Source organism: Bacillus luti (assembly GCF_001884105.1).
Classification (GTDB): Bacteria; Bacillota; Bacilli; order Bacillales; family Bacillaceae_G; genus Bacillus_A; species Bacillus_A luti.
Map to the genome: position 1 here is coordinate 1 of NZ_MACI01000087.1, position 44,862 is coordinate 44,862.

At 34.9% G+C, this 44,862-nt stretch carries 46 protein-coding genes, 1 riboswitch and 1 other annotated feature; of the genes, 16 read left to right on the top strand and 30 right to left on the bottom strand.

All coding sequences use genetic code 11. The annotated features are described in order from the left end of the window. Positions 1 to 214 precede the first annotated feature (214 nt). Entirely contained in the window at positions 215 to 412 is a 198-nt protein-coding gene (locus BAQ48_RS21360; protein ID WP_071712744.1) for a hypothetical protein, read from the top strand. A gap of 17 nt (positions 413 to 429) precedes the next feature. On the opposite strand, the gene BAQ48_RS21365 is transcribed toward BAQ48_RS21360, so the two are convergent. Further along, positions 430 to 711 carry a hypothetical protein gene (locus BAQ48_RS21365; protein WP_071712745.1) on the bottom strand — a complete coding sequence of 94 codons (282 nt, stop codon included), beginning with the start codon at positions 709 to 711 and terminating at the stop codon, positions 430 to 432. Positions 712 to 982: 271 nt separating this feature from the next. Continuing rightward, positions 983 to 1,561 carry an LOG family protein gene (locus BAQ48_RS21370; RefSeq protein WP_048528219.1) on the bottom strand — a complete coding sequence of 193 codons (579 nt, stop codon included), beginning with the start codon at positions 1,559 to 1,561 and terminating at the stop codon, positions 983 to 985. 73 nt (positions 1,562 to 1,634) lie between these two features. Here BAQ48_RS21370 and BAQ48_RS21375 point away from each other — a divergent pair, with 73 nt between their 5' ends. After that, on the top strand, positions 1,635 to 1,958 hold the full coding sequence (locus BAQ48_RS21375) for a MazG nucleotide pyrophosphohydrolase domain-containing protein (RefSeq protein WP_071712746.1): 324 nt from the start codon (positions 1,635 to 1,637) through the stop codon (positions 1,956 to 1,958). Between the two features lie 53 nt (positions 1,959 to 2,011). Beyond that, positions 2,012 to 2,518, top strand: a complete 507-nt coding sequence (locus BAQ48_RS21380) for a ferritin (RefSeq protein ID WP_029440617.1) — start codon at positions 2,012 to 2,014, stop codon at positions 2,516 to 2,518. Positions 2,519 to 2,562: 44 nt separating this feature from the next. On the opposite strand, the gene BAQ48_RS21385 is transcribed toward BAQ48_RS21380, so the two are convergent. From BAQ48_RS21385 to BAQ48_RS21400, 4 genes are all read right to left on the bottom strand, one after another. Next, positions 2,563 to 3,744, bottom strand: coding sequence for a NupC/NupG family nucleoside CNT transporter (locus tag BAQ48_RS21385; RefSeq protein WP_000706845.1), 1,182 nt, complete (start codon positions 3,742 to 3,744; stop codon positions 2,563 to 2,565). 350 nt (positions 3,745 to 4,094) lie between these two features. Further along, complete coding sequence (locus tag BAQ48_RS21390; protein WP_071712747.1) at positions 4,095 to 5,276, bottom strand: NupC/NupG family nucleoside CNT transporter; 1,182 nt, start codon at positions 5,274 to 5,276, stop codon at positions 4,095 to 4,097. A gap of 283 nt (positions 5,277 to 5,559) precedes the next feature. Next, a complete protein-coding gene (locus BAQ48_RS21395; protein WP_071712748.1) occupies positions 5,560 to 6,999 on the bottom strand; it encodes an alanine/glycine:cation symporter family protein in 1,440 nt (479 codons plus the stop codon). A 333-nt stretch (positions 7,000 to 7,332) separates the two neighbouring features. Further along, positions 7,333 to 8,763, bottom strand: a complete 1,431-nt coding sequence (locus BAQ48_RS21400; protein ID WP_071712749.1) for an alanine/glycine:cation symporter family protein — start codon at positions 8,761 to 8,763, stop codon at positions 7,333 to 7,335. Positions 8,764 to 9,047: 284 nt separating this feature from the next. Here BAQ48_RS21400 and BAQ48_RS21405 point away from each other — a divergent pair, with 284 nt between their 5' ends. After that, positions 9,048 to 9,686, top strand: a complete 639-nt coding sequence (locus BAQ48_RS21405; protein ID WP_071712750.1) for an NAD(P)-dependent oxidoreductase — start codon at positions 9,048 to 9,050, stop codon at positions 9,684 to 9,686. A 42-nt stretch (positions 9,687 to 9,728) separates the two neighbouring features. On the opposite strand, the gene BAQ48_RS21410 is transcribed toward BAQ48_RS21405, so the two are convergent. The 4 genes from BAQ48_RS21410 to BAQ48_RS21425 all read right to left on the bottom strand — a co-directional run bounded on the left by BAQ48_RS21410 (position 9,729) and on the right by BAQ48_RS21425 (position 16,550). Continuing rightward, positions 9,729 to 12,914: a putative mucin/carbohydrate-binding domain-containing protein gene (locus BAQ48_RS21410; RefSeq protein WP_071712751.1), complete on the bottom strand. Its 3,186-nt coding sequence runs from the start codon at positions 12,912 to 12,914 to the stop codon at positions 9,729 to 9,731. 584 nt (positions 12,915 to 13,498) lie between these two features. Beyond that, positions 13,499 to 14,416 carry a thioester domain-containing protein gene (locus BAQ48_RS21415; RefSeq protein WP_071712752.1) on the bottom strand — a complete coding sequence of 306 codons (918 nt, stop codon included), beginning with the start codon at positions 14,414 to 14,416 and terminating at the stop codon, positions 13,499 to 13,501. Between the two features lie 114 nt (positions 14,417 to 14,530). Next, positions 14,531 to 15,370, bottom strand: a complete 840-nt coding sequence (locus BAQ48_RS21420; protein ID WP_071712753.1) for an aldo/keto reductase — start codon at positions 15,368 to 15,370, stop codon at positions 14,531 to 14,533. A gap of 16 nt (positions 15,371 to 15,386) precedes the next feature. Next, entirely contained in the window at positions 15,387 to 16,550 is a 1,164-nt protein-coding gene (locus tag BAQ48_RS21425; RefSeq protein WP_165613808.1) for an MFS transporter, read from the bottom strand. Between the two features lie 373 nt (positions 16,551 to 16,923). Here BAQ48_RS21425 and BAQ48_RS21430 point away from each other — a divergent pair, with 373 nt between their 5' ends. The 3 genes from BAQ48_RS21430 to BAQ48_RS21440 all read left to right on the top strand — a co-directional run bounded on the left by BAQ48_RS21430 (position 16,924) and on the right by BAQ48_RS21440 (position 19,366). Further along, on the top strand, positions 16,924 to 17,268 hold the full coding sequence (locus BAQ48_RS21430) for a winged helix-turn-helix transcriptional regulator (protein ID WP_071712755.1): 345 nt from the start codon (positions 16,924 to 16,926) through the stop codon (positions 17,266 to 17,268). Positions 17,269 to 17,702: 434 nt separating this feature from the next. After that, a complete protein-coding gene (locus BAQ48_RS21435; protein WP_001115309.1) occupies positions 17,703 to 18,143 on the top strand; it encodes a DUF1641 domain-containing protein in 441 nt (146 codons plus the stop codon). Between the two features lie 44 nt (positions 18,144 to 18,187). Then, positions 18,188 to 19,366 (top strand): NAD(P)/FAD-dependent oxidoreductase, encoded by a 1,179-nt coding sequence (locus BAQ48_RS21440; RefSeq protein ID WP_000043194.1) that lies wholly within the window; start codon positions 18,188 to 18,190, stop codon positions 19,364 to 19,366. 343 nt (positions 19,367 to 19,709) lie between these two features. On the opposite strand, the gene tyrS is transcribed toward BAQ48_RS21440, so the two are convergent. From tyrS to BAQ48_RS21465, 5 genes are all read right to left on the bottom strand, one after another. Further along, positions 19,710 to 20,972: a tyrosine--tRNA ligase gene (gene tyrS, locus BAQ48_RS21445; protein WP_071712756.1), complete on the bottom strand. Its 1,263-nt coding sequence runs from the start codon at positions 20,970 to 20,972 to the stop codon at positions 19,710 to 19,712. Between the two features lie 51 nt (positions 20,973 to 21,023). Next, positions 21,024 to 21,239: a binding site (T-box leader), on the bottom strand. 97 nt (positions 21,240 to 21,336) lie between these two features. Then, positions 21,337 to 22,254 carry a UDP-N-acetylmuramate dehydrogenase gene (gene murB, locus BAQ48_RS21450; protein ID WP_071712757.1) on the bottom strand — a complete coding sequence of 306 codons (918 nt, stop codon included), beginning with the start codon at positions 22,252 to 22,254 and terminating at the stop codon, positions 21,337 to 21,339. Between the two features lie 385 nt (positions 22,255 to 22,639). Next, on the bottom strand, positions 22,640 to 23,035 hold the full coding sequence (locus BAQ48_RS21455) for an SET domain-containing protein (protein WP_000573651.1): 396 nt from the start codon (positions 23,033 to 23,035) through the stop codon (positions 22,640 to 22,642). Between the two features lie 143 nt (positions 23,036 to 23,178). Further along, entirely contained in the window at positions 23,179 to 24,681 is a 1,503-nt protein-coding gene (locus BAQ48_RS21460) for a DUF4077 domain-containing protein (RefSeq protein WP_071712758.1), read from the bottom strand. A 27-nt stretch (positions 24,682 to 24,708) separates the two neighbouring features. Next, positions 24,709 to 25,767 (bottom strand): endonuclease/exonuclease/phosphatase family protein, encoded by a 1,059-nt coding sequence (locus BAQ48_RS21465; RefSeq protein WP_071712759.1) that lies wholly within the window; start codon positions 25,765 to 25,767, stop codon positions 24,709 to 24,711. Positions 25,768 to 25,966: 199 nt separating this feature from the next. Beyond that, a riboswitch (Fluoride riboswitch) is annotated at positions 25,967 to 26,026 on the top strand. 53 nt (positions 26,027 to 26,079) lie between these two features. Between BAQ48_RS21465 and crcB (BAQ48_RS21470) the strand changes: the two genes are divergently transcribed. Beyond that, positions 26,080 to 26,484: a fluoride efflux transporter CrcB gene (crcB, locus tag BAQ48_RS21470; RefSeq protein WP_071712760.1), complete on the top strand. Its 405-nt coding sequence runs from the start codon at positions 26,080 to 26,082 to the stop codon at positions 26,482 to 26,484. Next, positions 26,481 to 26,837, top strand: coding sequence for a fluoride efflux transporter CrcB (crcB, locus tag BAQ48_RS21475; RefSeq protein WP_071712761.1), 357 nt, complete (start codon positions 26,481 to 26,483; stop codon positions 26,835 to 26,837). The genes crcB (BAQ48_RS21470) and crcB (BAQ48_RS21475) overlap by 4 nt, the downstream gene beginning before the upstream one ends. A 265-nt stretch (positions 26,838 to 27,102) precedes the next feature. On the opposite strand, the gene BAQ48_RS21480 is transcribed toward crcB (BAQ48_RS21475), so the two are convergent. The 6 genes from BAQ48_RS21480 to BAQ48_RS21505 all read right to left on the bottom strand — a co-directional run bounded on the left by BAQ48_RS21480 (position 27,103) and on the right by BAQ48_RS21505 (position 29,583). After that, the gene (locus BAQ48_RS21480) at positions 27,103 to 27,315 is read right to left on the bottom strand and encodes a helix-turn-helix domain-containing protein (RefSeq protein WP_071712762.1); all 213 of its coding nucleotides are present in this window, start codon (positions 27,313 to 27,315) and stop codon (positions 27,103 to 27,105) included. An 11-nt stretch (positions 27,316 to 27,326) separates the two neighbouring features. Next, positions 27,327 to 27,653: a DUF2975 domain-containing protein gene (locus BAQ48_RS21485; RefSeq protein ID WP_084064984.1), complete on the bottom strand. Its 327-nt coding sequence runs from the start codon at positions 27,651 to 27,653 to the stop codon at positions 27,327 to 27,329. An 82-nt stretch (positions 27,654 to 27,735) separates the two neighbouring features. Beyond that, a complete protein-coding gene (locus BAQ48_RS21490) occupies positions 27,736 to 27,942 on the bottom strand; it encodes a DUF3955 domain-containing protein (RefSeq protein WP_000761055.1) in 207 nt (68 codons plus the stop codon). A 144-nt stretch (positions 27,943 to 28,086) separates the two neighbouring features. Next, positions 28,087 to 28,608 (bottom strand): spermidine N1-acetyltransferase, encoded by a 522-nt coding sequence (gene speG, locus BAQ48_RS21495; RefSeq protein ID WP_071712763.1) that lies wholly within the window; start codon positions 28,606 to 28,608, stop codon positions 28,087 to 28,089. A gap of 142 nt (positions 28,609 to 28,750) precedes the next feature. Beyond that, positions 28,751 to 29,155, bottom strand: coding sequence for a phosphate-starvation-inducible protein PsiE (psiE, locus tag BAQ48_RS21500; RefSeq protein ID WP_000834704.1), 405 nt, complete (start codon positions 29,153 to 29,155; stop codon positions 28,751 to 28,753). Positions 29,156 to 29,226: 71 nt separating this feature from the next. Further along, a complete protein-coding gene (locus tag BAQ48_RS21505) occupies positions 29,227 to 29,583 on the bottom strand; it encodes a winged helix-turn-helix transcriptional regulator (RefSeq protein ID WP_044738056.1) in 357 nt (118 codons plus the stop codon). Positions 29,584 to 29,747: 164 nt separating this feature from the next. Between BAQ48_RS21505 and BAQ48_RS21510 the strand changes: the two genes are divergently transcribed. The 3 genes from BAQ48_RS21510 (at position 29,748) to BAQ48_RS21520 (ending at position 31,562) form a co-directional block, all read left to right on the top strand. Then, on the top strand, positions 29,748 to 30,395 hold the full coding sequence (locus tag BAQ48_RS21510; RefSeq protein ID WP_071712764.1) for a nitroreductase family protein: 648 nt from the start codon (positions 29,748 to 29,750) through the stop codon (positions 30,393 to 30,395). Between the two features lie 99 nt (positions 30,396 to 30,494). Beyond that, positions 30,495 to 30,734 (top strand): DUF896 domain-containing protein, encoded by a 240-nt coding sequence (locus tag BAQ48_RS21515; protein WP_071712765.1) that lies wholly within the window; start codon positions 30,495 to 30,497, stop codon positions 30,732 to 30,734. A gap of 270 nt (positions 30,735 to 31,004) precedes the next feature. Continuing rightward, positions 31,005 to 31,562: a cysteine hydrolase family protein gene (locus BAQ48_RS21520; protein ID WP_071712766.1), complete on the top strand. Its 558-nt coding sequence runs from the start codon at positions 31,005 to 31,007 to the stop codon at positions 31,560 to 31,562. 40 nt (positions 31,563 to 31,602) lie between these two features. On the opposite strand, the gene BAQ48_RS21525 is transcribed toward BAQ48_RS21520, so the two are convergent. Further along, positions 31,603 to 32,031, bottom strand: a complete 429-nt coding sequence (locus tag BAQ48_RS21525; RefSeq protein WP_225990650.1) for an Lrp/AsnC family transcriptional regulator — start codon at positions 32,029 to 32,031, stop codon at positions 31,603 to 31,605. A 385-nt stretch (positions 32,032 to 32,416) separates the two neighbouring features. Between BAQ48_RS21525 and BAQ48_RS21530 the strand changes: the two genes are divergently transcribed. After that, positions 32,417 to 33,382: a DUF4822 domain-containing protein gene (locus BAQ48_RS21530; RefSeq protein WP_071712768.1), complete on the top strand. Its 966-nt coding sequence runs from the start codon at positions 32,417 to 32,419 to the stop codon at positions 33,380 to 33,382. Between the two features lie 263 nt (positions 33,383 to 33,645). Here the strand turns inward: BAQ48_RS21530 and BAQ48_RS21535 are convergent, their stop codons facing one another. Beyond that, complete coding sequence (locus BAQ48_RS21535; RefSeq protein ID WP_025709812.1) at positions 33,646 to 34,077, bottom strand: Lrp/AsnC family transcriptional regulator; 432 nt, start codon at positions 34,075 to 34,077, stop codon at positions 33,646 to 33,648. 167 nt (positions 34,078 to 34,244) lie between these two features. Between BAQ48_RS21535 and BAQ48_RS21540 the strand changes: the two genes are divergently transcribed. The 3 genes from BAQ48_RS21540 to BAQ48_RS21550 all read left to right on the top strand — a co-directional run bounded on the left by BAQ48_RS21540 (position 34,245) and on the right by BAQ48_RS21550 (position 36,740). Next, the gene (locus BAQ48_RS21540) at positions 34,245 to 34,826 is read left to right on the top strand and encodes a beta-class carbonic anhydrase (protein WP_071712769.1); all 582 of its coding nucleotides are present in this window, start codon (positions 34,245 to 34,247) and stop codon (positions 34,824 to 34,826) included. Between the two features lie 55 nt (positions 34,827 to 34,881). Beyond that, entirely contained in the window at positions 34,882 to 35,331 is a 450-nt protein-coding gene (cynS, locus tag BAQ48_RS21545) for a cyanase (protein ID WP_071712775.1), read from the top strand. Between the two features lie 128 nt (positions 35,332 to 35,459). Next, complete coding sequence (locus BAQ48_RS21550; RefSeq protein WP_071712770.1) at positions 35,460 to 36,740, top strand: purine/pyrimidine permease; 1,281 nt, start codon at positions 35,460 to 35,462, stop codon at positions 36,738 to 36,740. Between the two features lie 32 nt (positions 36,741 to 36,772). Here BAQ48_RS21550 and alo read toward each other — a convergent pair whose 3' ends face one another. The 7 genes from alo to BAQ48_RS21590 all read right to left on the bottom strand — a co-directional run. Continuing rightward, complete coding sequence (alo, locus tag BAQ48_RS21555) at positions 36,773 to 38,311, bottom strand: anthrolysin O/cereolysin O family cholesterol-dependent cytolysin Alo (protein ID WP_071712771.1); 1,539 nt, start codon at positions 38,309 to 38,311, stop codon at positions 36,773 to 36,775. A 447-nt stretch (positions 38,312 to 38,758) separates the two neighbouring features. Next, positions 38,759 to 39,511, bottom strand: a complete 753-nt coding sequence (locus BAQ48_RS21565) for an iron ABC transporter ATP-binding protein (RefSeq protein ID WP_000590056.1) — start codon at positions 39,509 to 39,511, stop codon at positions 38,759 to 38,761. Continuing rightward, complete coding sequence (locus tag BAQ48_RS21570) at positions 39,508 to 40,572, bottom strand: iron chelate uptake ABC transporter family permease subunit (protein WP_000631234.1); 1,065 nt, start codon at positions 40,570 to 40,572, stop codon at positions 39,508 to 39,510. The genes BAQ48_RS21565 and BAQ48_RS21570 overlap by 4 nt, the downstream gene beginning before the upstream one ends. After that, entirely contained in the window at positions 40,569 to 41,585 is a 1,017-nt protein-coding gene (locus BAQ48_RS21575; RefSeq protein WP_071712772.1) for an ABC transporter permease, read from the bottom strand. The genes BAQ48_RS21570 and BAQ48_RS21575 overlap by 4 nt, the downstream gene beginning before the upstream one ends. Positions 41,586 to 41,604: 19 nt before the next feature. Then, the gene (locus tag BAQ48_RS21580) at positions 41,605 to 42,618 is read right to left on the bottom strand and encodes a siderophore ABC transporter substrate-binding protein (protein ID WP_071712773.1); all 1,014 of its coding nucleotides are present in this window, start codon (positions 42,616 to 42,618) and stop codon (positions 41,605 to 41,607) included. A 400-nt stretch (positions 42,619 to 43,018) separates the two neighbouring features. Then, a complete protein-coding gene (locus tag BAQ48_RS21585) occupies positions 43,019 to 43,696 on the bottom strand; it encodes a response regulator transcription factor (protein ID WP_071712774.1) in 678 nt (225 codons plus the stop codon). A gap of 565 nt (positions 43,697 to 44,261) precedes the next feature. Next, positions 44,262 to 44,862, bottom strand: a 601-nt coding sequence (locus tag BAQ48_RS21590) for an LPXTG cell wall anchor domain-containing protein (protein ID WP_131800854.1), incomplete at its 5' end; no start/stop codon positions are given.

The following is a 44,862-nucleotide window of genomic DNA, read 5'->3' on the forward strand; positions in this document are numbered from 1 at the left end:
CCGCCATGCTGATACATGAAATTTATATCAGCGATTTTTCCAATATATCGACTTACCGACAAATCACGACAATAATAGCCCCCCTCTCCTCTACTTTTATCGATATATTACAATGCCGTTTATGTTAAAATATAGGAAACACCCTTTAGTAAAATAGATCCAAAAAGCTTTTCCATATTCATCATTTACTACTTAAATGGCGGGAGTGGTTCAGTTGAAAGACTACTTAATTAGAGCATTTTTTGCGTTAATAACAGTTGGGATTGTCTTACTTATAGCTAATATTTTCAATATACGTGTCCAGGTTAAAGACTATGCTTTCCTCGTGGTTGTAGCGATTGGTGGCGGCTGGGGTGGCTGGTACCTGTATAAAAAACAAAGTAATCCAAATGATAAAGGCATTCCAAAGTAATATGGAATGCCTTCTTTTTATTGTCGTCTATAATAAATAATGAAATTCAAACCGCTAATACAACCAATTGCAATAAACATATTAAAACTCTGTACATCTCCAGCTAGATTATACTCATCAACGATAAAACCAATCATAAAGAGTGTTATCGCCGAAACACCGATACACAATATCGAAATAAACCAAAGCGAAAATTCATTAATTAGCTCTTTCTTCTGTGTTGAAACAATTAGCATAACAAGGATAGATGCCACTAAAATACTTTTAAAAACCGGTCTTAAATACACAAACTCCTCCATCTATTTCTCCTTTTCCAAAAACATTATATCTCAACATTAACATATTTAACCAAATTAAAAACACATGCCTTTTCAAGATAAAGTGAAACTTTAATCAGTGGGGATTTTCTTCATCCCCCACTGATTATTAGCCTTCACCAATCGGACTTTTATGGGCAGTTGATCCCTCACCTAACTTCTTTGCTTTCGCTGAATTTTGAGGTGGGGGTCTTACTGCCCATTAAAGCGGGATAAAATGACATGTGTTTCCAAAAATCTCTATAAAATTGTATTATGATAGCTGTTTCCACTTCGTCCCTAAAACAGGGCGCTCATAATTTTGTATTTCATGAATTAGTTTATCTGCCGTCTCAGCTGAAACGATCAACTCTTTATTTGATGGATTCATAAATCCTTCTTCCGCTGCACGTTCCACCATTTGCAGGATTGGTCCATAGAAGTCTTTAATATTTAATAAACCAACTGGCTTATTATGTATGCCAATTTGTGACCAACATACTACTTCAAATAGCTCTTCAAATGTTCCATATCCACCTGGTAATGCAATGAAAGCATCCGCAAGTTCTGCCATTTTCGCTTTACGCTCATGCATCGTTTCTACTTCAATTAGTTCTGTTAATCCTGTATGTACAATTTCTCCTCGGAATAGCCCGCGCGGCATAACACCTGTTACACGTCCACCTAAACGAAGAACTTCGTTTGCTACTTCACCCATTAATCCGACGCATGAACCACCGTATACAAGCTCATAATCGTTCTCAACAAACATTTTCCCTAACGCTATTGCCTGTTCTTTAAACTCTGGTCTCTCCCCTAAATTGGAACCTGCAAACACACAAATCTTTCTCATTCCTACACCCCAAAACTATATATTGTCATGATACAATTGACATTGTACAACATATTGAGGAGATGAGGAAGAATTGGATATCGTTGCATTTCAAAGATGGGTTGAGGAATTTTACGAAAAACGAAGCTGGTCACAGTATAATGCCTTTATTCGCTTAAATTTCTTAACCGAGGAAGTTGGAGAAGTTTCACGCGTCGTTCGCGCTATTGAAATCGGTCGTGATCGTCCCGATGAAGACGCGAAAACGGAAGAAGAACTAAAACAAGAGCTAAAAGAAGAACTCGGTGATGTACTATCTAACCTTATTATTCTTTCGCAAAAATATGATTTAGACATGCAAGACATTATGGACGCACACGTCACAAAGCTTTCGAAAAGGTTCGAGACATCCAAATGAGAACATTATCAATTATGGTATAATATTCTTGTCACAATAATAAGGGGGATTTTATGTTATCAAAAAAATTGCACGACGCATTAAATGAACAAATGAACTTTGAATTTTACTCTGCCCACGCTTATATGGCAATGGCTGCTTACTGCACAGCGGAAAGCTACGATGGATTCGCTAACTTTTTCCTTGTACAAGCTGAAGAAGAACGTTTCCACGCAATGAAGCTTTATAACTACATTAATGACCGTGGTGAGCGTGCTATTATTACTGGATTTGATAATCCAAATAATGAATATGAATCTGTATTAAACGCTTTTGAAGTAGCACTTGAGCACGAGCGTGAAGTAACGAAGCGTATTTACAACCTATCCGATATCGCTTGGGATGAGCGTGAACACGCAACAATTACATTCTTAAAATGGTTCGTCGATGAGCAAGTAGAAGAAGAAGCTTCATTCGATAGCATCATCCAAAAATTAAAACGTATTACAAGCGATTCAAACGCATTATTTATGCTAGACGCTGAATTGGAAAAACGTACATTTACGGCTCCAGCTGAATAACAAAAAAAGCAATGAGCCCGCGCTCATTGCTTTTTCTTAATTTATTAAAGCATAACCCCAACGATAATCGCTGATAATATACTTACTAACGTTGCACCGTATACAAGTTTTAGTCCGAATGATGATACGACGTTTGCTTGTTTGCCATCGATACTCTTCGTTGCCCCTGCGATAATTCCGATAGATGAGAAGTTCGCAAATGATACAAGGAAGATAGATAAAATACCTACTGTACGAGCCGATAAATCGCCAGCTACTTTACCAAGGTCAAGCATTGCAACGAATTCGTTCGTTACTAATTTCGTTGCCATAATTTGTCCTGCTGTTAGCATCTCTGATGTTGGAATACCCATTACGAATGCTAATGGTGAGAAGACATACCCTAAAATACTTTGGAATGTGATTCCGAAAATTGAATCGAATACACCGTTAATTGCTGTAATTAATGCTACGAAACCGATTAACATCGCCGCTACTGTTACAGCGATAGAGAAACCAAGCATAATATATTCGCCTAACATTTCAAAGAATGTTTGCTTCTTATCTTCTTGCAATTCTAAAATATCGTCTTCTTCTTTTACTTCATATGGATTAATGATATGAACGATAATGAATCCACTGAATAAGTTTAGTACAAGTGCTGTTACTACATATTTTGGATCAATCATTTTCATATAAGAACCAACGATTGACATCGATACTGTTGACATTGAAGATGCACAAAGTGTGTATAAACGATTTTTCGGTAATTTGCTTAGTTGATCTTTTACTGTAATGAATACTTCCCCTTGACCAACAATTGCAGCTGCTACCGCATTATATGATTCTAGTTTTCCTAAACCGTTAATTTTACTTAATAGGAAACCGACTGCACGAATGATAATCGGTAAAACTTTAATATGTTGTAAGATCCCAATTAGTACTGCTAAGAAAATAATTGGTAATAATACTGTTAAGAAGAATGGTGCTTGTCCATCATTTGCTAGACCACCAAATACGAAATTAACCCCTGCTTCCGCAAATTTTAAAATAGCGCCAAACCCATCTGCAATCCCTTTTACTAATACAAATCCGATCTTTGTATTTAGTAAGAAATAAGCAAGTACCAATTGAATGACAAGCATAAGTGCAATTGGTTTATATTTAATCTTCTTACGATCTGAACTGATAAGGAAACCTAGTACAAACACTACAAGTAAACCGACTAGAAACATTACTATTTTCATATGTGAATCCTCCACTTCTCCCACGAGTTATCGGTCGTATAACGTATAACGAATGACGTCTGACCATTGATGTTAAAAAATTTAAAACCCCTAAATACTATTCAACTGTCATCTAAAATCAGTAAGCGTTTACATAAATTGCAATTTATAAAAGGTAGCCTCTTCTCTCCTACCATATTTGAAAGTCTGAAATTGATACCACCTACAAATCAAATTGTAAGCGTTATCTAATCGAAATGCAATATAAATTTTAAAAGATTTTTATATGTTAATATATTCCTAAATAATTGGTTTTTTCATGAAAATTTACCATAAAAAACAGCCCTAGCTATGAGCTAGAGCTACCTTTTTTATAACATAACACCAACGATGATCGCTGATAAAATACTTACTAATGTTGCTCCGTACACAAGACGTAAACCGAATGATGATACAACGTTCGATTGATTTTCATCGATACCTTTCGTTGCTCCTGCGATAATTCCGATAGATGAGAAGTTCGCAAATGATACAAGGAATACAGAAAGAATACCTACTGTACGAGCTGATAAATCACCAGCTACTTTTCCAAGATCAAGCATCGCAACAAACTCGTTTGATACTAATTTTGTTGCCATAATTTGTCCCGCTGTTACCATCTCTGCTTGCGGGATACCCATTACGAATGCTAATGGTGAGAAAATGTATCCTAAAATAGCTTGGAATGTAATACCGAAAACTGAATCAAACAAGCTATTGATTGCTGTAATTAATGCTACGAAACCAAGTAACATTGCCGCTACTGTAATTGCAATCGTGAAACCAAGCATAATATATTCACTTAGCATTTCAAAAAATGATTGCTTCTTCTTATTTTCTAACTGTAATGTATCTTCTTCTTCTGTAATATCGTATGGATTAATAATATGAATAATAATGAAACCACTAAATAAATTTAATACAAGTGCTGTTACTACATATTTCGGTTCGATCATTTTCATATAAGAACCTACGATCGACATCGATACTGTCGACATGGAAGATGCACATAATGTATATAAACGATGTTTTGGGATTTTACTTAATTGGTCTTTTACTGTAATAAATACTTCTGCTTGTCCAACAATGGCAGCCGCTACTGCGTTATATGATTCTAATTTCCCTAAGCCATTTACCTTACTTAACAACGTACCAATAGCACGAATAAATATCGGTAAAATTTTAAAGTGTTGCAGAATTCCGATTAAAACGGCAAAGAATACGATTGGTAATAATGCTGTTAAGAAGAATGAAACCTCTCCTTTATTAACAAGACCGCCAAATACGAAAACGATTCCAGCTTCCGCATATGCAAGAAGTGCGCCAAATCCATCTGAAATTCCTTTTACTAAAATATAACCGACTTGCGTATTTAATAAGAAATAAGATAATGCTAGCTGAATAACAAGCATAATTGCGATTGGTTTGTACTTAATCTTCTTTCGATCGGCACTTATAAGAAAACCGAGTACAAATACAACGAGTAATCCTACAAGAAACATAACAAACTTCATTAATAAAATCCTCCATTTAACTCTTCATTAACGTTGAACGTCTGACCACTCGAAACAAGAAATAATCCGAACTTTCCATTTCTCCTCCAAAACCTTCAATTGGACGTGAAAAACGATAAAACCTCTTGTCTCAAAGGCATTTTCCATTCTAACATAAATCCCAACTCATATCCTCTCTTTTCTAAAAAAAATTACATTTTATTATAAAACCTTCATTAATGTTCGTCTTTTTCATTATGCAATAAAAAAAATGAGCATCAAGTTTCACTTGATGCTCACCTCGTTATACAGCTTTTTCTTTATCAGCTACTGGCTTATCCCAGCACTCTGTATTGTTCAATCCCGGAATAGACTCTGCATAAAATACTGGATCTTTTCCTTGTTTCTTTTGCTTAATATAATCTGATAACGCTGCGAAAGCGTACTTAGAAAGGAATACAATCGCTACTAAGTTAATAACAGCCATAATACCCATGAATAAATCTGCTAAGTCCCAAACAATTTGAATTGTTGCTACAGAACCTAACATAACCATACCAAGTACAGCAATGCGGTATGCATTTAATAGCACTTTACTTCCATTTAAGAATTCAATATTTGTTTCACCATAGTAGTAGTTACCTACTAATGAACTAAATGCAAACAAGAAGATCGCAACTGCTACGAATATAGATGCCCATGGACCAATATGTTGACTTAACGCTTGTTGCGTTAATTGAATTCCATTTAAATCAGCAGCATTATGCACATCTGATAAAAGAATGATAAATGCTGTACAACTACAAATTAATAATGTATCTGTAAATACCCCTAAAGTTTGAATGAAACCTTGTTTAACTGGATGCGTTACGTTTGCAGTCGCTGCTGCGTTCGGCGCACTACCCATACCTGCTTCATTTGAGAATAATCCACGTTTTACTCCTAGTAAAATCGCAGCTCCTAATCCCCCACCAACTACTTCTTTAATTCCGAAAGCATGTAAGAAAATTTCTTTAAATACATACGGAATTGCCGTAATGTTTGTTACAACAACGAATAATGCAACCGCTACGTAAATAATTGCCATTACTGGAACAATCATTTCAACTGCACGAGCAATTCGTTTCACTCCACCGAAAATAATAATTGCAAGTAAACCAGCCATAACAAGACCTACTAATCTACTATCTGTTTTAAATGCCCCATCAAAAGCTGCTGCTACCGTATTAGACTGTACAGCATTAAAAATCAAGCCGAAACTAACCGTTATTAAAACAGAGAAAACAACACCTAACCAGCGTTTCTTTAAACCCTTCTCCATGTAATACGCTGGTCCCCCACGGAATGTATTCCCATCCTTTACTTTATAAATTTGCGCTAACGTGCTCTCTACAAATGCAGAAGCACCCCCAATTATCGCGATTAACCACATCCAAAATACAGCCCCAGGTCCTCCCATAGAAATCGCAATCGCAACCCCTGCTAAGTTACCAGTTCCTACACGAGAAGCTGTACTCATACAAAAAGCCTGGAATGATGATACACCACTTTTTTCTTTTTGTGCTTTTCTTGTCTTTGAACTCGCCCCGTCCCCAAGTAAGCGAATCATTTCCCCGAAGTAACGAATTTGGACAAATTTCACACGAAATGAAAAGTAAAGTCCTAATCCAATTAACATCGCTATAATGATATATGACCAAAGAACATTATTTATATCCCCAATTACATTAGTTAAAAAATCCATACTTGTATTGCCCCCTCTTCCTAACAATAAGAAAATTATATTCTAAAAACTTTAAGTAATCAAGAACTTTATGTTAGGTTTTCTGACATGAATACGTTAAGATAATTAACACATATGTTTTTTCACGTAAAAACATAGCCAGTACGTGCATTTATCCAATAATCAATCACTCATCCTATGCGACCAGTCATACTTTTAAGACAGTACGTTCCCTACAAATAACAAGAGGAATGAACAAATAGAAATTATATTAATAATTACCTCTCACTCTTTTCATCATTTACTACAACAAAAAAGGCGAGCACCGAATTCATCTCGATGCTCGCCTTTTCATTATACTGCTTTTTCTTTATCCGTTACCGCTGACTTATCCCAACACTCTGTATTTGTTAAACCAGGAATAGAATCTGCACTGAAGACTGGATCTTTTCCTTGTTTCTTTTGCCTTACATAGTCCGCCAATGCAGCGTATGCAAATCGCCCAAGAAGTGTTATCGCAATTAAGTTTGTGATTACCATTAGACCCATAAATAGATCTGCCATATTCCATACAACTTGAAGTGTAGCAACAGAACCGAATAATACCATTGCAACCACCGCAATACGGTAAATTGTTAACCAAGTTTTACTTTGTTTAATGAATTCAATATTCGTTTCACCATAATAGTAGTTTCCTAGAAGTGAACTAAATGCAAATAAGAAAATAATAATCGCTAAGAAGCTACTTGCCCACGAACCAATTTGTGAACTTAACGCAACTTGCGTTAATTCAATACCTTCTAAATTTGTTGCCTTATATGCACCAGAACATAGTACGATAAATGCTGTTGATGTACATACTAAGAATGTATCCACTAAAACTCCAATTGTTTGAATAAAACCTTGTTTTGCTGGATGCGTTACATCAGCTGTTGCTGCCGCGTTCGGCGCACTCCCCATACCTGCTTCATTCGCAAATAATCCACGCTGAATACCATACTTCATTGCAGCACCGATACCGCCACCTACAGCTGAATCTAAACCGAATGCTCCTTTAAAAATTTCTGTAAACATATCCGGTATTAAATAATAATTTTTAATAACAACGAAAATTGCTACTGCAATATAAATAAGCGCCATTGGCGGAACGATCATTTCAGACATACGCGCGATACTTTTCACGCCACCAAAGATAATAACCGCGACCAATACTGCTAATACAATCCCAACAACGTAACGCTCAATACCAAAAGCGTTTTCAAATGCTAATGTAACTGTATTTGCTTGTACTGAGTTAAAAATTAATCCGTAACTAATTGTAATAAGGATAGAGAACCAAATTCCCATCCAACGTTTATTTAAACCTTTTTCCATATAATAAGCAGGACCACCACGGAAGCCACTGCCATCTTTTATTTTATAAATTTGCGCAAGCGTACTTTCTACGAAACTTGAAGACGCCCCGATAATTGCAATAACCCACATCCAAAATACTGCGCCTGGTCCACCCATCGAAATAGCTAATGCTACACCAGCTAAGTTCCCGATTCCAATACGAGCTGCTGAACTCATACAGAATGCTTGGAAAGAAGATACACTACCTTTTTTACGCGTCTTTCCAGTTAATCCATCACTCATTAGTCGAACCATTTCCCCTAAATGAGTAATTTGTACGAATTTCAATTTAATAGAAAAATAAAGACCTAAACCAATTAACATTGCAATAAGAATATATGACCAAAGAATTGTATTCGTTGATGAAACAAATTGCTCTAAAATATTCATACAATTAACCCCTCCTTTTCTTCATAAAAGGAATTATATTTAAAATATATTTAAAAATCAACATCTTTCGACAATTTTCCCTTTTCCAAATGTTAGAGGTTTAATGATTCCTCCCTCCAACAAATACACATACTAAAACAAAAAACAAATTCCTAAACAACCCCATTGACAAAAACACCAACCTGTAACTATAATGATTACATCAGGTTGTAACAAACCTAATTACAACAAATTCATTTACTTTCAGATATACACTTTAACAAAACACTTTGGAGGGATTTATTATGAAAATCGGAATTATCGGAGCAACTGGTAAAGCAGGAAGTCGTATTTTAAAAGAAGCATTAGATCGCGGACATGAAGTAACTGCAATCGTAAGAAACGCTGCAAAAATTACAGAAGAAAATGTAAAAGTTTTAGAGAAAGATGTATTCTCTCTTACATCTAATGACCTACAAGCATTTGACGTAGTTGTAAATGCTTTCGGTGCTCCAGCAGGCGAAGAACACCTTCACGTAGATGCAGGAAACGTACTTATTGAAGCTATGAAAGGTGCACCAAATACAAAATTACTTGTAGTTGGCGGCGCTGGAAGCTTATTTGTAGACGAAGAGAAAACAACACGTGTATTTGATACACCAGGCTTCCCGAAAGAATACCTTGCAACTGCTCAAAACCAAGGTGAAAACTTAGAAATCTTACAACAAACAAATGACATCACTTGGACATTCATCAGCCCTTCTGCACTATTCGCATTAGGAAAACGCACTGGTTCTTATACAGCTGGTAAGGACAACCTTCTTGTGAACGCAAAAGGTGATAGCTACGTAAGTTATGAAGACTTCGCGGTTGCAGCACTTGATGAAATTGAAAACCCAAAACACGTAAACGAACGCTTCACAGTAGTTTCTGAAGCTGAATAATAAAGAAAAGCTCGTAAAACATAATGTTTTACGAGCTTTTTATTATTGTACTTGTTCTAAACCATTCGGAGTAATCTTGAAGGAAATCTCTTTAAATTTCTTCGCATCTCCTTTTCCAATTAACTCACCAGTTTTATACCAACTTAAACGATCAGATTCTGCATGATATACTTTCACTAAATCCCCATACTGGAATGAAGTACCATTTACTTGCTCTGCAAAATTCTGTGAAGTTTCTTGCCCTTCTGCCGTTACATGTTTTTTCTCTTTTCCTTTTTGGTCATATAACGTAATTCCCATGTATAGCTCGTTTTTAAAGTAGCTATGAATTTGTTCATTTGTATATGTTACATGTAATTTCTTTTCATCATGATTAAACGTTACAATTGAACGAATACTATTACTTAGTCCCTGATACACTAGACTATCTCCATATGTTACTTCTACCAGAACTTCTGTAACTTTCTTGTTTCCAAAACGGTCTTTCGTTTCTACTTTTACTGTTCGCTTTCCGATTTTTGATGTATCTAGTTTTTCTACAAAACCAATTACTTCTCCATCTTTTACTTCAACAAAGTTTTTCGCATCTAATGTTTCACTATTTGTTCCGATTACTACTTTTTGCGGTTTTGCTGTCACTTCTTGTAGCATGTCCATTCTCTCAAAACCTTTTTCTGTCACTTTGAAGAATAGTTCTTTTGTTCCTTTTTTCTCACCTTGGCCAGTAAGGTTATTATTTTGATACCATTTCAAACGATCCGGCTCTGCATGAAATACTTTCACTACATCTCCATACTCAAACTGCATCCCATTCACTTGTTCCGCAAAGTTCTTTGAAGTTTCTTGCCCTTCTGCTGTTACATGTTTTTTCTCTTTTCCTTCTCCATCATATAACGTGATTCCCATGTAACGCTCTTTATTAAAATACTGATGAATTGGTCTATCCATATCAGTCGCATGTAATTGTTTCTTTTCATGTTCTAACGTTACAACCGAAGCGATTTCATCGTTGTATCCTACATATGCGATACTATCTCCATAAACCACTTCTAATGGTACTTCTGTTACTTGCTTATTTCCAAAGCGATCTTTCGTTTCTACTTTTACTGTTTGTTTTCCAACTTTTGATGTAGTTGGTTTTTCTACAAAGCCAATTACTTCTCCGTCTTTTACTTCAACAAAGTTTTTTGCATCTAATTTTTCAGCATCTGCTCCGACTACTACTGTTTGTGGCTTCGCTGTTACTTCTTGCAATGATGTTAATCTTTCAAATCCATTTTCAGTAATTTTGAAGAATAATTCCTTTATTTCTTTATTTTTTCCTTCCCCAACATATACGTCTTTTTGATACCAATGTAAGCGGGAAGATTCTGCATGGTATACTTTCACCACATCTCCGTACTCAAATGAAAGTCCATTTACTTCCTTAGCAAAAGCTTTCGTATTCTCCAAGCCTTTTACCGATACATTTTTCTTCTCTTTTCCTTCTTTATCGTACAGTGTGAACTCAAAATACTTTTCATCTTTAAAGTAATCGTGAATTAAATTCTTTGTATCTGTTGCACTAAATTTTTTCGCACCATGATGTAGGGTTACGACCGACTTCAGGTTCCCATTGGTATAATTCAATCCGTATACAAGTAAGCTATCTCCATATCCAACATTCACTACGACAGGAATTAAATTTTTATTTCCTTTTTCATCTATAATTTCTACTTTTACAGTTTTTTTCCCAACTTCAGGCTTATCTTGCATAATTACACCTGTCGTCTTTACACCTTCCCCTAAATTCTGTACAAGTTCCTTTGCCTTTTCCTCATCATACGTAGTACCAATTAATACATTTTGCATCTTAGTATTATTCGGTTCTCCATATGGAACTTCATATAAATCAGTTTGTTTTTCGCGAATCGGATTACTATCTGTAGATAACCATATCTCTTTTTCAAGTTTAGGTAATTGTAATTGATTTATTTTTTCTACAGTTTCTTCATTTGGAGTGAATCCCCATTTTTCGAAGAATGGAATTAAATTTTTACCAGCTACCTTTGATGCTACATATATAAACATTTGTTTTTCTTCTGCATAAGAATGCGGTTCTTCAATAGAAGATAAAGTACGATACATTTGATGCAGTTTCGGATAAAATTGATCCCCAAACGCTAAATGCAGTTGCCAAAACATGACTACCTTTTCAAATTCATTCATTTTTATCTGTGCATCTGGATCCCCTAAATAAGCAAATGCTTTTTCGTAACGCCCTTCTACTTCCAATCTTGTCTTGTTTCCTAGTGCAGTTTGAACCGCTAATGAATAAATGTTTACGGTAACTTCTCCAAGTTCTTCCCATAACCAAGTCATTTGTTGATGCTGATGCCCTACTTCATGCCAAGGTCCCCACCCATCAGTGCGTAATTCCTTTAAATTAAGTACCGATTCTAAATTCCCTTTGCTATAACCAGTTCTATAATGATTTGCATACATATAGTTATCCGTATACCAATCTTCAACAAAATGAATATAATGTTTTCCCTGATTAGTAACACCTGATGCTGTTTTTGATAGCCCAGATATATTATGTTCTATATTAATGATCTCATCATGCTGCTTTAATAAAGCTGATGGATCCTCTTCCTTTAAATGTTCCGCTACAGTTTCAGGATGCATAGTTAATAAACTATTTTCTCCCTTCATTTCTATTGCATATGGCTCAGGATTCTCTGCCAACATACGCTTCCAATCTTTTGTCGTATGCTTGCCTAAAATAAATAAAGGATTTTGCTTTCCACCTTTTTCAACTTTAGCTGTTACTTCACCGAAATTATTGTGGTTATAAAAGTATAATAGCCCACCATTTGGAGAAGAAATTTTATTTTCTCCTGGCTCTAATTGAAATTCCATTGGTGCCTCTTTTTCATAAGAATATGTACCAATATAAGCCTTTATCTTTTGTTTCCCTTCTAATTGAATCACGATTTCCTCATTTGGTTTTACATAAATTCCAGTTGGTTCATAAGGAGAAAAACTCAGTCGACGTTTATGCAAATCACGCACCTCATCTGCATCACCTTTTGGTAACAACTGATACACTCTCTCTTCTTGCTTTTTCTCCTTGTCTTCAACTGCCATCTCTGCATACACCTTAGGTAATTCAAGTCCATATGGTGTTAACAACGTAGCTAAACAAACACCAGCTACTAATACCCTACTCTTTTTCTTCTTTGACATAGTCTGTGTCCCCTGTCCTGTTTTTAGACAAACCATCCTATATATTCATTTAATGAAAAATCCTATTATCTTTATAAAAACATTTATAGAATAGACTAATACCTCGCGCACCTGTATCAATTACTACCGCATTCCTCCCCATGTATTCGCTTTCCTACATTGTAAAATTTTTATGCATTATGCCCTCCCCACTTTTCTACTTGTGATGAGTTCTCTTCATACATAAAAAGAGAGTAATAAAAGATACTTTTTAGTCTTGTCATCTATACATCTAAAAATAAAAACAACGATAGAATCTTACATTTTATTCATATATGACCATCTATAGGTAGTTTTTCCAACTGAATTGTACACGCTTTACACTTTGTTTGATAGCACTTTCAATCAGAATAATGTTACAATTTTGTGAATTTAATCTATTAATCGTAACGTTCAGATTTTATTATATTTAAATTATTTCTAAATAAATTTTACACTGCTTATACAGTGGTTTTTTATTAAATTAACCGTTTTATTATTTTTGTAATATAATATCACTCTTCGTATACATAGAAAAAGCATCGGCAAGCGCCGATGCTTTTTCTTTATCTTTTTTGATTCGGTTTATGTGGTTCATTTGGAGTATGTGGTTTATTATTATCATGACCATTTGTTGCTTTCCAACTTACCGCTAACTCTGGACTTGTTTTTTCTTCACTACGCTCAAGTAATACTACTGCGTTTTGAATTGTCGGTGTGCCCTTATGTGCAATCCCTTGTAGCTTAGTTAAATTTCCTATTACTTTGAAACTAAATCCACCAGCCGGTGTTTGTTTCGGAATTAAAATGCGGAATTTCTCGCCCACATTAAATTCAGTTTTTGCTTCGCCTTTTTCATTTACAAACTTCGCTCCTTGTGGTGCACCAGTTGCTTGAACTTTATACGTACCACTTTTTGCATTTGTTTCTACTGTATATAAACCTGTTTCAAAGAAATCATTTTTTAATACTGCTTGTTGTTCTTCTGATGGTACTACACTCATCGTAATTTCTTGCAACTCTTCACTAGCATTTGCTTTTGCAACTATATCTTTCGTTACTTTTTCTACATTTTTATTACGGAAATCTAAATCGTTAATATCAATTTGTTTCAATGCATTCCACACCGCAAGCTGCGTTGCGTAATGTGCATCTCTCCAATCAGAAACACCTAATTCTTGTGGACTCTTTTGTGGATATCCATTCAATAGTACACGGTACACATTAATATCCACTTTCCCCATTTCCGGTAAATCTTGGCCGCTTGGAGATTTCAAATCTACATTTAAGCAAAAAGCAATTTTGCCATCTGCCGTTTTAATAAGCTCTGTTCGGATTGGTTTCTTCTTAGACTTACTATAACTCCAATCCATTTGATACTTTGTATGGTCCATAACTTCTGCGAATGCTTTTTGAAGTGGGAATAATACAAATAAGACACTTAAAAACATAGCTAAAAGTTTGAACGATTGCTTTATATTCATGTTTACAGCCCCTTAATAACAAACTTAATACTAAGTAGTATTTAATTAGAAAATATTTTTATGCAAAAAAAAAAGAGCGCATAAAAGCACTCTTTTTTCTTTCTTACTTTAATCTTAGAAATCGAAGTTATCAGGATCTGGACCAACGCGGTGATTTTGGTTTAACGCATCGATTTTTTCCATATCTTCTTTCGTTAATTCAAAATTAAATACATCAGCGTTTGCAATAATGCGGTGTTCTTTCGTTGATTTTGGAATTGTAATTACTCCGTTTTGAAGATCCCAACGTAAAATCACTTGTGCTGTTGTTTTACCGTGTTTCTCAGCAATTGCTTGTAATGTTTCGTTATCTAATAATTGCCCTTGCATAAGTGGTGACCATGCTTCCATTTGAATACCTTGTTCTTTACAGAAAGCTTGTAGTTCTTTTTGTGTTAAACGAGGGTGGTATTCTACTTGGTTAATCATTGGCTTGATTTCTGCATCTTTCATTACATCTTGTAAGTGATGAATTTGGAAGTTACTTACGCCAATTGCACGTACGCGATCTTCTTTATAAAGTGTTTCTAGCGCTCTCCACGTATCTTTATATTTTCCTTCTACAGGCCAGTGAACAAGGTATAGGTCTAAATAATCTAATTCTAATTTCTTTAAGCTCTCTTCGTATGCAGCAATTGTTTCTTCATATCCTTGATCTGCGTTCCATACTTTTGAAGTAATAAATAATTCTTCTCTTGAAATACCCGTCGCTTCAATACCTGCACGGATTCCTTCACCTACAGCTTTTTCATTTCCGTAAATTGCAGCTGTATCGATGCTGCGGTATCCTGCTTTAATCGCTGCTTTTACAGCTTCTACAAGTTCTGGTCCTTCTTCTACTTTAAATACACCTAAACCGAACCAAGGCATTTCTACACCATTATTTAATACTGCTTTACTTTGTAAGTTTTTCATTTTATTTTCTCTCCTTTTATTTTACTTGATCTCTTTTTTCTAATGTCATACTCCACGCTGTTAAAATCACAGCACCTACTACCATAAGGCCGCCTACCCAAGCAGTATGGATTAATCCTAATGAATTCGTTACAAGGCCACCTATATAAGAACCTAAAGCGATTCCTCCGTTAAATGCGGCAATATTAATTGCTGAAGCAACATCAACCGCACTTGGAACAAAGCGCTCTGCCAATATAACTACATATACTTGTAGCCCTGGAACATTCATAAATGCGAATAGTCCCATGAAAATAATTGTGATTAATCCAGCTACTTTAAATGGCGCCGTAAATGTTAAAACAAATAATATAATCGCTTGGATAAAGAACATGTAAAATAACGCTCGAATCGGATTATGATTCGATAATTTTCCGCCGACCATATTCCCTATCGCAATTGCGATTCCATACACTAATAAAATGATGGTAACCGTACTTGCTTCAAATCCTGTTACTTCTTGTAATAGCGGTGATAAATACGTGAATGTTACGAATGTCCCGCCGTATCCAAGTGCAGTAATAATGAAAACAAGTAACAGTCTTCCATTTTTAATTAGTTTGAATTGATCACGAAACGATACAGGTACACCATTTTTTAAATTAGATGGGACCAGTATGCTATTCGCGATAAAAGCAATAATTCCAATTACAACAATCGCCATAAATGACGCTCTCCAGCCAAATTGTTGACCGATAAACGTTCCGATTGGCACACCTGTAATAGTCGCAACTGTTAATCCAGTAAACATAATCGCAATTGCGCTAGCACGTTTATTCTCTGGTACGATTGCAGCCGCAATTGTAGATCCAATTGACATAAACACACCATGTGCAAACGCAGCTATAATCCTTGCGATAATTAGTACAGTGAAGCTTGTCGCTACCGCCGCGATACCATTACCAATAATGAAAATAACCATAATCCACATTAATAATGTCTTTCTCGACATACTTGCCGTTAACGCTGTTAAAACAGGAGCTCCTACTGCTGCTCCTAACGCATATAAGGAAACCGTTAAACCGGCTGTTGTAACCGAAACATTTAAATCTTTCGAAATAGATGGTAGTAAACCGACACTAATAAACTCGGTCGTACCAATCCCAAACGCACTAATTGCTAGTGCTAATAAAGCAAACATACTTCTTCGATTCGTCTGAACTTCAGAAGATGGTACTGTATATGAACTCAATTGAATTCCTCCTTATTACAAGAAATCCAATCATAATAGTGCGATAAAAAGGCCCTTTTATCTTCTAAAAAATATATTTAATCTCTACAAATGCTATTATGAATGGTTTCATTCCTTTTTTGAAGAACGCACTTTAAAGTACGATAGGCACTAAAAAGTAACATAGTCACTTTTCGGTACCGTACTACTCATTTGCCTCTTACATGTGCTATTATGAAACATATTTAACATGATAAAAAGTACGTACTTTAAAGTGCTATAGGTACTAAAAAGTAACATTTGTATAATTTGGCTTACTTTACTCACAAAAGGAGGGTTTTATATGAAGAAATACAATATTCCTGTAGAAGCGACTTTAGAAGTTATCGGCGGCAAATGGAAGGTTGTTATTCTTTGCCACTTAACAAAAGGTACAAAGAGAACGAGTGAACTAAAACGTTTAATGCCTGGTATTACACAAAAAATGTTAACACAACAATTACGTGAATTAGAAGACGACGGTGTTATTCAAAGAAAAGTATACAACCAAGTCCCGCCAAAAGTAGAATATTCTCTTACAGACTACGGTTGGTCTTTAGAATCGATTCTTGATTCTCTTTGTACTTGGGGCGAATGCCATCTTGAAAAAGAAGGTACCACATCAATGCTAATTGCAGAAGGTGAATAATAGGAAAAAGGAAAAAACGAACATGAATTTGTTCATTTTTTCCTTTTTTTCTTTATATATATGTACATTTCTAATTCAAACAAAATATTTTATACGCTTTCACACCTTGTCAGTACTAGGTTATACACTTACTATCAAATAATTAGGAATCATTTTTATGTTAACATAGGTGTATATAGTATATAATATAAGATATATATTATATACACTTTCCGGTAACGGAGCTTTTCCATTATGCGGACAAGCCATGTATCGGACAGTTCATAAATAATAGGTAAGACGTTATGGTTTTAGATTTATGATTTCAGCTAATTTGCTATCATAAATTTAAAGGCATTTTATTGTGCTTTGTGAAACTTTGTATAAAGTTTCGTAAACGGTTACTATCTTACTTATCAAAAAAAGAGTATTGCTATCGTAAAGGAGAATTGGAGATGCCAGAAACTATGACTCAAACAAAGCCAGAACAAGAAACTGTACAAATTTCTGCTAGCCAAGGACAACTTGATGTACTTGATCAGTTGTTAAAACCTGAGGTACAAGAATCATTAACAACACTAGTAGAACAGCTTCCAAAATTAACTGAGCTTGTTAACATTTTAACTAAATCTTATGACTTCGCTCAAACTGTTGCTACTGATGAAGTATTAAAAAGCGACACTGTTGGTGCAATCACAGAGCTTGTAGAACCTGTAAAAGATACAGTGAAAAGCATGGCTGCAACTGCAATCGAAGCGAAAGATCGTGCTGACGAAAGTAATGAAGTTATCGGCCTATTCGGTCTATTAAAATTACTAAAAGATCCACAAGCACAAAAAATGTTCCGCTTTGTGAACGCATATCTTCAAATTAGTGCAGAACGTAACAATAAATAATTTAACTTATAACAACAATTAGTAAAGACGGGGGATATCATACTATGTCAAAACAAATTGTCATCTTAGGCGCTGGTTATGGCGGTCTTCTTGCCGCTTTAAACGTACGTAAATATTACAGCAAATCAGAAGCACAAGTTACAGTGATTAACCAATACCCAACACACCAAATCATCACTGAACTACACCGCCTTGCAGCTGGTAACGTTGCTGAGCAAGCAATTGCAATGCCACTTACAAAGCTTTTCAAAGGTAAAGATATCGATCTTAAAATCGCAACAGTTGAGTCATTCTCTGTTGATAGTAAAGAAATCAAACTAGCTGGTGGCACTACTTTATCTTACGATGCACTTGTAGTTGCTTTAGGAAGTAAAACTGCTTACTTCGGTATTCCAGGACTAGAAGAAAACAGCATGGTATTAAAATCTGCTGCTGATGCAAACAAAATCTACAAACACGTTGAAGACCGTATTCGTGAATACGCGAAAACGAAAAACGAAGCTGATGCTACAATCGTAATCGGTGGTGGCGGATTAACTGGTGTTGAGCTAGTTGGTGAGCTTGCTGACATTATGCCTAAACTTGCAAAAAGCCACGGCGTAAATCCAAAAGAAGTTAAACTTCTTCTTGTTGAAGCAGGTCCAAAAATCCTTCCAGTATTACCAGACCACTTAATCGAACGTGCAACTACTAGCCTAGAAGCACGCGGCGTTACATTCTTAACTGGTCTTCCTGTAACAAACGTTGCTGGCAATGAAATCGACTTGAAAGACGGTCAAAAACTTGTTGCTAACACATTCGTTTGGACGGGCGGCGTACAAGGTAACCCATTAATCGGTGAATCAGGTCTTGAAGTAAACCGTGGCCGTGCAACAGTTGATGCATACCTACAATCTACTTCTCACAAAGACGTATTCGTTGCTGGAGACAGCGCTGTTGTCTTCGCTCCAGACGGACGTCCATACCCACCAACTGCACAAATCGCTTGGCAAATGGGTGAGTTAATTGGATACAACTTATACGCAGCACTAGAAGGCAAAGCATTCGAAGAGTTCGCACCTGTAAACTCTGGAACACTTGCTAGTCTAGGACGTAAAGATGCTGTTGCTACAATCGGAGCAAGCAATACTCCACTTAAAGGCTTACCAGCATCATTAATGAAAGAAGCAAGTAACGTTCGTTACTTATCACACATTAAAGGTCTATTCAGCTTAGCTTACTAATCTGAATATAAGCCCGAATCATGCCCGGCATGGTTCGGGCTATTTTTATCCCGCTATTTGCGGGCTTGTAAAACTTCCACCTTAAAATCCAGTGAATGCAGGGATGAAGTTGGAAGATTAACTGCCCGTAAAAGCCCGATTGGTGAGGGCTGATAATCAGTGGGGAGGAACAAAACCCCCACTGATTAAAGTTTCACTTTATCCATAATTTTCTCTAACTTATTTATTCGGCAGAAGAATAATATAACCCTTTTAATTATCTAAATTTACTGATTATTTTATGTCCAAATTGTGTATACAAAAAGATGGAAGTATTCTTCCTACTCCCATCCTTTCACATAAACTATTCTCCTAACTTCACAAGGCTGTAGTTCTTCTTCCCTTTACGGATAATAATAAATCTTCCATCGAATGAATTTTCTACAGTAACATCCGTACCCACATCTGTTACTTTTTCACCATTCATAGAAATAGCGCCATTATTAATATCTTCACGTGCTTGACGTCTAGATGGCTCAATTCCTAAATCAACTAGCCACTCTACGATGTTTTTCGTCTCTTTTGAAGACTGGAATGTTGGCATCTCTTTAAAACCTTGTTCAATTTCATCAGCTGTTAGCGATTTAATATCTCCGCTAAATAATGCTGCTGTAATTTTCACAGCTTGCAGGAATGCTTCTTCTCCGTGAACGAACTTCGTCATTTCTTCCGCTAATACTTTTTGTGCTTCACGTTTATGAGGCTCTGTTTCTACCTTCGCTGCTAATTCATCAATACGCTCTTTCGTTAAGAATGTAAAGTATTTCAAGTATTTAACGACATCTCGATCATCTGTATTCACCCAGAACTGGTAAAATTCAAACGGTGTTGTTTTTTCAGGATCAAGCCAGACCGCACCACCTGCTGATTTACCAAACTTCGTACCATCTGATTTTAATAATAACGGAATTGTTAGTCCAAATACTTTCGCCTCATGACCTTCTAACTTACGAATTAAATCTAAACCGCTCGTAATATTTCCCCATTGGTCACTACCACCAATTTGCAGTTGAACATCTTCTTTCGTGTATAAATGATGGAAATCCATCGCCTGCAAGATTTGGTACGTGAATTCAGTGAAAGAAATTCCCGTATCTAAACGACTTGCGACAATATCCTTCGCTAACATGCTATTAATGCTAAAGTTTTTCCCGTAATCACGTAAAAACTCGATAATGTTGATTTCATGTGTCCAGTCGTAGTTATTTACCATCTTCACTTCGCTATTCCCGCCGAAATCAAATAGCTTTTTCATTTGTGCTGTTAACGCATCCACATTATGCTGAACGACTTCCAACGTTTGAAGCTGACGCTCTGATTGACGTCCACTTGGATCACCAATTGTTCCAGTTGCTCCGCCAATTAAAATAACAGGGTGATGACCCGCTAACTGAAATCTCTTCATCATCATAAAAGGAATTAAATGTCCGATATGCATACTATCACCAGTCGGATCAACTCCGCAGTATAGTGAAATCTTTTTCTCTTCTACTAGCTTACGTAAACCTGCTTCATCCGTCTGCTGATTCACAGCGCCACGCCATTCTAATTCATCAATAATATTCATCTTTTGTCATCCCCTTTATTTTTTAAAAACAAAAAGTCCCTATGTCTATGACATAGGGACGATTATTTACCGTGTTACCACCCAGTTTGTATAAATAGCATAGCTATTCATACCACTCTTAGCAATAATATCGATTGCCAATCCGCTTAGCATTACCTAAGATACTCCAGAGTGTAATTCGCAAGTTTGTTTGTGCTAGGTTCCAGCAACCCCTAGCTCTCTCGTTAACAGTGACAAACTGCTACTGGGCTCTTTCAACGTATGTTATTTGTTAAATTATTAGCCATTATATTGAATTGAAAACAAATTGTCAACAATACCCAAATATTATTTTGAAATAATTCGCATTTTCATACGTATTTCATTATTGTTTATCTTCTCCAATAATCCTTACTTCGCGCTCTAACTTCACACCAAATTTCTCTTCAACTGTCTTTTGTACGAAGTGAATTAAATCGATGTAATCTTGTGCTGTTCCGTTATCAACATTCACCATAAATCCAGCGTGTTTTAAAGAAACTTCTACTCCACCAATTCGCTTACCTTGTAGTCCTGATTCTTGAATCAATTTGCCAGCAAAGTTATTTGGTGGACGTTTAAATACGCTACCACATGAAGGATATTCTAGAGGTTGTTTTGATTCACGCTTAAACGTTAAATCATCCATTTTCTCTTTAATTTCTTCACGTACACCTTCTTCAAGTTCGAACTTCGCTTCAAGAATAATGTAATGATTGTTAGCAAATACACTCTTACGATATCCAAATGCAAACTCATCTTTCGTTAAAGTACGTAAGTCTCCATCCCCTGTCATTACAACAGCTTCTGTTAATACGAACGATACTTCACCACCGTAAGCACCAGCATTCATATATAATGCTCCGCCAACTGAACCTGGAATACCACATGCAAACTCAAGACCCGTTAAATTATGATCTAATGCAATACGTGATACATCAATAATTGCTGCACCGCACTGTGCTACAATCGTCGTTCCTGTTACAGTAACTCCTGTAATATGAATTAAGCTTACTATAATCCCGCGAATTCCACCGTCTTTAATAATGACATTCGATCCATTTCCTAAAAACGTAACTGGAATATTATATTCGTTCGCATATTTAATAACTTCTTGAATTTCATCATAATTTGTCGGCGCAACGAACACATCTGCTTTTCCACCAACTTTAATATGCGTATGATTCTTTAACATTTCATCTTTTCTCACATGACCTTCAGGCAATACCGTACTTAAATATTCATAAACCTCTTGCATATTCATTTTACGATTCCTCTATTTCTATATTCTTTTTATCCCGTTATACGGGCCCATAATATCCCCACATACATGAACGAACCTAAAGTGGTGGATACAGTGTACCCAAAATCAATTCGAGACACCTATAAACCTCTTAATTTATAAGAGGTGCCACTCATATTAAAATATATATTGCATAATAAAGCAACCCAAATGGACCACTAAACTTGACATGTAATCAGAAAGACAACAATTTGTAAAATATATCACTTTTACAAAACACTATCCCTCAGTATCTTACTATACCATACGAAAAGAAAGTGGTATTTTTTTGTAATCTTTACTTTATTTTCTTCAATAAAAAAGAGCACACCCCATGACGGAATGCACCCTTTTCATACTCGTTAATTTACTTTTCGTTCTCTTCTTTTTCTTTATCAAACCATAACAGCTCGTCATCATCAACTTCACCATTATAATTGATTAAAATCTCTTCTCCAGCTTTTATATCCTTATAAGCAAAGAAGTTAAACGTATGATTCTCAAAGACAATCTCATACGTTGCATTCGGATTATATGCATGATTAAATAACATGCCGTATCCTAAAAGGAATGCCGTATGATTTACTCCATACTCAAATGCGTAGTCAGCAAGTAACGTTTTCTCAATGTGTTCATGCTGTTCATTCGGATAAGAGATAACTGGTGCTGAATGTATCAATTCACCCTTTTTAATATCACGAGTTGCAAATACACCTCTATTAAATTCTCCATCACTAAGTTCAGAAGTCTTAACTTCGATCATATAAGTCACCTATACAATTCTTTCTTTGAAGTATTTTATCACCTTAAGCTTGGCAGAAAACGCGGAGAAAAGCAATTAAATTACTATCAAGTATTCATTTAAATGAAAAAAGAGCACACATAGTGCGCCCTTTTCAAGAGATATTACTTTTCTAAAATATCTTCTAATAACTTCACTTGCTCGCTAACAGTATGTAATGTCTTCACTGATATATCATTTCGATGTTTTTCTTCTTCCACACTTGCTAACACTTCTTCTGTAGCCGCAGAAGTTTGCTGAATTACATGAGAAGCATGTGTAACATCCTTTACGATATTCGTCGTTTTAACTTGGAAACTTTCTTGATGACCGACAATCTCTCTCATTACATCATTAATTGCATCAATAAACTTTCCTAAATCCGTTACGTTTGTTAAAACGCTTGCTAACATTTCATTACATTCTTCTTGTACTCTTTCTGATTTCTCTACCTGCACTTCTACCTTACTTGCTTGATTACTAAACTCCTTCAAAATCCCTTGAATTCTTCCTGCAGAACGATTCGATTCCTCAGCAAGCTTTAATACTTCATTCGCTACAATAGCAAATCCTTTTCCATGCTCGCCTGCTCTTGCAGCTTCAATATTTGCATTTAAAGCTAGCAAACTCGTCTGACTTGAAATATTCGTTATTACATCTACAATTTCATTAATTTGTTTCGATTGCATCATTAAGTCTCTAAATATAATTCCTGATTGTGAAACAACATCATTTAAACTTCTCATATTCGCTTCAAAATTTCGTAAAGTATGTACACTACCCTTTGAAATTTCTAAGCTTTCATCAAAACGAATCGATGCATTTCTTACTTGAGAAATGATTTGTTCAATATTCCCCTCCATATCATTCAATACTTCTACTGAACGATGCATCATCTCTGATTGTGATTGAGTGCCAACTGCTACCTCTTCAAAAGCGAAATTAATTTCACTCATCGACTCCATTGATGTATTCATATTTTGTCTTAAATGATTGAAATTACTATCTAACTTTACAACCGTTTCCTCAATAAGTCTTTGAGTCTCTTCTAGCTCCTGAGCTTTCCTCATTACTTCTTGCTTCTCATCACTTAAACGAGCTAGCAGATTAGAGCCAATCTTCGTTACACCCCACATGGCGATTGTTACAATCGCTAACAAGCTTGCGAAGTTTGCAGCTTCAGATGCCGCTGTATAAGCAAAAAATTGCTCCGGCCAATAACTACAAAGAATAAATGTAATAACAACCGCCACTCCGCCAAGAATGATAACGAGACGTTCACTTAAATAAATAAGTGAAACTGCTAATGTAAAGTAAACCATTTGAAATACAGCCGGGCTTTCATTAAAAGCTTGTACCATAATGAAAGACATAATAAGCAACATAAATGTCATGATATATTTATACATCGCTTCCATGCTTGCTATAAAAGTAAGCAGCGTTCCAAATACAACAACAGAAATGCCACAAACCCAAAATGCTATTGCTCTCTCTGTAAAAATATATCCGTAATACCCAATCGCGATTATTCCAAGAAAGAAACTACAGAGCGTAATAAACAGCAATAAATGATTTTTCTGTGATTCTTTCTCAAGGTTAGAAAAACAAGTTTTCTTTAACCACTCCATATATAAAGTCCCACCTTCTGCACTTAATTACTTCAACTTAAATACCGCACTTACTGGGTTATGGTCACTATTTTCAAACTTCAAATCTTTCCCTTGTACATTTACAATCTCAACATTCGGTGAAACGATAAAGCCATCAATAATCGTAACAAAGTTTTCACCTGCTACATATTTCTTCACATCATCTCTCACAGTCATAACAGATGGATCTACAGCCCATTTAAATCCCCCGTCAGTAAAATCTTTCGGCAATTCTACTAACCATTCCGGACGCTCTTTCACAAACTTCGGATCGCTTAATTGAACGTCGGAAAGTAATTGATTCCAATCTCCACCCATTATTACGTAATCACCATTTTGATAATGCTTGTTCATATATTCTTTTAAATACTCTACTTGCTGTTTTCTAATTTTCCCGCCCTCATCATAAGCAGACAAATGTAAATTTACGAGCCTAACAAACTTTCCATTATTAACCGGGATTTTATATTCAACAATCGCTCGGTCCAAGTCAAATAAACGCTTTGGCCAAGGCTCCATCCCTGGTAATTGGAACCTCTCCGCTGTTTGAACTTTATATTTAGAAAACGTACTTAATCCAGCCTCTGCATATCCCATTGGACTTGTAATTGGGACAGGGACCCATTTTGTATCATAGTTCTTTCCAAATGACGAAGCATAATCAGGTAGTCCTTCTTTCAAAAATTCATGTCCATTTACATCGAATGATCGAAGTGATTTTATATCAACTTCTTGTAATAACGTAAAATCACTATTCTCATTTTGTAAGAAAGAAAGCATCTTCTTTAAGTTCACTTCAGTCTGTTCTTTACTACTTGAACCAGAACCTTTTCCGCCATCCATAAAGAAGTCTTGATCCTTATCTAATCCGGCATAACCAATATTGAATGTTGTAACTTTAAATTCATTTCCTTGCTCTAATACGCGTTCTTTATTATTTTCCACCTTTAAACTTATAACATCAGCCGGCTGTTCTTTTGTAAGTGTCATATATCCTAAAAATCCACCTAAAATGGCTGCTCCTACTAAAATCAATACAAGTATTACTTTTAAAACCTTCTTCAAACAAACGACCCCTTTTCTAGAAACACAAATACTTTTCTTTATTTTCAGTTAATTATAACAAAATGACAAACGTAAGAAATATTTTATCATACTTAAAACCATGAATCATTATATTTAGGTTTTCAACAATTTATATAATTTATAATCACCTCGAAATTTCCATTGGAATTTAACACCAAGATTTAGTACACTATATGTAATAATCATAGGCGATGGAGTTCGCCGTAACCGCTAGTTAGCTAATGACTCCTACCAGTATGCTTGCTGGTAGGAGTCTATTTTTTTGAACAAACTATGAAAGAGGTGAGAAAATTGATTTATATTATCGTTGGCATAGCGGGTGTATTAGGAGCTCTTTCCCGTTATTATGTAGGGCTTTCTATTCATACATTTTGGCATCATTCATTTCCGTTAGCTACATTACTTATTAACTTAGCTGGCTGCTTCTTATTAGCCTGGCTAACTACTTATATCGCTCGGCTAAACATCTTACCTTCTGAGGCTGTTACAGGCATCGGGACTGGATTCATTGGTTCCTTTACGACGTTTTCAACGTTCAGTGTAGAAACCGTGCAATTAATCAATCATTCTGAATGGAGCACAGCTTTCTTATACGTATCATGTAGCATACTTGGTGGTCTCATTATGTCTGGCCTTGGCTATACACTAGGTGATTTCTTAATTAAGAAGCGCCTTACGGAGGGTGATTTCTCATGATGGAGGCTTTATTAGTGGCAACTGGAGGTTTCTTCGGTGCTATTACACGATTTGCCATTAGCAATTGGTTTAAAGAAAGAAATACAACTTCCTTTCCAATCGCTACATTTCTTGTAAATATAACGGGAGCCTTTTTACTCGGATATATAATTGGAACGGGAATAACCACAGGTTGGCAGCTTCTACTAGGTACTGGTTTTATGGGGGCTTTCACTACATTTTCAACATTGAAATTAGAATTTGTCCAACTGCTGGATCGCAAAAAGATTGGTATGTTCCTTGTATATGTGAGTAGTACATATACAATTGGTATCCTCCTCGCTTTCCTTGGAATGAAACTTGGCGGAATATAAAAAGAGCGACTGTTATATCAGTCGCTTTCTTTCATAAAAAATATGTCTCTCAATGCGGAATTGAAATTAGAGCCGCTGGATGAACAACTTACGGAACAACACCGCAATATAGTATGTACTGCATAATAGATCGATTGAATTGTCTCTTGTACTCCAGTTGCTGAATCTATATCTCTATCGGAAAACAAGCATTATTCCGATCACTTTTTACGCGTAATTACACTTCACCTATACCATATGTTTGTTGTTCTCATACGTAACTGTACTAGAACTCATCCTTTTGATATTCTAAAATATCGCCAGGCTGACACTCTAACACTTCACATATCTTCTCTAAAGTTGAAAACTTAATTGCTTTCGCTTTCCCATTTTTCAAAATAGAAACATTCGCCATCGTAATTCCTAATCTTCCAGATAGCTCTGTCACACTCATTTTCCGCTTCGCTAACATTACATCAAGATTTACTATAATCGCCATAACAGAGCACCTCAAATCGTTAAGTCGTTATCTTCTTTTATGTCACTCGCTTTCCTAACTAAATGAGAAAGTAAAGAAGTGAAAAGGGATATAACAACTGAGAAAAATAAAATAAGTAATAGAATCACTAAAATACTTGCACGATAATCCCCTACTATAAAAATATACAATAATGCTCCAATATATAAAATACCTTCCATCATCGATGAAATGCTAATTCTCTTTAATCTCTTCGCATTTTGTGAAGTAAATGCTTCATCTACAGCAATATCTGAACATATTTTCCACCCTAAAAATAAGGCAATAAAATAATGATAAGTCTTTAACCAAATTGACAACTCTCTTTACCTAACCAAAATTAACCTCCCAAATAAACGTACAAAAAACGGCAAAGATAATCACTTGCCGCTTATATATGATTTACTTATTCTCTTTTAATTTTGATTGAATAAATGTAAATGAACCTGCCGCTATCGCCATAAAGAATAGCAAATAACTTACTGGTACTAAGAAAAAGTAAGGCTCCATTAGCATACCATTCTCCGCTACCGTACTATTCGAACTATGTATCGATAAGCAAATAACTCCAAGCACGATTAACATAATGGATAATACATATTTTTTCATAATACATTCTCCTCTATACGTAAAATTCTTCTTCGCTAACTACCATCATAATAACGAAATACATATTATAAGTCAATTAATATTTATCGTTTTACAATAAATAAATATCATTCCAAATAAAAAAGCGTTTATAAAGTTAATACTTTATAAACGCTTTTTTTCTAAATATTGCTTCTGAAACATGCACATTCTTATTGCATTATGATACGTACCATCTACGAAGAATTCATCTTGTAGCTCGCCTTCTACTATAAATCCAACCTTGTTATAAACATGCACAGCTTTTTCATTCTCTTTATCGACAACTAAATATATTTTATGCATATTTAATACAGAAAAAGCGTAATCCATCGCTAAACGCGTTGCATCAGCTGCATATCCGTGACCTTGATAACTCGGATCAATAATAATTTGGAATTCCGTTCTTCGGTGAATATAATCGATTTCTACTAACTCGACCAATCCAACCATTTCATTATCTTTCTCAACGATAAATCGGCGTTCACTTTGATCGTGTATATGTTTATCGTACAAGTCCTGCAATTCTACAAAGGCCTCATACGGCTCTTCAAACCAATATGACATAATATGTGCGTTATTATTCAGTTCGTGTACGAACTTTAAATCCTCTCGTTCTAAAGGACGTAATTTTAATTCATGACTCATTTCTATAACCTCCAAGTAAAAGAAACCTCTTCACTTAATTTCTCAATTTTTTTCAATTTCAAACGCCCTAGTTACATTGTAAACTTTCAAGTAGCTTGAAGGTCAAGACATAAAAAAGTAGTGCAAACTTATGCCTGCACTACTACTCTTTTCTCAAATCTCTCATATTCGATATGTATAAAGCAATAACTAAAACAAGAATTGCTCCTGCGTATAATAACGTCTCCATCGGTTCCTCATGAGATACAATAATTAATCGAATTAACGCCGTAATTCCGATATAAATAAAATAACGTAACGGGAAATGATAGTTCGATTTAAAATACTTAATAATTAATGCAATGAACTCGAAGTATAAGAAATAGACGATGATACTTTCAACTAATTTATATGACGTATACTTCTTCGCTGAAAATATGTATTGAATAAAAGTAATCGTTTCATTAATTAAAAAGATAGATAAGACAATGGATAATATGATTAACGCTATATTTAATATCCACTGTAAAACACTCGCGATAAAATGATCAATATTGAATGATTTCATTTTCTCATTAAACTCCCCTTCGTATAAGTACGTATTTATTATAGCAAAATTATACTTACAGAAGTGTTAAATCAAATATGATCGTCCTCTTTCACTATCACTTCGCCATTCGGATATTTATGCTTAATATAATCGCTGCCCCAATCACAAAGTACTTTCAAACCTTGTTTTAATGATTGTCCCTGTTCTGTAAGGGAATATTCCACTTTCGGCGGCACTTGATTGTATACTTTTCTAGATACGAGCCCATCCTTTTCGAGCTCTTTCAATTGCTCCGTAAGCATTTTTTGTGTAATACCAGTTACCAATCGTTTTAACTCACCGTTTCTTGTCGGTCCGCTTGTTAAATGATATAAAATGTGTGATTTCCACTTACCTCCAATCACATCTAAAACGACTTCAATTCTATTGTTATACTCTTTTTTCATACCGAACTCCTTCTGTATTTTGATAGGCACTTTCTCGTACCTATGTCACGAGATGGTGTCTATATCACGGAAAAGTGCGTACTTTTCATAGTACCTGTACTATACCATAATGATGCATGTAAGCAACTTATAACAGAACATCAACTTAGTGGAGGTATTTTAAAATGAAAAAAGAAAATCGTACTGCAAATTTTTATGATGTGATTCGTGAGCGTCGTTCCGTTCGCTCCTATGATCCTTCAGTTACAATCTCTGACGAAGAAATTAAAGAGCTTTTAGAAGAAGCAATGTTAGCACCAAGTAGTTCAAACTTAAACCCATGGCGTTTCATGGTAATTACAGATCAAGATTTAAAAGAAAAGCTTCATCCAATAGCTTTAAATCAACCACAAGTGTTAGCAGCATCCGCTATGATCGTAATTTTAAGTGAAAATAATGCCCATGAATTCGAACATGTGAATAAAGTGAATGAGCGTGCAGTAGCTGCTAGATTCATGACAGAAGAAATTAAAAATAGACTGAACAACAGCATTCGTGAGTTTTATGCACCTGTAAGTGACCAAGGAAAAAGAGAGTGGCAAATGCTTGATGGTGGTTTGTTATCTATGCAATTGATGCTTGCTGCAAAAGCAAGAGGATATGATACAGTTCCAATGCTTGGCTATAACGTTGAAGAATTCCGCAAAGCATTTAACGTTCCAGAAAACTTAACTGACGTTTTAATGATTGCATTAGGCAAAGCAAAAGAGCCAGGATTCCCATCAGTCCGATTAACTGTAGATGAAGTAACTTCTTGGAATGGCGAGTTTTAATCACCGATTTCATCGTACTTTTGGAATAACAGTACGATGAAATCTATTTGTTAAACTATGATGATCGACTACTTGCACAAAAGAAAGGATGAGGAAACAATGCTTGAAGTTTTAAATCGAATTAATGAACTAGCTAACAAACAAAAAGAAAAAGGTTTAACAAAAACAGAATTACATGAGCGTAAAGCATTACGCGAGGAGTACCTTCAAATTATTCGTGGTCAAATCAACACCACTGTTACAGGATTAAAAATATTAGATCCTTTAGGAAATGACGTGACGCCTGAAAAATTAAAAGAACAACAAAAACTATCACTAAAAACTGATAACAACGCATGAAAACACCAAGATTTTTTGTTACTTAATGATTCATCTAAGTAAACATGCGATTAGATGAATCATTAAGTTAACATCCACTTTTTATTTCTAAATAAAAAATCCCACAAACAAATTATCCTCGTCTTTGCTTTGTATCTTATAGCTTTTTCACACCGAAACTATATACGTTAAAATCGTTTCATAACGTTATTACTTCCGCATAGCTACAATTTATATAATAACGGTACAGTACAAATAACGTACTGAATCACTAAGTATGGGGGAATAACGATGAAAGAAGCGTTACTATTAGTAGACATACAAAATGATTACTTTGAAGGCGGCAATATGGAATTACATCAACCTGAAAAAGCCGCACAAAAAGCGAAAGAAGTCTTGAAAGTATTTCGTGAAAATCATAAAACAGTTATTCACGTACAACATATTGCGAACAATGAAGGAGCTACTTTCTTCTTACCTGATACAGTAGGTGTTCAAATTCATGATGATGTACAACCGATTGTTAACGAAAGAGTCCTGCAAAAACATCACCCTAACAGTTTTTTAAGAACAAATTTATTAGAAACATTAAAGACAGAAAAAATAGACCAACTAGTCATTTGCGGTATGATGACTCATGTATGTATTGATGCAACAGTACGTGCTGCCAGTGACTTAGGATTTCAATGTATTGTAATTGAAGATGCTTGTACAACAAAAGATTTAGAATTTCAAGGAAATCTAATCCCAGCAGTACACGCTCATCAATCGTTCATGAGTGCATTAGAGTTTGGTGATATTTATGCAACAGTCATGTCAGCAAACTGTTTTATAAACAAAAGCAAATAAAGAATTACAGTTCCATATGAAAAAAGAAAGGATAAATATCTTATTCTTTCTTTTTTTCCATTGTCTTAATGACAGTATTTATACGATAATCACCATAATGTAAAACATCTGCAAGAGTCTCTTCTAATTGCTGATGCGAAGATGTGTGAAGAGTCATGACATAGCACCCATCGCCGCTTATACGATACATTTCAGTAATTACGTCCGTTTTTTCAAAAAAGTTTTGAATTTGATTATGATAGTGCGGTGCATGCAAAAATAGTGTAACAAAGGTCATAATAGATCCTTCCAGCTTAGCCCTGTCAATATTTATCGTATATTTTTGAATGACACCTGCCTCTTCTAATTTATTAATTCGTTTCCCAACAGCCTGGCCAGTCAAATGTACTATCTCTCCAATTTCCTTCCAGTTCATTCTAGCGTTTTCTTGTAGTAATCGTATAATCTTAAAATCTGTTGAATCAAACATGGACATCCCCTTCCTATACGAAACGAATTATATAAAATCTTCATTTCCCCTACAGTTTTTCTCAAAAGTTTTGCACTACAATCGATTAGCTCTATTAGCAATTACATTATTGTTAGCGGCTTTCCTTCTTCTTTACAATGTATTTTTTGATTACTTGTAGGCACTACAGCAAGCTAGCGATTTTTTTATAAATATGAACATTTTTTAGGAATTAGTTTATCTTTTTTTAATGTTTTATTTAGAGTCAGTTTATAGTCGGGTATTAACATAAGAAACGTAGCAACTAAGTTCATCTATTCAATTTGAGTCTATTCATATATGACGCACTGCTACTATAATCGCAAACCATACTACTTTAAATCATAAAATAAGGAGACGATAAAACATGAACAAAAAAACGAAAGCACTCTCATCTATATTGCTCGGATTCACACTCGCACTAACAGGGTGTGTTGGTACTAAAGCCGAAGAAAATCATAGTAAACCGAAACAAGAACAAACTGCTAAAGAAACAAAAAAGGAGAATAAGTTAACGAAAGGCCAAAAAATGGCTAACATGCTTAGCGACACAAATTGGCAAGGCACACGGGTGTTAGACAAAGATAAAAATGACGTAACAAAAGAAAATGCAAACTTCATTGGTCTTGCAAAATATGATTCAAAGTCTGGAAGATATGAATTTTTTGATGCTAAAACAGGTGCAAGTCGTGGTGATAAAGGAACTTTCTTTGTCACAAATGATGGGAAGAAGAGAATATTAATTTCCGAATCAATGAAGTATCAAGCTGTTGTTGATATGACAAAGCTAAATAAAAATGTATTTACTTATAAACGAATGGGGAAAGACGCTAACGGTAAAGATGTAGAAGTTTTTGTTGAACATGTTCCATATAAAGAAAAAGAACTTTCTTTCACTGATCCGGACAAGCAGCTGAACACGACTACAGGCGATATCGTTAAAAACGTTGATGGGGATAAAATTTTAGGTGGAACCCTTTGGCACGGAACAAAAGTATTAGATGAAGCTGGTAATGATGTAACACAGTTTAATTCGAATTTTATAAGTCTAGCAAAATTTGATGACAAATCTAATAAATATGAATTCTTCAATAGCGAAACAGGTCAAAGCCGCGGTGATTATGGCTACTTCGATGTTGCACACGAAAATAAAATAAGAGCTCATGTTTCGATTGGAAATAATAAATATGGTGCGGCTCTTGAACTTACTGAACTAAATAATAAGAAATTTACGTATAAAAGAACTGGTAAAGACCAAGCTGGTAAGGATATAACTATATTCGTTGAACATGAACCTTACAAAGGGGATATGAAACCACAATTTAGCTTTTAAAAACGTTTGATTAAAGATCCTGTACTGAGTTGCAGGATCTTTCTTAAGGCAAAATCATTTATGATTCTCTTGAAAAAAATCGTCTCATATCCACCCTCAACACTTCAGCTTGATTGTTGAATATAAAAACTTTAAAAAGCCTTACTACACATAAATTGTAGTAAGGCTCTGACTATTTAAGATAAAAATTAAAAGACTTCATTATCTCTATACAAATATGGTTTAGCAAATGATGTTACCATCCCCTCCAAGGAAAAGAAACCTTATTTCAACTTTCCTATTGATAAGTTAACACGATAATTCCCGTATTTTAATAGTCGTCCTAGAAAGTTATCTAAGTCTTCATTGGAAGCAAAATGTGTTTTTAATAAATAACACCCCTCACCACTTATACGGTGTACTTCAGAAACCCCTTCTTCTCCTTGAAAGAAATTCATAAACTCTTGGTGATTGGCTGTTGTTACGAACAAAGTAACAAATGCAGTCACTACTTGCCCTAATTTGATTCGGTTTATTGCAATTGTATACTGTTCAATAATCCCTAAATCCTCTAATCTTCGAATTCGATTTCCTACAGCTTGCCCCGTCATATGTATTTTTTGGCCAAGCTCTTTCCATTGTATTCTTGAGTTTTCTCCTAATAATTTCAGTATCTCAAAATCTGTTTGATCAATGATATAAACCAATCCTTTCACCGTGAAAGTAGAAAGCCCGAAAGTGTTTCGCAAACTTATTCTGCTTATCGATACAATTCACTATACTTAGTTTATCCTCTTACATCACATTATTTATCAGCTATATTTACTTATAACACAGAGGACACAACAAAAAAATACATCTAGATTTAAAGGAGGTTACAAATATGTTATTACAAGAAATTCTATCGTTCAATGAACACTTTGTAGAAAATAAGGAATACGCTCATCGTGAAGCGACAAAGATGCCTAAAAAACGTATGGTTGTTGTTTCTTGCATGGATGCTCGTTTAATTGAGCTACTTCCAAAAGCTTTAGATATACACGATGGTGATGCAAAAGTTATCAGAAATGCAGGTGGTAAAATTCCTTCTGCTTTTGATAGTGTTATGCAAAGTGTTGTAGCATCAGTATACGATTTAAATGCAGATGAGATTTTCCTTATTGGACACCATAGATGTGGCGCGAGCCAAACGAATCCAAAAGGAACACTTCAAAAAATATTAGATCGCGGAGTAGTTTCACCAGAAATTTTATCAGCGATTGAATATGCTGGTATTGACCTTGAAAAATGGTTATTCGGATTTGATGATGTTTGCGACTCAACGCAAGCTAATGTTGATTTAGTAAGAAATCATCCACTTATCCCAAAAGATGTTCCTGTACATGGCTTAGTTATTGATCCTCACACAGGTAAATTAGATGTAGTGGTTGATGGCTATAAAGCGTTAAATAGTGAAACAAAATAATAATTATCACGTACATGAAAGGAAGTTATGAGATATGAAAAAACAAGTATTAGATATGAATAGACAAGAAGCTACGCAAAAAATTCTAGCGGCAAAAATTAAAAAAGGGTTAACTTGGGAAGAAATTGCAAAAGTAAGTGAAAACTCTGAGACTTGGGTTGTAACAGCGTTATTAGGACAAGCTACAATGACACGTCCAGAAGCAGAAAAAATCGGTAAACTATTAGAATTAGATGAAGAAGTAGTTCAAGCATTAACAGTAGTTCCACTTCGTGGCCAAGTAATGGAAATGCCTCCTACGGACCCGATTGCATATCGTTTATATGAAATGATGTTACAATATGCACCAACTATTAGAGAATTAATCTTAGAAAAAGCCGGCGAAGGTGTAATGAGTGCAATTAACTTCAACTTGGGTGTGAATACACAAGTTGATCCAAAAGGTGGCGATCCTCGTATCGTGATCACACTTAACGGTAAATTCTTACCATTCCGTGCATGGTAATTAATTAAAAATCTATTTATATAATTAAATTGATTTTATAGATTTACAAAATCCATCCTTTTTAATCTAACTGTGTAGAAAGGATGGATTTTTACTATGAGATTCTTTTTTCGGCAAAGGAGAATAATATGAATAAAAAATACTTTGATACGAGCTTTAATATTCTACAATGGTTTGTGTTTCTATTAGCAAATGCAATTGCATTACCTATAATTATTGGTGGCATATTCCATTTACCAATAGAAGATGTCTCAACATTAATGCAGCGAACTTTTTTAGTTGTAGGAGTAAGTTCATTTATACAATCATGGTTTGGGCATCGCTATCCCATTGCGGATGGGCCAGCCGGTTCATGGGTAAGTATATTTGTCATATTGGGACAAGTCGCTATGCATCAGGGACAAAGTGCAAAAGACGTGTTGCGACTTTTAGAAGGTGGATTAATTATTTCAGGTATATTACTCTTCGCTCTTGGTATAACAGGGCTTGTTCATCGAATCTTACGTTTATTTACCCCTTTAGTTACAGGAACTTTCCTTTTAATCTTAGCACTTCAGCTTAGTGGTGTGTTACTAAAAGGAATGATGGAATTACAAGGATCTGCAACTCATCCTGACTATACAACAGCTACTATTGCTCTCTTTGTTTTTGCCCTTATTACTTTCTTATCAATTAAAGGGAAAGGATGGATGAAAAGTTACGCTGTATTACTTGGAATTTCATGCGGTTGGCTTTTTTATGCAGTATTAGGAAAATCATCTCATATGCCTTCGCACACAACGCTAGTTAAGTTACCAGAGATATTTGCTTGGGGCACACCTAGATTCGATATTGGAATGACTCTAACTGCAACTTTATTTACATTTCTTTTAGTTGCAAATACAATCGCTGCTATTTCGGCTGTAAAACAAGTGGCTCCATTATCTAAAGAAAATGAAAAACAAACACTGAACCGTGGTGTATGGGTCGGAGGTATATCACATATTATCTCGTCGTTGTTCTCTACAATTGGAATTGTACCATTACCTGCATCAGCAGGATTTATCCAACTAACAGGACAAAGAAAAGTGAAGTCGTTCCTTATAGCAAGTCTTATATTAGCAGGAATTTCTTTTATTCCCTCAATTGTAAACTTTATATCCTTGCTACCAGGACCTATTGCTAATGCTGCACTTTTAGCAACACTTGTCCAAATAATAGGCATTTCATTTCAATCCATTTTACGCGAAGAAGTAAATCAACGCCGATTAACTATATTAGGAATTTCATTATTAATCAGTTTAGGAATAATGTTTCTTCCAGAAAGTGCATTTAGCGGAATTCCTTCTTTCTTACAATATGTTTTAAGTAATGGCTTACTTGTGGGTACCATGCTTGTCATTCTATTAGAACAATTTTGGAAAGAGTAAAAAGCGCCCTACTTATAGGGCGCTTTTTATACTTAATGACTAATACTAGCTGTTGGGTATAATGTTGTTCCTCCAATTGAAACTTTTATTTCATTTGTTAATGGAACGTTTTGTTCATTAATAATTGTTCTCCACCATTCCCATGCAAGACCTGTACATTCTCTTGCTACGATTTTTATATTTTTTGAGTTCGGTGGAAGAGGGATAACTGTAGAGTAATGAGCCGTTTTGTCTTTTCCGCTACCATCCCATGTTTTATGTGTTAGTACTTCGTTACCCTTTTGGTCAAATGTGAATTCATCCCAAGATACATCAAATTGAGCAACGTAAGCACCGTAATGATCCAGTGTCATTTTAGCACTTGAATATTCTGTAGTTGTCGTCTCAATATAATCTGTATTGTTATGAACAGCAGCAGTTGCATTATCTTTTAAGAAAGTACTTGTATATGAAATTGGGTATGCTGGATTTTTAAGACTTAATTCGGCATTATCTTTAATGATATTTCGGATTTCATTGAAATCTTTAGTAACAACCTTGTTATGCTCTTTCGCATCTCCACCTAATACTACAGCAGTAAAGGTACTTTCTTCAAAAATATCTTTATACTGTCCACTTGTTTCAACGCTGTTATCCTTGAGTAAGGCTTTAAAAGCAGCTTGTACATCTTTGCTCTTAGATGTTGTTTCTAATTTTACATAAATCGTTCTACCATAAGCTACATTTGAAACCATAACAGGTGGAGCCGAATTACTTACGCCTTTTCGAGTTAACTCACCAAAAGTAACACTATTATCAAAAAGGTCGGATGGATTGTTAGGTAGCTCAGCACTTACCGTATAAAATATTTGCTTATATGCGGCAACCATCGCTTTTTTCTCTCCATTTGCAACAGCATTAAAATCAATGTTTAGACTGTTATCAAGATATTTAGCGTTAACATTAAGAGCACTTGCGATTTGTGATTTACTATAAACCATAGATTCTGTATACTGCATTCTTGCAGGTAACGTATGTGTTGTAGAATACTTTTCATTCCAAGTAGATACTAAATCGTCTACTGCTCCAGCTACATTACCATATGTCGGATTTTGGACAGTGATTGTATTTTCTTTTCTCATGCCCGGTAAGTCTATACTAATATTCAAAGGCTTTCTCTTAGCCACTAATAAACTTGGTTGATTGTCTGCAAAAGCTTTATTTGCAAGTTGTACAGCTCCTGGATACGTGCGATTCACTACAGAATCAATAATTGAAATATCGACTGGTGACGTTGTAAGTGATTTTTTCTCGCGTTCCACTACTACAAATTTACCATTTGAATTGATACTTTCTTTCGGAACAAAACTCTCTACTTTATCACCATTTACAGCTAAAACCTCTTGATTATTATATTTAAGATTTGCTATACCAGTATCAATGCCACTAGCATTTTTGGTTACATCAGTTATATTACTTGCTTGTGTTTCTGCGAAGGAAATAGATGAATAATTAATAGTGCATAGACTAACTAATAAACATGCAAGGAACTTTCTTCTTTTAGTGTTTTTCTTAATATTCAGAAAAATCACCCCGTTCTTTTTTTAGTAAAATATGATAATGATTAATAAATGATAGCTAACTAATAAACTTACATAAATACTTTTAAAAGTTCTTGAATTAACGGGATTACGCCACCTACAAATTTTAAAACTGCCATTGCGATTTCCATATTATTTCCTCCTTTTTATTGCTACGAAAATGTGATTTATCTTTATGCCCTCATTATAGTGACCCCTTACACTTTTATCAATACACTCTGATATGCAATATTACATATAAAAAAACAAGCTGAATTCTTTTAAAAAGTTATACAGAGATATTTTTTCGCTTGGTAGATACTTGAAAAGGTGAAGCATTCTTTTGCATTTTATGAGTAATCACATAAAAAAAGCTGCTGCCTGTAAAATACAGACAGCAACTTCAACTAGAGTGGCTTGCATAATCTACGCAAGCTATAGTATTTTCTCATTTTATAACTAATAAACAGCGATCGGCCCATAAGGACCATTAATAATCTCTATTTTTGTTTCAAAAATATCTGTCAAAAGTGTTGGGTCCATAACTTCTTCTACTGTTCCAAAAGCAGCAATTTGTCCATCTTTCATAGCACAAATTTTGTCAGAGTATTTAGCAGCAAAATTTATGTCATGCATAACAGTCAAAATTGTTCTTCCAAATTCATTAGCCGCACGTCTCAAATGCTCCATCATTTGAACAGAACGAGCAACATCAAGGTTGTTCAGAGGCTCGTCTAAAAGTACATATTCAGTCTCTTGGCACAATACCATCGCTACATATGCCCTTTGTCTTTGACCACCAGAAAGCTCATCTAAATATCTATTCTCTAAACTAGTTAAATCTAGAAAATCGATATATTTAGAAATAATAACCTCATCCTCTTTAGTCAATCTTCCCTTTGAATAAGGAAAGCGTCCAAATCCAACTAATTGTCTAACAGTAAGCCTAGTTACAAAATGATTTTCTTGTCGCAATATAGTCAAAATTTTTGCTAAGTCTTTTGATTTGGATTCAGAAACATCCATATTCGCTACCTGAATTTGACCTTCATCCATATCTAAAAGTCTTCCAATCATCAATAGTGTCGTAGACTTTCCAGCACCATTTGGTCCAATTAAAGAAGTAAAGCCCGCTTTTGGTATTTCAATATCCAAAGGTCCTATTTTTACCTTATCAGTATAGAACTTTTTAACATTATCAATTTTTATCATAAAGCCCTCTTCCTTAAAACTATAGTTAAGAATATGATTCCACCAAATAATTCAATAATAACGGAAACTACACCTTGAGCATGGAATACATGATACATTAAAAAGTATGCACTCGTCATTATCAAAAAGCCTATTGCAAAAGCCATTGGGAAAATATATCTATGATCATAAGTTGACGCCGCCTGATAACTCAAAGTTGCTACTAAAAAGCCGTAGAACGTAAGTGGTCCAATTAGAGCTGTTGAGATAGACATCAAAATAGCTACTAACACAAGCGTATAAATTACACTAGGTTGATATTTAACCCCAAAAGAAGTAGCAACATCCTTTCCTAATGACAAAACATTCAACTTCTTAGAATGAGCAAAAATTAATACTGCTACAATTATGATCATAGGAATTACAATAGGAAAATATGCAGGGTCTGCATGATTAACAGAACCAAATAATCTCGCTTGTAAAATATCAAATTCTGAAGGCGCAAGTAGTTTTCTCATGAAAGTTGACACAGAATTTAGCCCGGTACCAATAATAATTCCAACTAAAAGCATAAGTTGTAAATTCCCGTATTTACCGGAAAGTAACCATCCATAAAGTATCAAACTCATGAAGACCATCACAACAACTTGAAATAAAAATGATCCAATTCCATTAAAGTTTATTAATGCACTAGCACCAAAGAAGAATATTGTACTCGTTTGAATTGCTGAATACAGTGATTCGAAACCTAAAAGTGAAGGAGTAATAATTTTATTATTCGTAATAGATTGGAAAGCAACTGTCGATAAGCTATGGCAAACTGCAGCAATAATCATTGCAACAATAGCTACTATCCTTCTCTTAACAACTGGGATAAAAGAAGGTGAATCTATCGGAACTGGGTTGTTATAAACTAAAAGTCCATATGAAGAAAGGAGACCTAAAGCAATCAATGTGATCAGTAAAATCCAATAACGTCTTGCTTCCTTCTTAGAACGAAAAGCGCTAGCTGATCTACTTTCATTATGAAGGCTAGAATCGATTTCGACATTTTCTTTATTTTTATATTCTAATGTGATCATCGCAGCCTCCTTGGTTTTCTTTGTCTCAATAGAATAGTAATAAACACGACTGCTCCCACTGTTGCAAGTATTAAAGAAACAGGTACTTCAAAAGGCTTTATAATTGTTCGAGAAATGATGTCACAGGCAGTTATTGTTCCCATTCCGATCACACACACCCAAGGTAAATTACTTCTAAGATCATCACCTCTAAACATGGAAACAATATTTGGCACAATTAATCCCAAGAAAGGTAAGTGTCCAATAACAGCTGCAACAATTCCAACTGCAACAGAGATAAGGCCAGTCCCAAAAAGAACAATTCTATTGTAATTAACGCCAAGGCTTGTTGCGACATCTTCTCCTAGTCCAGCTAAAGTCAATCTATTAGCATACATAAAAATAAGCAAAGTAATGATAACAATCAGCCATAAATATTCATATCTTCCCACCTGAATGTTAGCAAATGAACCTACAAACCAAGTTTCAATACTTTGCGTCATTTGGAAAAGGAGTCCCAAAAAAGTAGACACTGCAGAAATAACTGCTCCAAGCATCAATCCAATAATCGGGACAATTAAAGACGAACGAAGCTTAACTCTTCTTAAAAATAAAAAGAAAATCATAGTTCCTATAAAAGAAAAAATGATTGCACCAGTCATTCTTTGAACTAAAGTCGGGGCAGGAAATAATAAATACACAAAAAGCAGGCCTAAGCCTGACCATTCAATCGTCCCCGTTGTAGTAGGTTCAACAAAGCGATTTTGTGTAATGAGTTGCATTACGAGTCCTGCCATCGCCATTGCAGCTCCAGTAAGCATTAATGCAACTGTTCTCGGAACACGAGTGATGAAAAACATCTCCATTCCGTCCTCTTGTCCACGTATATCATAAACTCCAGTAAACAGTGATATAATCCCTAAAATTATAACAACTATAACCGCTATTATAAAAGGTTTTGTCCATATTTTATTGTGATTATAAAACTGGGGTTGAGAAATATTCTCAACCCTAGAAATCATATTTTTTGACACTATTTCGTACCCCTTTACACTACTTAGCTAAAGTTTTTGCAAGATTTCCAAATAACTCTATGTAAGTTTGAATTGATTCATTTGTGTAAGTATCTTCTGGTGCATAAACAACTTGTTTTTTAGAAACAGCAGTTGTATTTTGAAGAGCTGGTGATTTAGAAATAACATCCTTAGCAGGTGTTGACTTAGCTGCATCAGATGTTGCAGCATCACGATCTAATACGAAAAGCCAATCAGGATTTGTTTGTGCAATAGCTTCAACAGAAACGTCATCACCTTTATGACCTGCAGTAGAATTAGACACTTCTAATGCTGGAGTCCAACCGAAAATTTCATACATTGGTCCCCAAACACGACCAGAATGTGGAGCAGCAAAACCAATATTCCCACCAGTAACGATAACACTCATAACTTTATCTTTTCCGTTATAAGCAGATTTTGCTTTTTCAATAGATTTATCAAAATCAGCTACTAATTGTTTAGCTTCTTTATCTTTATCAAAGATTTTTCCTAGAGTAGTTGTAGAATTTTTAAGTCCATCTACTAAATTTTTTCCAGGCGTAGTAGATTTCTCAGAAACATCAAAATTAAGATCAATAACAGCTGCATTTGGCACTAATTTTTTGATTTCTTCGTAATGATCAGCAAATCTTTGACCAACGATTACAAGGTCAGGGTTTGCAGCTGCAATAATTTCAAGATTTGGTTCACGGTGATTCCCAATATTTTGAACTTTTTCATCCTTTTTATATGCTGAATCAGCAGGCATGATATCCTTTGGAGCAGCCGCTAATTTAATTCCCCAATCAGCTAAAGTTTCAAAAGTTCTATTATCCAAAGCAACTACATTTTTTGGATTTACAGGAACAGTAACCTTTCCATGTGCATCAGTGATTTCAACCGTTTTTGGCTTATCACTACTATTACCTTTAGTAGCTTTCGAAGTTTCTTTACCTGAATCTGAGCAAGCTACTAACATTAAAGTGAAAATTGCTAGAATGCTCACTAATTTTAAAAGCATAGTTTTTTTCATACGTATACTCCTTATTATGTAATTTATTTCGAAAATGATGAAGTTCATAGATTGAATTAGATAGTAACTGCTACTCACCTAAATCAATATTGATAATCATTTTCATTTGAATACCCTGTTAATTAGTATAATCATTAATTCTGTGAAAATCTTGTGAATGGTGTGAGTTAATAGAATTAAGCATAATTGGGATACGACCTCAACTAATGCGCGCTAACCAATAGATGGGCACCTTATAAACTATGGTTTCTCCTTCAAAACACGCTCATTAATAGCTAATATTTCTCAGAAACTATTTGATTATTAGATTTAACAGAAAAAACGAGGAAAACTGGATGAACAGTTTTCCTCGTTTTGTTCTATTATGACAAACTGTACTTTACCAAGTATCTTATGTTTATCATTCAATCATTGAATAGCCCCTGCCATGTATCGTTTGAATATATCTGTCTTTCTTCTCACACTTTAACTTTTTTCTTACATACCCAATATATAAGTCTACTACATTTGGATTTACTACTACGTTATGTCCCCAAACCTGATTCAAAAGCATTTCACGGCTCAATATTGTATTTTTATTCTTAATTAAAAATATAAGTAAATCATACTCGCGCTTAGTAAGCGAGAGATTTTTACCATCTTTTTTCACAATATGGCTAGATGCATCAACAAAGAGATCTTTAAACTGAAAAAAGTTTGTTTCGTGTTGCTTGATACAGTCACTTCTCCTTAAAATAGCTTGAACCCTTGCTACTAATTCTTCTTTCACAAATGGTTTTCTTATATAATCATCTGCTCCTGCTTGTAACCCTGCTATACAATCCTTGCTAGAAATATTGTCGGTCACAATAATGATCGGTGTCGTTTTAACAAGTCGTATTTGTTTACAAATTTCTGGTCCAGATATACTTAACGAATCCCAATCTAGTATGATAATATCCCAATTTTGTTCATATATTATATTTAAACCTTGGTTTTCATTGTGAAGTTTTAAAATGAAATAGCCTTCTTGCGTTAGACCGCTTACGATTTTCTTCGCTAAAGACCTTTCATTCTTAATTACCAACACCTGCTTCACCGATGGTTCACCTCTACTTCAATATAACTTAGTTAGATAAAAAATTATCCCGAAAAAATAATTTAAGATTTATAAACTTAAAATCCCTAAATAATCCATTATAACAGCTTATTAGGAGAACTCTATATAATCTTACAATAGATATGGGTGAAAACACAAAATATATGAAGATTTGAATAAAGTGAAACGTTGATAATCATTCACCAACCGGTCGTTTACGAGCAGCAGGGCTTCAGCCGAATTTTGAGGTGGGAGTTTTACTGCCCGGCAAATAGCTAGATAAATATTATTTAATCATTAAGGGGTAGCTATAGTATCTACCTGCTTATCATCTCAATAATTATTTCTTCATTTTCTGTTTCAGGGGTACCACCCCATCCCCATCAAATTAAACATTTTATAAAACCACAAAACAGCAATTTAAAATTTCAGCTTGATGGGCATATGGCGCTACCCCTATACCATGAACAATACCAATTAGTCCCTCTATACATCAAGAATTACTCCCAAACACAAAAACAGACTGTTATGTTCCTATAACAGTCTGTTTTAATAACTAATTTTTTTAATTGTATCTTCTTTTATTCATCACTAACATCAGTAATCCAAGTACAATCAAAATGCCACCTAAAAATAGTTCATACGCTGTATGACCACCAGTCTGTGGTAACTGTTTTTCAGCACCTTCTGACTTCTCGGGTGTATATCTTTCTTCTGTTGGGTTCTCTGAAGGTTTTACCTCTTCTTTTACCTGAGGTTTTTCAGGTTTCGGTGGGCCTTCTAACTTTTCTGTTGTTTCTTCCTTACCTTCGCCTTCCACCTTCGGTTTTTCTTCTTTCGGAGTCTCTAAATGATTTTCCTCTTCTTTTATCTCTGGCTTTTCAGGTTTTGGTTGTTCTTCTAATTCTTCTGTTGTTTCCCAATTTTCTTCTAGCGTTTCTTCCTTACCTTCGCCTTCCACTTTCGGCTTTTCTTCTTTCGGAGTCTCTAAATGATTTTCCTCTTCTTTTATCTCTGGCTTTTCAGGTTTTGGTTGTTCTTCTAATTCTTCTGTTGTTTCCCAATTTTCTTCTAGTGTTTCTTCCTTACCTTCACCTTCCACTTTCGGCTTTTCTTCTTTCGGAGTCTCTAAATGATTTTCCTCTTCTTTTACCTCTGGTTTTTCA

Excerpts from the sequence above, each read along its gene's own strand:
- BAQ48_RS21365 (WP_071712745.1), bottom strand. The coding sequence starts at position 711 with ATGGAGGAGTTTGTGTATTTAAGACCGGTTTTTAAAAGTATTTTAGTG.
- BAQ48_RS21370 (WP_048528219.1), bottom strand. The coding sequence starts at position 1,561 with ATGAGAAAGATTTGTGTGTTTGCAGGTTCCAATTTAGGGGAGAGACCA.
- BAQ48_RS21380 (WP_029440617.1), top strand. The coding sequence starts at position 2,012 with ATGTTATCAAAAAAATTGCACGACGCATTAAATGAACAAATGAACTTT.
- BAQ48_RS21385 (WP_000706845.1), bottom strand. The coding sequence starts at position 3,744 with ATGAAAATAGTAATGTTTCTAGTCGGTTTACTTGTAGTGTTTGTACTA.
- BAQ48_RS21390 (WP_071712747.1), bottom strand. The coding sequence starts at position 5,276 with ATGAAGTTTGTTATGTTTCTTGTAGGATTACTCGTTGTATTTGTACTC.
- BAQ48_RS21395 (WP_071712748.1), bottom strand. The coding sequence starts at position 6,999 with ATGGATTTTTTAACTAATGTAATTGGGGATATAAATAATGTTCTTTGG.
- BAQ48_RS21400 (WP_071712749.1), bottom strand. The coding sequence starts at position 8,763 with ATGAATATTTTAGAGCAATTTGTTTCATCAACGAATACAATTCTTTGG.
- BAQ48_RS21405 (WP_071712750.1), top strand. The coding sequence starts at position 9,048 with ATGAAAATCGGAATTATCGGAGCAACTGGTAAAGCAGGAAGTCGTATT.
- BAQ48_RS21410 (WP_071712751.1), bottom strand. The coding sequence starts at position 12,914 with ATGTCAAAGAAGAAAAAGAGTAGGGTATTAGTAGCTGGTGTTTGTTTA.
- BAQ48_RS21415 (WP_071712752.1), bottom strand. The coding sequence starts at position 14,416 with ATGAATATAAAGCAATCGTTCAAACTTTTAGCTATGTTTTTAAGTGTC.
- BAQ48_RS21420 (WP_071712753.1), bottom strand. The coding sequence starts at position 15,370 with ATGAAAAACTTACAAAGTAAAGCAGTATTAAATAATGGTGTAGAAATG.
- BAQ48_RS21425 (WP_165613808.1), bottom strand. The coding sequence starts at position 16,550 with ATGTTTGCTTTATTAGCACTAGCAATTAGTGCGTTTGGGATTGGTACG.
- BAQ48_RS21430 (WP_071712755.1), top strand. The coding sequence starts at position 16,924 with ATGAAGAAATACAATATTCCTGTAGAAGCGACTTTAGAAGTTATCGGC.
- BAQ48_RS21435 (WP_001115309.1), top strand. The coding sequence starts at position 17,703 with ATGCCAGAAACTATGACTCAAACAAAGCCAGAACAAGAAACTGTACAA.
- BAQ48_RS21440 (WP_000043194.1), top strand. The coding sequence starts at position 18,188 with ATGTCAAAACAAATTGTCATCTTAGGCGCTGGTTATGGCGGTCTTCTT.
- tyrS (WP_071712756.1), bottom strand. The coding sequence starts at position 20,972 with ATGAATATTATTGATGAATTAGAATGGCGTGGCGCTGTGAATCAGCAG.
- murB (WP_071712757.1), bottom strand. The coding sequence starts at position 22,254 with ATGAATATGCAAGAGGTTTATGAATATTTAAGTACGGTATTGCCTGAA.
- BAQ48_RS21455 (WP_000573651.1), bottom strand. The coding sequence starts at position 23,035 with ATGATCGAAGTTAAGACTTCTGAACTTAGTGATGGAGAATTTAATAGA.
- BAQ48_RS21460 (WP_071712758.1), bottom strand. The coding sequence starts at position 24,681 with ATGGAGTGGTTAAAGAAAACTTGTTTTTCTAACCTTGAGAAAGAATCA.
- crcB (WP_071712761.1), top strand. The coding sequence starts at position 26,481 with ATGATGGAGGCTTTATTAGTGGCAACTGGAGGTTTCTTCGGTGCTATT.
- BAQ48_RS21480 (WP_071712762.1), bottom strand. The coding sequence starts at position 27,315 with ATGGCGATTATAGTAAATCTTGATGTAATGTTAGCGAAGCGGAAAATG.
- BAQ48_RS21490 (WP_000761055.1), bottom strand. The coding sequence starts at position 27,942 with ATGAAAAAATATGTATTATCCATTATGTTAATCGTGCTTGGAGTTATT.
- speG (WP_071712763.1), bottom strand. The coding sequence starts at position 28,608 with ATGAGTCATGAATTAAAATTACGTCCTTTAGAACGAGAGGATTTAAAG.
- psiE (WP_000834704.1), bottom strand. The coding sequence starts at position 29,155 with ATGAAATCATTCAATATTGATCATTTTATCGCGAGTGTTTTACAGTGG.
- BAQ48_RS21505 (WP_044738056.1), bottom strand. The coding sequence starts at position 29,583 with ATGAAAAAAGAGTATAACAATAGAATTGAAGTCGTTTTAGATGTGATT.
- BAQ48_RS21510 (WP_071712764.1), top strand. The coding sequence starts at position 29,748 with ATGAAAAAAGAAAATCGTACTGCAAATTTTTATGATGTGATTCGTGAG.
- BAQ48_RS21515 (WP_071712765.1), top strand. The coding sequence starts at position 30,495 with ATGCTTGAAGTTTTAAATCGAATTAATGAACTAGCTAACAAACAAAAA.
- BAQ48_RS21520 (WP_071712766.1), top strand. The coding sequence starts at position 31,005 with ATGAAAGAAGCGTTACTATTAGTAGACATACAAAATGATTACTTTGAA.
- BAQ48_RS21525 (WP_225990650.1), bottom strand. The coding sequence starts at position 32,031 with ATGTTTGATTCAACAGATTTTAAGATTATACGATTACTACAAGAAAAC.
- BAQ48_RS21530 (WP_071712768.1), top strand. The coding sequence starts at position 32,417 with ATGAACAAAAAAACGAAAGCACTCTCATCTATATTGCTCGGATTCACA.
- BAQ48_RS21540 (WP_071712769.1), top strand. The coding sequence starts at position 34,245 with ATGTTATTACAAGAAATTCTATCGTTCAATGAACACTTTGTAGAAAAT.
- cynS (WP_071712775.1), top strand. The coding sequence starts at position 34,882 with ATGAATAGACAAGAAGCTACGCAAAAAATTCTAGCGGCAAAAATTAAA.
- BAQ48_RS21550 (WP_071712770.1), top strand. The coding sequence starts at position 35,460 with ATGAATAAAAAATACTTTGATACGAGCTTTAATATTCTACAATGGTTT.
- BAQ48_RS21565 (WP_000590056.1), bottom strand. The coding sequence starts at position 39,511 with ATGATAAAAATTGATAATGTTAAAAAGTTCTATACTGATAAGGTAAAA.
- BAQ48_RS21570 (WP_000631234.1), bottom strand. The coding sequence starts at position 40,572 with ATGATCACATTAGAATATAAAAATAAAGAAAATGTCGAAATCGATTCT.
- BAQ48_RS21580 (WP_071712773.1), bottom strand. The coding sequence starts at position 42,618 with ATGAAAAAAACTATGCTTTTAAAATTAGTGAGCATTCTAGCAATTTTC.